The sequence below is a fragment of the Clostridium frigoris genome (genome assembly GCF_018861865.1).
Lineage (GTDB): Bacteria > Bacillota > Clostridia > Clostridiales > Clostridiaceae > Clostridium_AD > Clostridium_AD frigoris.
On sequence record NZ_JAHLDV010000033.1, the window covers coordinates 1 to 41,577 of the forward strand.

The 41,577-nt window shown below is 29.7% G+C and carries 32 protein-coding genes; 12 read left to right on the forward strand and 20 right to left on the reverse strand.

Annotated elements, in window-relative coordinates:
* Positions 1-164 precede the first annotated feature (164 nt).
* The 8 genes from KPL37_RS13075 to KPL37_RS13110 all read right to left on the reverse strand — a co-directional run bounded on the left by KPL37_RS13075 (position 165) and on the right by KPL37_RS13110 (position 8,649).
* Complete coding sequence (locus KPL37_RS13075; protein WP_216150060.1) at positions 165-1,157, reverse strand: ABC transporter permease subunit; 993 nt, start codon at positions 1,155-1,157, stop codon at positions 165-167.
* 1 nt (position 1,158) lies between these two features.
* Positions 1,159-2,082 (reverse strand): ABC transporter ATP-binding protein, encoded by a 924-nt coding sequence (locus KPL37_RS13080; RefSeq protein WP_216150061.1) that lies wholly within the window; start codon positions 2,080-2,082, stop codon positions 1,159-1,161.
* A 226-nt stretch (positions 2,083-2,308) separates the two neighbouring features.
* Positions 2,309-3,619, reverse strand: a complete 1,311-nt coding sequence (locus KPL37_RS13085; protein ID WP_216150062.1) for a sensor histidine kinase — start codon at positions 3,617-3,619, stop codon at positions 2,309-2,311.
* Positions 3,620-3,786: 167 nt separating this feature from the next.
* Positions 3,787-4,512: a LytR/AlgR family response regulator transcription factor gene (locus KPL37_RS13090; RefSeq protein ID WP_216150063.1), complete on the reverse strand. Its 726-nt coding sequence runs from the start codon at positions 4,510-4,512 to the stop codon at positions 3,787-3,789.
* Between the two features lie 403 nt (positions 4,513-4,915).
* The gene (gene gloA2, locus KPL37_RS13095) at positions 4,916-5,302 is read right to left on the reverse strand and encodes an SMU1112c/YaeR family gloxylase I-like metalloprotein (protein WP_216150064.1); all 387 of its coding nucleotides are present in this window, start codon (positions 5,300-5,302) and stop codon (positions 4,916-4,918) included.
* 132 nt (positions 5,303-5,434) lie between these two features.
* Positions 5,435-6,073 carry an ATP-dependent Clp protease proteolytic subunit gene (locus KPL37_RS13100; RefSeq protein ID WP_216150065.1) on the reverse strand — a complete coding sequence of 213 codons (639 nt, stop codon included), beginning with the start codon at positions 6,071-6,073 and terminating at the stop codon, positions 5,435-5,437.
* A 123-nt stretch (positions 6,074-6,196) separates the two neighbouring features.
* The gene (locus KPL37_RS13105) at positions 6,197-7,858 is read right to left on the reverse strand and encodes an ABC transporter permease (RefSeq protein ID WP_216150067.1); all 1,662 of its coding nucleotides are present in this window, start codon (positions 7,856-7,858) and stop codon (positions 6,197-6,199) included.
* A 2-nt stretch (positions 7,859-7,860) separates the two neighbouring features.
* Positions 7,861-8,649: an ABC transporter ATP-binding protein gene (locus KPL37_RS13110; RefSeq protein WP_216150069.1), complete on the reverse strand. Its 789-nt coding sequence runs from the start codon at positions 8,647-8,649 to the stop codon at positions 7,861-7,863.
* A 164-nt stretch (positions 8,650-8,813) separates the two neighbouring features.
* On the opposite strand from KPL37_RS13110, the gene KPL37_RS13115 reads away from it, so the two are divergent.
* On the forward strand, positions 8,814-11,006 hold the full coding sequence (locus tag KPL37_RS13115) for an alpha-galactosidase (RefSeq protein ID WP_216150071.1): 2,193 nt from the start codon (positions 8,814-8,816) through the stop codon (positions 11,004-11,006).
* 102 nt (positions 11,007-11,108) lie between these two features.
* Here KPL37_RS13115 and lacZ read toward each other — a convergent pair whose 3' ends face one another.
* From lacZ to KPL37_RS13140, 5 genes are all read right to left on the reverse strand, one after another.
* Positions 11,109-14,138, reverse strand: coding sequence for a beta-galactosidase, LacZ type (gene lacZ / locus KPL37_RS13120; protein ID WP_216150073.1), 3,030 nt, complete (start codon positions 14,136-14,138; stop codon positions 11,109-11,111).
* Between the two features lie 39 nt (positions 14,139-14,177).
* Positions 14,178-14,996 (reverse strand): carbohydrate ABC transporter permease, encoded by an 819-nt coding sequence (locus KPL37_RS13125; RefSeq protein ID WP_216150075.1) that lies wholly within the window; start codon positions 14,994-14,996, stop codon positions 14,178-14,180.
* Positions 14,993-15,874 carry a carbohydrate ABC transporter permease gene (locus tag KPL37_RS13130; RefSeq protein ID WP_425514040.1) on the reverse strand — a complete coding sequence of 294 codons (882 nt, stop codon included), beginning with the start codon at positions 15,872-15,874 and terminating at the stop codon, positions 14,993-14,995. Before KPL37_RS13130 ends, KPL37_RS13125 begins: the two co-directional genes overlap by 4 nt.
* 69 nt (positions 15,875-15,943) lie before the next feature.
* Complete coding sequence (locus KPL37_RS13135; protein WP_216150077.1) at positions 15,944-17,248, reverse strand: ABC transporter substrate-binding protein; 1,305 nt, start codon at positions 17,246-17,248, stop codon at positions 15,944-15,946.
* Between the two features lie 278 nt (positions 17,249-17,526).
* Entirely contained in the window at positions 17,527-18,831 is a 1,305-nt protein-coding gene (locus KPL37_RS13140) for an ABC transporter substrate-binding protein (protein ID WP_216150079.1), read from the reverse strand.
* A 295-nt stretch (positions 18,832-19,126) separates the two neighbouring features.
* Here KPL37_RS13140 and KPL37_RS13145 point away from each other — a divergent pair, with 295 nt between their 5' ends.
* Both KPL37_RS13145 and KPL37_RS13150 read left to right on the forward strand, forming a co-directional pair.
* Positions 19,127-20,692 carry a response regulator transcription factor gene (locus KPL37_RS13145; RefSeq protein WP_216150081.1) on the forward strand — a complete coding sequence of 522 codons (1,566 nt, stop codon included), beginning with the start codon at positions 19,127-19,129 and terminating at the stop codon, positions 20,690-20,692.
* A 3-nt stretch (positions 20,693-20,695) separates the two neighbouring features.
* Positions 20,696-22,483: a cache domain-containing sensor histidine kinase gene (locus KPL37_RS13150; protein ID WP_216150083.1), complete on the forward strand. Its 1,788-nt coding sequence runs from the start codon at positions 20,696-20,698 to the stop codon at positions 22,481-22,483.
* A gap of 24 nt (positions 22,484-22,507) precedes the next feature.
* Here KPL37_RS13150 and KPL37_RS13155 read toward each other — a convergent pair whose 3' ends face one another.
* The 5 genes from KPL37_RS13155 to KPL37_RS13175 all read right to left on the reverse strand — a co-directional run bounded on the left by KPL37_RS13155 (position 22,508) and on the right by KPL37_RS13175 (position 26,575).
* Positions 22,508-23,014, reverse strand: a complete 507-nt coding sequence (locus tag KPL37_RS13155; protein ID WP_216150085.1) for a nitroreductase family protein — start codon at positions 23,012-23,014, stop codon at positions 22,508-22,510.
* A gap of 196 nt (positions 23,015-23,210) precedes the next feature.
* Positions 23,211-23,870: a PspA/IM30 family protein gene (locus KPL37_RS13160; protein WP_216150087.1), complete on the reverse strand. Its 660-nt coding sequence runs from the start codon at positions 23,868-23,870 to the stop codon at positions 23,211-23,213.
* A 47-nt stretch (positions 23,871-23,917) separates the two neighbouring features.
* Positions 23,918-24,550 carry a DUF1292 domain-containing protein gene (locus KPL37_RS13165; RefSeq protein ID WP_216150089.1) on the reverse strand — a complete coding sequence of 211 codons (633 nt, stop codon included), beginning with the start codon at positions 24,548-24,550 and terminating at the stop codon, positions 23,918-23,920.
* Positions 24,551-24,574: 24 nt separating this feature from the next.
* The gene (locus tag KPL37_RS13170) at positions 24,575-25,009 is read right to left on the reverse strand and encodes a hypothetical protein (protein ID WP_216150091.1); all 435 of its coding nucleotides are present in this window, start codon (positions 25,007-25,009) and stop codon (positions 24,575-24,577) included.
* Between the two features lie 330 nt (positions 25,010-25,339).
* Positions 25,340-26,575: an ATP-grasp domain-containing protein gene (locus KPL37_RS13175; RefSeq protein ID WP_216150093.1), complete on the reverse strand. Its 1,236-nt coding sequence runs from the start codon at positions 26,573-26,575 to the stop codon at positions 25,340-25,342.
* A gap of 365 nt (positions 26,576-26,940) precedes the next feature.
* Between KPL37_RS13175 and KPL37_RS13180 the strand changes: the two genes are divergently transcribed.
* Positions 26,941-27,567, forward strand: coding sequence for an ankyrin repeat domain-containing protein (locus KPL37_RS13180; protein ID WP_216150095.1), 627 nt, complete (start codon positions 26,941-26,943; stop codon positions 27,565-27,567).
* 86 nt (positions 27,568-27,653) lie between these two features.
* Here the strand turns inward: KPL37_RS13180 and KPL37_RS13185 are convergent, their stop codons facing one another.
* Positions 27,654-30,341 (reverse strand): peptidoglycan D,D-transpeptidase FtsI family protein, encoded by a 2,688-nt coding sequence (locus KPL37_RS13185; RefSeq protein ID WP_216150097.1) that lies wholly within the window; start codon positions 30,339-30,341, stop codon positions 27,654-27,656.
* 269 nt (positions 30,342-30,610) lie between these two features.
* Here KPL37_RS13185 and KPL37_RS13190 point away from each other — a divergent pair, with 269 nt between their 5' ends.
* The 8 genes from KPL37_RS13190 (at position 30,611) to dltD (ending at position 40,455) form a co-directional block, all read left to right on the forward strand.
* On the forward strand, positions 30,611-31,285 hold the full coding sequence (locus tag KPL37_RS13190; protein WP_216150098.1) for a cell wall hydrolase: 675 nt from the start codon (positions 30,611-30,613) through the stop codon (positions 31,283-31,285).
* Positions 31,286-31,527: 242 nt separating this feature from the next.
* Positions 31,528-33,012 carry a sodium/proline symporter PutP gene (gene putP, locus KPL37_RS13195; protein ID WP_216150099.1) on the forward strand — a complete coding sequence of 495 codons (1,485 nt, stop codon included), beginning with the start codon at positions 31,528-31,530 and terminating at the stop codon, positions 33,010-33,012.
* 310 nt (positions 33,013-33,322) lie between these two features.
* Positions 33,323-35,209 carry a methyl-accepting chemotaxis protein gene (locus KPL37_RS13200; protein WP_216150100.1) on the forward strand — a complete coding sequence of 629 codons (1,887 nt, stop codon included), beginning with the start codon at positions 33,323-33,325 and terminating at the stop codon, positions 35,207-35,209.
* Between the two features lie 178 nt (positions 35,210-35,387).
* On the forward strand, positions 35,388-36,149 hold the full coding sequence (locus tag KPL37_RS13205) for a C40 family peptidase (protein WP_216150101.1): 762 nt from the start codon (positions 35,388-35,390) through the stop codon (positions 36,147-36,149).
* Positions 36,150-36,362: 213 nt separating this feature from the next.
* Complete coding sequence (dltA, locus tag KPL37_RS13210) at positions 36,363-37,838, forward strand: D-alanine--poly(phosphoribitol) ligase subunit DltA (RefSeq protein ID WP_216150102.1); 1,476 nt, start codon at positions 36,363-36,365, stop codon at positions 37,836-37,838.
* Positions 37,839-38,984, forward strand: coding sequence for a D-alanyl-lipoteichoic acid biosynthesis protein DltB (gene dltB / locus KPL37_RS13215; protein ID WP_216150103.1), 1,146 nt, complete (start codon positions 37,839-37,841; stop codon positions 38,982-38,984).
* Between the two features lie 14 nt (positions 38,985-38,998).
* Positions 38,999-39,259 carry a D-alanine--poly(phosphoribitol) ligase subunit DltC gene (gene dltC, locus KPL37_RS13220; RefSeq protein WP_216150104.1) on the forward strand — a complete coding sequence of 87 codons (261 nt, stop codon included), beginning with the start codon at positions 38,999-39,001 and terminating at the stop codon, positions 39,257-39,259.
* The gene (gene dltD, locus KPL37_RS13225; protein ID WP_216150106.1) at positions 39,256-40,455 is read left to right on the forward strand and encodes a D-alanyl-lipoteichoic acid biosynthesis protein DltD; all 1,200 of its coding nucleotides are present in this window, start codon (positions 39,256-39,258) and stop codon (positions 40,453-40,455) included. The genes dltC and dltD overlap by 4 nt, the downstream gene beginning before the upstream one ends.
* Positions 40,456-40,726: 271 nt before the next feature.
* On the opposite strand, the gene KPL37_RS13230 is transcribed toward dltD, so the two are convergent.
* Positions 40,727-41,577, reverse strand: an 851-nt coding sequence (locus KPL37_RS13230; RefSeq protein ID WP_216150108.1) for a serine hydrolase domain-containing protein, incomplete at its 5' end; no start/stop codon positions are given.

Below are 41,577 nucleotides of genomic sequence, written 5' to 3' on the forward strand. Positions count from 1 at the left end.
AGATTCCACCTCACGGTGGACACCCTTGTCTTAAGCTAACGGTTAGCACTATCGGCCCCCGTATCGGACTTTCACCGACGAGTAAACGCCCATGCCGGGCACACTAAAAAAAAGAGAACATTTCTGTTCTCCTTGTTTAGTATTTTTAATTTTTCATAATACGTTTAAATATCTCGTTTTTCAAAAACATAATAACCCGCAAAAGCGAATATTACGGAATATATAGCGGATAATCCTAAAGCAAAAGCAAGTGTTGTTCCACCAATAGGTGATCCTGAAGTAATAAATCTAGAGAAATTAGACATCCCAAGTGGAAGATATTTACCCCAACTAAAATACATAGCTACCATATTTATTATAGTACTACCAACGAAAAGCAAGAACAAAGAAAATCCTGTAGCCATTGATCGAGAACGAGATATTGCTGAAATTGCAAACGCTATTATTACATATACAAGTACTTGAAGATAATCAAGTAAAAATACAATAATTGTTTTTAATGCGGCTGGAATATACATTATACTACTGCTTGTCCATAACATTTCCTTAGCACCTATTCCATTAAACCCAAATAATACCCCCATCATTATAAAGTTCAACAAAAATGTTGCTACCAAAAGTTCAAGACCATAAATTATTGTAGTTACAAGTTTTGCAGAAAGGATTTCATAACGTTTATAAGGCCTTGATATCATCATTTTCATTGTACCTTCTGAAAATTCGCCTGCAACTAAAGCTGAACATGCTATTATAACAAAAAGCGCAATAAGTCCACTATACCCAGCATTTGTAGAAAACTCTGTGCTTCTTGACCAAACACTCTTTTGTGATTCTGGTTTGATATTATTACTAAGTCTGTACTCACCTTCAGCGATCCCTTTTTTAAGTGATCCCGTAAATGCTTTTGCCGAATTATCCTTACCATCCTCAGCCTGTTTTAGCTGAGTTTTTTGAATTGTTAAATTAGTTTGTAATTCTTGTTTCCACTTCTGCGAAACCTTAACATCATTTGGAATTTTCTGAGATACAGTATAATATTTATAAATACCAGCTGCTGCCAATATAAGTATAATCATTATTAAAAACATTACTTTCGCAGAAACTCTTTTCCATAATTTTGTATTTTCTATTGAAACAAGTGTAAAAAAACTACCCATTTTATTTGCCCTCCCCTGTAAGCTTCATAAATACATCTTCAAGTGATTGTGTCTCTTGTTTATCCATACCCAAAATAGCAATACCCGCAGTTGTTAATGTTGTAACTATTTCAGGTACACGCTCCTTAGTTGTTTCAATATGTACTCCATCACCTAATATACTACTATTTATATTAATGCTTGTTAGAAGTGAAACTGCCTTCTCATTATTATCAGATTCTAATACCATAATTGTTTTGTCGTCAACCTTCGTCATATTAAGGAGTTCTTCAACAGATTTTATCGTTATAATTTTACCTTTGTTGATTATTCCAACTCGGTCGCACATCTGCTGCATTTCGCCTAAAATATGACTAGATACAAGCACTGTAAGGCCAGTCTCTGATGCTAACTTTCTAAGTAGCACTCGCATTGCCTTAATTCCTGCTGGATCAAGCCCATTTGTAGGTTCATCAAGTATAAGAAGTTTAGGACTATGTAGTAGTGCTTGGGCAATTCCTAAACGTTGCTTCATCCCTAACGAGTAAGTTTTTACTTTGTCTTTTATCGCTCTCTCAAGGTCCACTATTTTTACTACTTCATTGATACGTGTCTGATCTACACCTTCATATATTTTAGCAAATATTTTAAGATTATCCATGCCAGACATATATTTATACATATCAGGATTTTCAACGATGCACCCAATATTACGCATTGCCCCTTTAAAATCATCTTTTACCGAGCATCCCCCAACGTAAATGCTTCCCTCAGTGATTTTTGATAACCCAACAATCATTTTAATAGTAGTAGATTTTCCTGCTCCATTAGGTCCTAGAAACCCAAATATTTCTCCTTTTTTAAGTTCAAAGCAAATGTCTGAAACTATTGTACGTTTACCAATTGTTTTTTTAAGATTGTCAATTTTCAATACTTCATTAGTCATAATATGCCTCCTTGTGTAACTTACCTTCACCTTTATATTTTACTATACTTTAAATATAAAACAACATAAAACCCTTATAACGTACATTTTTCTTCATAAACGGAAGTATCAGTGTCACCCACATGGCAACTGGCAAGTTTAAAATTAGTAATATTAAAACGAAAAAGATGGATTATAAAATATCCATCTTAATAACTATATATTGGTTTTACTTATTATACAAAACTCAAAGACTTATTTTACTTCTATTTGAGATTTTATTTCTTTTAGATGTTTGATTAAATGACATTTTAAAAACAGTATAATTATCTTCAAATGATAGTTGAATGTCACTACCATTCTTTTTAGCTATTTCTTTAATATTGAAAAGACCATAACCCCTATTATCACCTTTTTTAGTAGAAAATCCTCTTTCAAATATATTTTCTATATTATCTGGTTTTATTGTTCTTCCACTATTCTTAACCTCTATAATATTAGCATTTCCTTCTTCACCTATATTTAATATAACAATCTTATCCTCTATACCATTTATAACAGCTTGAAAGGCATTATCAAGTAAATTATTTAGTATATCTGAAATTTCATAATCATTTAAACTATTATCTAATGAATTATTTGTCACATTAAACAAGAATTTTACATTTAATCTATCTGCATCACAGAGTTTGTTATATATTATAGCCTTAATTATAATATTATCTATATATATAATGTCTTCGATAATATCATCTGGATATTTAAGTGACATAATATATTTTCTTAATTCATTTTTAACTTCTTTTTCACTACTTACTTCTACTATTGCATTTATAGTATTTAAATAATTTTTAAAATCATGTTGTTTTCGTCTTGTCTCTTCTACTATATCAAGTAATATAGGCTTATACATGTTTTGAACTTCTAAAACCTTTTTATCCTCACTTATTTTATTTATATAATAATATAAAAATATATTTAACGATATCATTGATATTATAATAAAAATGTATACTAAGAGATTATCTAATATTATATTTTTGTTATATTCCCATATAAATTTAGAAAGTATAATATATAACCCTAAATTAATTGCAAAATAATATAATATCTTAGAGTCCAATTTCATGACTTTCTTTGCTATTTTACTAAAGTTACATCTTGTTATAATAAAGGCACAAATTAATTCTATTAAAAGAAGAACAATTCTCATTACATATTTGCTAGAATACGGAAATCCGACTAAATTTGCACAACTAATTAAAAGTATTTGCAATATCATATTTATACACGATAATACAATAAATTCTACTATTGTCCTGATAAATGGTCTCTTATACATAATCTTTATCAAAATTATCATACTCATATACCTAATAAAAAAATCCACATAAACATTTGCTTTGTTTATTATGATTAGTATAATTATTTCTATTAATATTACAAATATATTTTTCAACCAATTATTTTCATCCTTAAGACAAAATTTCGACCATAATAACATAAAGATAAACAATTCAATAAAACTAACTAAAACATATTGAAACACAACTATCATCTCATACTCTCCTGTTCATAACAAATCCAATTTAACAACATTTTGGAAGCTTCAAGTGTGCCATCTTCTATAAGTGGCAGTTGTCTAACCTAGTAAAATTGCTTTGGTGGCAGTCTAAATCTGCTTCCAAAGTTGTTAATATTTCAGCTCCGCAGGAGATGATTTAATTACTGAAACTGTTCCATTATTGCGTTTTTGAATTTATAACCTAAAGGAGCATTTTTATCATAATTTTCAAAATAAATTTCACTCAATTTATTATCTACATTCTCTATTTTCTTTATATAGTTAACGTTAACCGCAAATGATTTATGACACTGAACTATATTTTTAGAATTAATAAGCTTAAGAATTTTACTAAGTGCCAAATTATTAACTTTATAAACACCATTTACTGTATGTATCATACATTTGCGAAGATATACCTCTATAAAAATCGTCTCATCAATATATATTTTTACATTGACACCTCTTTTAATTTCAATTACTATATATTTTTTTACTTTATTCTTTTCATTTATATTTTCAATATGTGATTTAAAATGTTTTGTCATATTAACTACATCTGACATATCATATGGTTTTAATATATAATCATAACAATGAACTTCTTTAAATGCCTTAGTTAAATATTCAACATGAGTTGTTAAAAAAATAATGAAGCTAAACTCGTATTTGGGTATTTTTCTAATCTCCATTGCGAAATCTACTCCAGATGAACTATTTAAACATATATCCACATAAAAAACATCTATACTGTAGATGTTTGTAATTTCTAACGCCTCATCTTTATCACAAGATTCATATATATTTATACCTTTATCTATTTGATGTATCATCTTTTTTAGACTTTTTCTCTGCAGCATATCATCCTCTACTATTAACACATTCATTGGTATCTCCTTTAATCCTGGTGCCACACACGTGGCAAGTGGCAAATGGAAATTTAATACCCACCACAGTCATTATTTTGTTGTAATTTTTATGTTTTATTATTTAAAACTATAATAATACTATTATATCATAAACTTTTACTAAATTAGAGATATTTTGTAATATTATAAGTTCTAAACATTATTTTTGTTAGAGATACATTGCCTTTACTAATATATAGTTTATGCTTTATTAAATAACTCATCTTCACAATTAAAATGGCTAAAATCTAAGAGTAGAAAAACTCCTCGATTTTAGCCATTCATTTATCATCCCAAAAACATTTTAGAAAAAGTTAATATATCCATTTTCTTGATAATAACACATTCTTATAGATTCTAAACAATTATTCAATAATTTTCACTATTTTTCATATAATTCTATGGGCAAATTATCTGGATCACTAAAAAAAGTAAACTTTTTTTCTGTAATCTCATCAATTCTAATATCCTCAGTTATAATATTTTTACCATTCAGTTCTTTTATTGCAACCTCAATATTATCCACCTCAAAAGCAAGATGCCTTAACCCTCTTGCTTCAGGATAACTAGGTCTAATGGTTGCTTTAGGAAACGAAAATAATTCTATCTGATAATTCCCCCCGACAGATAAATCCAGTTTATACGACTCTCTCTCTTTTCTATATACCTCTTTAATTATATGTAATCCTAAAATATTAACATAGAATTTTTTAGATACCTCATAATTAGAACAAATAATAGCTATATGATGAATTTTATTTAACTTCATTATTTAAAACTCCTTATTTTTTATTATATCTTAGCTTTTACCTTTATTAATAAATTAACCTAATACATATAACTATAGGACACTCCATTAATGAAGTACCCATAGCTATAAATAATTGCATATACTATAAAGCTAAAATATCTCTTCTAAATCAGTTACAATTTTATCGGCTAGTCCTAGTGAAATGATTTCATCGGACATTAGCCACCAATCTTTTCTGTAATTTTTTGTATAAAGTTTATCTGTAATATTTGTATTTGCAACAATGAAATCTTTAACTCTTTTTTCTTGCCGTTGAGTAAATTCAAAGTTATCTAAAACTTTATCTGTATTACCCATAGCCCCTGTACTACCGGAATGGATTAGGGCTGTTGTATCTTGAAACACGTACCTGTGACCTTTTGAACCAGCAAGTAACATTAAACCACCTGAACTATAAGTTTTACCAAGACCTATAGTATACACTGGTGTTTTAGAAAGTTGAAGCACGTTTATGAAATTAAGTACCGCAGGTAACTCCCCTCCATTAGAATTTATAAATATTTTAATAGGAGTTCTTTCCTCAGGAGATTTACCTTTATCTTGTTTATTCCATTTTATAACCATTAGTGAAAAATCAACCAGACTATCATCAATATCAAAATTCCAAAATATTTCTCTATTTCTAGTTCTCTCATAATAATCTAAGGTTTCTGGGTCTGGTAGATTCATTTTTGTTAATTCCTTAACCTCATCATCAAAAAATATATCCCAGTTCTTATTTACGCTCATAACTAACCCTTCTTCCTTTATATTATTATTAAATCGTATATTATATTATATGTATGCGGTTAACCTTTCCCACATTCAAACACAAATAAATATATTTTATTTTTATTACTCTTATGTCTATCTTCACAGTTCTATATCCTTCCAACTTGCCTTGAAACTAGTTTTCCAAAGAATTATATTAACTATAATAAGCACTAAAACATAAACACAAACAAGCATTATATTGCTCCTAATTAATATATGAATTAAAGCAAAAAATCCAAGAAGCAAACTAGTTACTAGCGATGGTCCTATAAGTTTTCCGCTATCTGATGTGGCAAACTTTACACTAAACGGCATTGCCTTATTTGATAATTTAAAATACACTAAAGATAATATTAAAAGAACTAAAAACATAACTATTAAATCTATAATTATTGATGGACCCTTAAATACTAAGAACACAATGGCATCTAACAAATAAAGAGGAATTATAAGTTTAAATAGAGTTCCTTTTACTGCTCCTTTTAATATTACTCCTGGATTTTCTATTGGTAATACCTTGTATATAAATGCTCCCTTAAAACTATCACTATTATTTATAAAAGCTGTACAAAAACATAGTAAGAATATACTTATATACATAAACAAATGAATCTTCCCACCAAACCCTGTTTGTATATTATCTGTAAATGATTTACCATTTCTGTCCATAAATATAAATAGAACCGGCATAAACACAGCCATTGCAAGTGTTGGATACACCTTAAGCTTTAGGTTTCGTTCTGTAGCTATCATATTTTGTGTGAACTTAAACATACTCTTTTCTATGTTATTCTTGCAAACAAGTGACGCTATAAATTCTTTTCTATTTTCACTTTTTCTGCTTACAGTTCCTCCCTTAGAATTTAATTTTTGAAGGTTCTTTTCAAAATATGGTACTACCTTTTTAAAATAAAGCATAATTAAAACAATTGGCCCCACTACTGCAAGTACTAATAAATACATTAACATAGGTTGTTTATTACCATCTATCAATATTCCAAAGGGCGCTGCAAACCACATGGATGGTAGTAATACATGCCAAAGCTTAGGTATATACTCACTATTCATATTTGAAACATCAAAAACCCTAACAACTAGTTGATATCCAAATGCAAATACAAAAGCTAATAATATTTGAAAATAATTTATTATATCTTTAAGTTTCTCTCCATCAAAAAACTTTAAAACTATGGTATATAAAATGGATGTTAAAGTTATAACTATTAAAACCGAAAAGATAGTTTCAATAGAAAATATTATAAAAAATAAAACTCCATATTTTATTGTCCCAATAAGGAGTGGAATTAAATTTAATGACAGGGTCAGTCCCGCTAAATATATACATATATGAGTAGTTTTTGCTGCATTAAAAGTTTTATTATCTATGGGCTTTGGCAATAATATACTTTTCTCGGTTACATCTAATAATACTGCTGAAAAGTCAGATATCATAAGTGAAATCATCATAAATAGATTTATACCTATTACAATATTTGTAGCTTTCATAGCTGGCATATTAACATTCATTATTAGACCAATAAAAACACTCATAAAAGCATTAAACATAAGCAAACTTAGGTAATTATTCTTACCGCGGCCCTCATCAATCTTTTTATTCTTTCCCATGACATTGCTTATCCTTCTGCCATCCATAGTTAATTTTATCTGTAGAATCATTCTCATAATTTTATAGTTAACTCCCAATTTTACATATACTGTTTGGAATTTATCTAATATCCTAAGCACAAAGAAATTTTTCATAACTACACCTCCTCAACCAAGGATACAAATTTTTCAGCAATCTGCGTATGCTCATTAAACCCTGTTAACTGATTAAATATTTCCTCAAGTGAACCCTCCTTTTGATTATTCTTAAGCTGCTCAAAACTTCCATCAGCAACTATTTGGCCATCCTTTAGGAGTATTATTCTATCACTTACCTTCTCTACAACATCCATTATATGCGACGAATAAAATATCGTTTTTCCTCCCTTTGCAAGAGTTTTCATTACCTCTTTAAACACCATTACACTATTAGCATCGAGTCCACTTAAAGGCTCATCAAAAAATAATATATCCGGATTATGAATTAAACTACATATTATAAGTAACTTTTGTTTCATTCCTTTTGAATATGAAGATATTCTAGAATTTATAACGTCTTTCATTCCAAATAACTCCATTAGTTTTTCTGCTCTCTCTATAAGTTTTTTCTCTTCAAGGCCATATATTCCACCTAAAAAGCTTATATACTCATATGCAGTTAAATTTTCATATATGTCTGCAAGCTCGGGTACGTAACCTATTTTCTTCTTATACTCTATACTTCCATTGCTTATATCTTGTCCCAGGATTTCCACAGTTCCAGTGTATCCTTCTAATATACCTAACATTATTTTAATAGTAGTACTTTTACCAGCTCCATTAGTCCCTATATATCCTATAATCTGACCACGAGGAATCTCCAAGTTTATACCATTAAGCACCAGCTTATTACCATAACTCATTTGTAAATTCTTTATTGATATTATGCTTTCTGAATTTTCTATCATTCTCACCCCTAAAATGTTTTATATGTTTATGTGCTTTATTATACTACATAATTTGGCAACTTAAATATAAGAACTTTGTATAATATATGGATTATGTTACAATTATAGTTGAATTATTATTTTGAAAACGTTTTATAATAAATTAATAGAAAGGATGGGTCTCTATGAATATAATTTTTGAACAAGATACAAAATCTTTTCACTTGCAAACTGGAAACACAAGCTATATTATGCAAATATGTAATGACGGTTATCTAGCACATCTTTATTGGGGAAAGCGTTTAAGAAAGGCAGTTTACAATGAACTTTTATCGCCCAAAGCAAGAGATTCTTTTTCTCCTAACCCAATCAATGGAAATACTCTTTTGTCACTGGACACACTACCACAAGAATATCCCGCCTATGGGAATACAGATTTTCGCGTGCCAGCTTATGAAGTGCAACTTGAAAATGGGACTACGATAACAGACCTTAGGTTTGTTTCTTATAATATTTCCAAAGGAAAAACTAAATTAAAGGGGCTGCCATCAACTTATGTAGAAAATGAAGGTGAAGCTTTGACCTTAGAAATAGTAATGTTTGATTCCCTAATTGGTCTTAAGGTTGTCTTATCTTATAGTATTTTTGATGAACATGACGCTATAACTCGTAGTGTTCGATTTGTAAATGAAGGAAATACCAATTTAAAACTTCTACGCGCTTTAAGTATGAGTGTAGATTTTAATAAAGATGAATTTGACTTCATGCACCTTTCAGGTTCATGGTCACGGGAACGACATATTAAAAGAGTTCCCCTTACTAGTGGAAACAAGTCTATAGAGAGTAGGCGAGGTGCAAGCGGTCATCAGCAAAATCCTTTTATTGCGCTACTTAGCCAAGATAGCACTGAAGATTATGGTGATGTATATGGTTTTAGCTTAGTTTATAGCGGTAATTTTTTAGCTCAGGCTGAGATTGATCAATATAATACTACTAGGGTTTCTATGGGCATCAATCCCTTTGGATTTTCATGGCTACTTAAGCCTTGTGAGACTTTTCAAACACCGGAAGTTGTTATGGTTTATTCCTCTGAGGGTATTGGTAAAATGTCTAGAACTTACCATAGGCTCTATAGATCACGTTTATGTAGAGGGAAATTTAGAGATGCCGTAAGACCAGTTCTTGTTAATAACTGGGAGGCTACATATTTTGATTTTAATGCAGAAAAAATAGAAGATATTGCAAAGGTAGGAAAAGAACTAGGAATTGAACTTTTCGTATTAGATGATGGATGGTTTGGGAAAAGAGATGACGACAAAAGTTCCTTAGGTGATTGGGTAGTTGATAAAAATAAGTTACCTAAAGGACTCGCTGACCTTGCAAATCGCGTAAATAAGCTTGGTTTACAATTTGGATTATGGTTTGAACCTGAAATGATATCACCTAATAGTAATTTGTATAAATTGCATCCTGATTGGTGTTTACATGTTCCTAATAGAACTAGGTCACAAGCTAGAACACAATTAGTTCTTGATTTATCAAGAAAAGATGTTTGCGATTATATTATAAAATCAGTAAAAAGTGTTTTAAAAAGTGCTCCAATTACTTATGTTAAATGGGATATGAATAGAAATATGACTGAAATAGGATCAGATTTATTACCTCCTGACAGGCAGAGCGAGACTGCCCACCGATATATGTTAGGACTTTATAGTGTAATGGAATCATTAACAACAAGCTTCCCTAATATATTGTTTGAAAGTTGCTCCGGTGGTGGTGGACGTTTTGACCCAGGAATTTTATTTTATATGCCACAAACCTGGACAAGTGATGATACTGATGCAGTGGAAAGGCTTAAAATACAATATGGAACAAGCACAGTTTATCCTGCAAGCACTATGGGCTGCCATGTTTCTGCCGTTCCTAATCACCAGGTATCCAGAAATACTTCCCTTAAAATGAGAGGAGATGTAGCCATGTCTGGAAATTTCGGATATGAGTTAGACCTTACAAAATTCTCAGATGTTGAAAAGGAAGAAGTAAAATTACAGATTTTAAAGTACAAAGAATTAAGGGAACTAATTCAACATGGAGATATGTATCGACTACTAAATCCATTTAAGGGAAATGAAACTGCATGGATGTACGTATCTAGCGATAAATCAGAGGCATATATTAGCTATTTTAGAGTTCTTGCAGTTCCTAATGAAGCAACTAGAAAATTGACTTTAAAAGGCCTCAATCCTGATATGGATTATATCATTACAGGAAAAGAGGATCTTTATGGGGGTGACGAGCTAATGTACTGCGGGCTTAATATACCCGACCTAAATGGTGATTATTGCAGTAAAACTTGGAGAATTAAGGGTATAATGTAACACTAAATAAAGACTCAAAGAAAAACTCCTATACCCTGTTAAGTGTCAAAGCCTAACAGCATAGGAGTTTTTTATGAATTAATCAAATTTTATTATTCAAATTCACTCTTCTAAACATTTTCTCATTGTAAATTCAAAGTGAATATCCTTTGAGGAATCTATAAGATATTCTTTGTGAACTGTCGCTCCCCAGCTATCATCCCCACCTACTCCCATTTGCTTTGCTGCAATGGTTACCACTGTATAATTAACTTTTGGTAGTTCATTGTGATGCAATGCATTTTGAAGCTCAAAGGCTGTATATGGAGATACTCCTAATTCAAATGGTAATTTATTAGATTCAAACTCAATACCAAATCCATTTTTATCTTTTATCTTAGCCCATCTAACTCCAGTGTGGTTTCCACTTTCCTGAGGTACAATGTACCCAGAAACATTTTGCGCTACAGATTTTTCGTAAATTCCAAGTGTTGCTCCATGAAGCCTATCCACATAATTTTCTTCTGGTCCACGGCCATACCACTTGAAATTATCATAATCCGAAGATAATTTAAATGTCATTCCAAATATAGGGAGCTCAGGCATTCCTTTAATGCCTTTATAACCACAACTTACTTTAATTTCACCATTAGAATATACAGTATAGGCTACCTTAACTTCAGCCTTGCTTGTTGTTAGCAGTGCGTATGTATATTCTACGGTAATGCTATAATCATCTTCAGTTACCTTTACATCGATGCAGCTTTGGAACATACTTGCTTGAAGCCATTGTCCACACCTAAAACCATGATTAGTTCCCTTGTCATTATCCGTCATAGCTCTCCAATAAATAGGCATTGGAGCCCTAGTTATCATTTCTTTACCTTCATATCTAAGAGATACAATTCCGCCTTCTTGTTTTGAAAATAAAACACTAAAATCATCATTTTTAACTCCAATATTTACATCTCCATGGACAACTTGAATCTTAGTTAACTTTTTAGCATCAATAATTCCCTCTACATTAAATACATACTGATCAGTGGCTACTTCATGCCCTGCATCTGCCCAAATATTATTATTCTTAAGTTTAAATGAAACAGTCAAAGCATATTCCCCAAAAGTTTTCATCTGTGGAAGTTTAAGACTTATATATTTTTCTTCACAAGGATTAACAATAACTGTTATAAAGTCTTTATAAATTTCTTTTCCATTAAGATCTAGGCAGTACTCCAAAATATAATCAGAAGTATCTATAAACAGATTTTTATTTTTCACTAAAACTCCATCTCTACCAGTAATTAATTTTACATTTTGATAAAGTTTTTTTACTTCGCTAACCTTTGGAGAGGGTTTTCTATCTGCATAAACTATTCCATCGCCACAGAAATTATAATCCGTTGGTCTATCATCAAAATCTCCTCCATAAGCCATAACTTCCTGATTAAACTTATCCTTTTTAATTATAAACTGATCTATATAGTCCCAAATAAAACCACCTTGGTAAAGCTGATATTTGCTTTCAAGCTCCACATATTTATGCAGTGCTCCACAGGAATTTCCCATAGCGTGCATGTATTCACAACTTATATATGGTTTTTCTGGAGCATTATTTAAATACTCTTCAATTTCAAAAACCTTAGCATACATTCTGCTTTCCATATCACTAGTTTCTTTAAAGGTTCTATCCCAAAATATACCTTCATAATGAACTAATCTTGAAGGATCTTTTTCTCTAAAATACTTTGACATTTTATATATATTTTCTCCACCAAAGGATTCATTCCCACAAGACCATATTAAAATGGACGGATGATTCTTATCCCTTTCAAGCATAGACGTTGCCCTATCAAGTATAATGTCTAACCACTGTTTTTTACTGCCCGGAATAACCCAATCAGGTTTAATTTGACCCATTTTTTGCCAAGATCCATGAGTTTCTAGGTTAGTTTCATCTATTAAATATATGCCATATTCATCACAAAGCTCATACCAATGTGTTTGATTAGGATAATGAGATGTTCTCACCGCATTTATATTGTTTTGCTTTAAGAATTTTATATCCCATAACATATCTTCTTTAGTAATAGCTCTACCTTTTCTACAGTTAAATTCATGACGATTTATGCCCTTAAACACTATACGTTTTCCATTTATAGTCATAATCTTGTTTATCATTTCAAAACTTCTAAATCCAACCTTTTGCGAAACAACCTCTACTACTTTTCCATCAAAACCTCGAATAACAGCAAGCATTTGATAAAGATATGGATTTTCAGCGCTCCAAAGCTCTACGTTATTAACATTTATAGTCAAAGACATGTTATGTTCTAAAGATGTTCCAATTTTTTTTGCCACAACTATCCCATTTTTATCCATGAATTCTAAATCTATTGTAGAATTAATTTCTCCCTTTATTTTTAAATCTAGATTTAAAACTGCATTTTTATAAGACTTATCTAGGTCTGTTTTAACAAATAAATCTTGAATATGAGTTTCTGGAACAGAATATAAATATACATCCCTAAATATTCCTGAAAAACGCCAGAAATCTTGGTCTTCTAGCCAGCTTCCTGTGGATCTTTTATATACCTCCACAGCAAGCTTGTTTTCTCCTTCTTTAATATACTTAGTTAAATCAAACTCTGCTGGGGTAAAGCTATCCTCACTATACCCTACAAATTCACCATTTAACCAAAGGTAAAAAGCATTTTCCACTCCTTGAAAAGAAATATATACAGGTCCTGCTTTAATATTTTCATCAATATCAAAATACTTTACATAACTTCCCACAGGATTATATTCTTTAGATACCTCGGGTGGTAATAACTCACTATGACCATCCCAAGGATACATGGTATTTATATATTGTAATTTATCATAACCTTGAAGTTGTATATGTGCAGGAACTTTTATATCCTTAAAGCAATGACAATCAAATTCAGGTTTATAAAAATCTTTAATTCTAGAGCTTGGATTTACCGCAAAACTAAATTTCCAATTTCCATTTAAACTTTGACGAAGGTCCATTTCTCCAATTGATTCTTCTTCTTTTGTCAAATAATATTTATGATCTGAGTGAGCATCAATTCTGTTAACAGCAAAAACTGATGTATCAGAAAGCCAATCTAAACTTGGTATTTTAAAATTCATAATTTCATCCCCTATAGTTTCTATTTATTATAATACATATTATCCTTTAACAGAACCTAGCATTCCTGCAACGAAATGTTTCTGCATTAGAAAGAAAACTATTGCCGTTGGAAGTGTCGCTATTACAATTCCAGCCATAATCATTCCATAATCTGGAGAATAAGATGAGCCCATGGTAGAAATAATAAGTGGAACTGTTCTATTTTCTGGACTTTGTAGTGCAATAAGAGGCCACATGTAATTGTTCCAACTGCTCATAAACGTAATAATTGCAGCTGCTGCATAAGTAGATTTCATTGTAGGTACGTAAATTCTCGTAAATATTTGAAATTCATTTAATCCATCAATACGCCCTGCTTCTAAAATATCCTTTGGAAAAGATTTTGTATTTTGCCTAAAAAAGAATATTAAAAATGCAGTAGATATACTAGGAATTATTACTGCAGCTGCAGTGTTTAGACCAAAAACTTTAAAGGTACTAAACATTTTAAATAATGGTATCATTAGCGCTGCAAACGGAATCATCATAGATAATAACAAAATGTTAAAAACTCTGTCACGAGCCTTATTCCTATATATTTCAAACCCATATCCTGCAAAAGAGGCTACAATTAATGCTAAAATCGTTGTTATAATAGAAATCTTAGCTGAATTCCATAAAGAGGTGGCAAAGTTCAAATCAGAATTAAAAAGGTTTTGCATATTTTGCAGCAATTGCGTACCTGGTATTAATGATCCTTTAGACACATCTACTGATTCATTCGTCATACCTATAAGCATCCATATAAATGGTAAAATGGAAATTATGGATATTATACTTAAAAATATATATTTAAATGAGCTTTTTACATTTTTCATTTTTCATCACCTGCCACTTTAAATTGTATTAAGGATAATACAGCTATCATAATTACAATGGTAAAAGATACTGCTGCTGCATAACCGAAATTAGGACTATATTTAAAACTTAAATTGTATATGTACTGTGATATTGTAGTTGATGCATTTCCTGGACCACCTTTAGTTATATTCATTACTTCATCAAATAATTGCAAAGTACCTGTAGTTGACATTACCGTAGTAAATAGAATAATTGGTTTTAATAAGGGTACAGTAATATGAAAAAATTGTTTTACTCCAGTCGCTCCATCTATCCTTGCTGCTTCATAAATGCTTGGATCAATGTTCTGTAAACCAGCTAAATAAAATATCATATTATAACCAGTCCAACGCCAAGTTATAGCTATAATTATAGTTATTTTAGCCCAAAACGGACTTGTAATCCATTCTATTGGAGTAGTTATTAAATGTATGTTTATTAGCAAATTATTCATTAACCCATCATTTGAAAATAAACTTTTAAATATTACAGAATATGCTACCAAGGATGTTACACAAGGCAGAAATATTGCAGTTCTAAAAAAGCCTTTTAATTTTAAATTTTTATCATTTAACATTACAGATATAAACAATGCTAGCAAAATCATTATTGGAACCTGAACTACTAAATAAATAAGAGTGTTTGTAACTGCTTTTTTAAATATATCATCAGTAAATAGCCTAGTATAATTAGCAATTCCTACGAATTTTAGATTATTTCCCATACCTGATTCAAGTGATGTAATCAACGCTTTTATCATAGGATAGAAAACAAAAGAAATTATTATAAGTATACTCGGTATAGTAAATAACCAACCTGTCCTATCATAATTTTTGTTTAATCTACTTTTTTTCACAACGGCTGCGCCTCCCTTTTATAAGTTAATCCTTTGTTAATCATTAATTAACAAAGGATTATAATTAATCTATTTAACTACAGCAGATTCTGCTTGCTTTTGAGCATCTTTAAGTGCTGTATCAATATTAGCACCACTCTTAACTATAGATTGTACTGTTCCAGTTAACATATCTTCTATACTATATGTGTATAAACCATAGTTTACTGATGGTACTTTTGATGTCCATTTAGATAAATCAAGTGCTGTTTTTTGTCCACCATAAAATTCAACTGGTTTTTGATAATTAGCTGTAGTTGAAGATGCTTTTAATGTACTTATAAGATTAATTTTTTGTGCTAAGGTATTCATAAGTTCTTTATTACTACCAAAAGTTTTAGCAAGGAAATCTGAAGCTAATTCTGAATCTCCAACCTTATCTAAAACATACCAACTTGATCCTCCAATACTTGAAGAATTTACTGATGTTTTCACTGCCCCGAGTTTTGGTATTGCTGCCACTGCCCATTTTTTATTTTGATCAGTTGCTTTAGTTATTGAGCTTGAAATCCAGCATCCTGTTGGTACTGACGCAACATCACCTTTTTGGAAGGCTGCTACATATTGATCCCAATCAGAAATTTGTTTTACTATTCCTGATTCCATAAGCTGTTTATATACTTTAATACTTTCCTTTAAAGCTACATTATTTTCTAAATTTACAGTCTTTCCATCCTCTTTTACATACCATTGACCAGCAGACTGCATCATAACTCTTATTATTCCTAAATCGTTAGGATCTAAGGTGAGCATTGCTTTACCAGTTTTTGCTTTTACTGCTTTGCCAATTTGTATGAATTTTTCCCAAGTTATATTTTCCATGTCTGATTTTTTATATCCGGCCTTTTCTATTAAATCCGTTCTATAAAATAGAGCTGCAACACCACTATCAAAAGGAACTCCGTAAAGCTTTCCATTTAAACTATCTGATCTAAGCTTATAGTCCATAAAATCAGTAGTCTTAACCTTGCTAGACATATCTTTAAAAGCATCAGGATAAGAAGTCAAAAAGTTTTGTGATCTATAATCTTCAATAAGAACTATATTAGGTAACCCTTCCGTCGTATTAGAACTTAGATTTGTATTTAACTTTTGTACTATATCAGCTTGAGCCATCTCTACTATCTGTACATCTACCCCTTTGTGATCTTTTAAATAAATTGCTTTTGCTTCTTTAGCAGCAACCACATTAAAAGTTCCATCCCATGCCCATATTACAAGTTTTTTGTTTGTGGAAGTCGTTGTAGCACTTTTTTTGCTGTTTGTTCCACACCCAGCCATACTAAGTGTCATAATAGCAGTTAAAGCAATGGCTATTAGTTTTTTTGTTTTCATAGTTAAAATCCCCCCTGAGTTTCTTTTTCTTTATTTAAACGATTTCAATGATTTCTATTCTTAGTTTATATCAAATTTCAAAAATCAAATAGTAATATATTTATATAAACTTGTGTTATTTTAACAAATATATTTAAATACAAATAATGTATTTGTACTTTTTTAAGATTATATAATTTTTTATATGTATTTATAGATTTATTTAGCTAACTTATAGTTATAATTAATATAATCCTTTATCAATTATTGATTAACAAAGGATTATATTTTAAGTTAAGCTATTTAACTACAGCAGATTCTGCTTGCTTTTGAGCGTCCTTAAGTGCTGTATCAATATTAGCACCACTCTTCACTATAGATTGTACTGTTCCAGTTAATATATCTTCTATACTATAAGTGTATAAACCAAAGTTTACTGTAGGTATTTGTGTTGACCATTTAGATAAATCAAGTGCTGTTTTTTGTCCACCATAAAATTCAACTGGTTTCTGATAATTAGCTGTAGTTGATGAAGATTTTAAAGTACTTATAAGATTAATTTTTTGTGCTAAAGTATTCATAAGTTCTTTATTACTACCAAAAGTTTTAGCAAGGAAATCTGAAGCTAATTCTGAATCTCCAACCTTATCTAAAACATACCAACTTGATCCACCAATGTTAGAAGCATTTACTGATGTTTTCACTGCCTCGAGTCTTGGTATTGATGCCACTGCCCATTTCCCATTTTGATCTGTTGCTTTTGTTATTGAACTTGAAACCCAACATCCAGAAGGAACTGATGCAACATCACCCTTTTGGAAGGCGCTTACAAATTGATCCCAATCAGAAACTTGTTTTGCTATCCCTGCGTCCATAATTTTTTTATATGTTTTTATAGCCTCTTTTAATGCTACATTATTTTCTAAATTTATAGTCTTCCCATCATCTTTTACATACCACTGACCACAAGATTGAATCATTGCTCTTAACAATGCTAAATCGTTAGGATCTAATGTGAGCATTGCTTTTCCTGTTTTTACTTTTACTGCTTTACCAATTTCTATGAATTTATCCCAAGTCATATTTTCCATATCTGATTTTTTATATCCAGCCTTTTCTATTAAGTCTGTTCTGTAAAATAGTGCAGTCACACCACTATCAAAAGGAATTCCGTAAAGCTTTCCATTTAAACTATCTGATTTAAGCTTATAGTCCATAAAATTAGTAGTCTTAACCTTGCTAGACATATCTTTAAAAGCATCAGGATAAGAAGTCAAAAAGTTTTGTGATCTATAATCTTCAATAAGAACTATATTAGGTAACCCTGCCGTTGTATTAGAACTTAGATTTGTATTTAACTTTTGTACTATATCAGCTTGAGCCATCTCTACTATCTGTACATCTACCCCTTTGTGATCCTTTAAATAAATTGCTTTTGCTTCTTTAGCAGCAACCACATTAAAAGTTCCATCCCATGCCCATATTACAATTTTTTTGTTTGTGGAAGTCGTTGTAGCACTTTTTTTGCTGGCCGTTCCACACCCTGCCATACTAAGTGTCATAATAGCAGTTAGAGCAATAGCTATTAATTTCTTTGTTTTCATACTTAAAATCCCCCTTTAAATTTTATTTAAACGTTTACAAATGTTCACAACCTTATTTTATATCAGATTTCAAAATTTAAATAGTACTATGTTTATATAAACTTGTATTATTTTAACAAATAACAATTTATTGTTAACAATCGATTTGTATTTTTTTAACATTTTGTGATTTTCTTTGTATACATTTATATTAGTTGCTTGTAGTTATAATTGAAATAACTCTTGCATTACTATATACTGTAAATAAGAATAAAACAACAATTATTAAGAAATAATTTTAAAGGATCTGATTGCCTTGAGCGACCTATGCAAAATTTTAATAGTAGATGATGAGTATTTGTTAAGACAAGGTATAAAATATCTTGTAGATTGGAATAAAGAAGGCTTCGAAATTATAGGCGAAGCTTCTAATGGAAAGGAAGCTTTAGATTTTATAGAAAAACTTAAACCCCACATAATAATTTCTGATATAGTTATGCCTATAATGGATGGTGTAGATTTAGCAAAAATAGTAAAAACAAAATACCCTGAGATACAAATAGTTATTTTAAGTGGCTATAGTGATTTTAACTATGTAAAAGACACCTTCAAATTAGGTATAAATGATTATATTTTGAAACCAAAATTGGATCCTCAGGAGTTGGTTTTGCTTTTAAAAAACACTGCTATTAATATTCCCGGTTTTATTATGCCTACTCTTGAAAATAGTAATACTTTAAATATTAACAACTTATTAATAAAATTAATTTCTGGCTTTTATTCTAATTTAAATAAAAAAATACTAGATGATACTTTTTCTCTTGACTCTTTTTTGCTTATAGGCGATAATATAAAAAAAATAAATAACATAAATTCTATGAGTCTTTTATCTTTAAAATCTATTTTGTCTAAAGCTGCAAAAAAATATTTAAAAGACTTAATATACTTTGAAATAGAAGCCGAAAATAATTTTTTCTTAATTGTAATAAATTTAAAATCCGAAAATTATTTGAAAGTTATAGCTCAAATAACTCTTATGCTTTTTGAAGTTTCAAAAGACATTCCAGAAATATTCTTTGTGATAAGTAAGCTTTTTAATTCCTTGTATGAGTTAGAAGATATTTATATAAATAATTTCAAGCCACTACTTGGGTATAAATTTTATTTTAAGGGAAAAAGCCTTATTACTTATTCGCTATTACCTAATAATAACTTAAAAGAAAAATTTGATTTTAAATATTATTCTAGCCAAATATATTTACTTAATTTAGATAACGCATTAAATTATTTAAAACAGTACCTCTGCCTTTCTATAAATAATATTAGCATTAATGAATTCGAATTAAAAACACTTTTTGAAAATGCTCTTTATAATATTATAAATATTTTGGATGAGCTTAATTTTAATATGGATGAAATGGATAACTCAAAACTAGAATATTTTCAAAGGATAGATGAAACTAAATCTCCTGATGAATTATTAGATTTACTAGATATTATAACCAATGATACAAAATCAATATTAAATAATGATGAAAGTAAATTAAATGATCATATGATAAATAAAATTATTGATTACATCTCAAATCATTATTATGAGCAATTGTCTCTTAAACAAGTGGCTGATAAATTTCATTTTAACTATTACTATTTATCTTCATATTTTAGTTCTCATAATGCGGAGGGCTTTAGCGAATATCTTAATAAAATACGTCTTGAAAAAGCTGTTGAGCTTTTAGGCAATGAACAAATTCCAGTTTCAGAAGTAAGTTTTATGGTTGGATATTCAGATCATAGTTATTTTTGCAAGGTGTTTAAAAAATTCAAAAAACTTACACCAAGTAAATTCAGAAGAAACATTCTAGATGGCAAAAGAGGTTGACCAATGGATAAATTTATAAATAAATTAAGGAACAATAGCTTATTTTTTAAATTAACATTAATTATACTAGTTAGTAGTATATGTATTTCAGCTATAACTGCATTTACAATAATGAATATTTCAAAAAAAGTATTTATTAATAACTTTAGTGTTACAAACACTAAAAGCTTAAATGAAATTAAAGATAATTCTGCTGATTTAAATGATAAACTTATAAGTCTTATGAATACTGTAAACGATAGTTGGGCCTTTAGGCGTTACCTTAGTGAATATGACACAAGTATGATAGATTTATCCAATATTATATATAACATGAAACAGCATTTAAAAAATGATACTGCTAATTTAAACGCAAGAGACGTTGATTTTTTATTAATTGGAGTCAACAATTCTACATATATAGGAAGCTCTGCTTTATTAACAACTCCAATAAATGAAATTAAAAAAGATAAAATAACAAAAAACTCTCTTTTAAACCCAGATAAATTGCTTTACCAATATAATAACTCTGGATTTAATAGTTTAACTACGCATAGAAATGTTATTGTTGCTACAAAGGTATTGCACGATCAAAGGACAAAGCAGCAATTTGGCATGTTATATATAAGTATAAATGAAAATACCTTTAAAAAACTCTATTCTAACTTTACGACTAAGAGCAATGATGTTGCAGTAATATCAACAGATGGTACTATCGTATCCTCTAATAAGGAGAATGTTATCGGAACTATTGATAAACCCTTGCTTAATATAGCAAAAACAATAGCTACTGATAATCTTAAATTTAAAAATGTAAAATTAAACGATAAAAATTACACTATTTTAGCAGAATATATGCCGATTTACAATTTCTATTTAGTAAATCTTATAGATACAAACCTTGCTTTAGAAGATATGTATAATATAAAGGAAATAGTTCTTAATTGTGGATTAATAATAGCTATTTCAGTTTCAATTCTATTTGTAATTACAAGAAAAACTATAAACCCTTTAAGAGTTTTAGTAAAAGAAATGTCTAGAATAACTGAAGGTGACTTTAATAATCATATAAATTTAGCAGGAAGTTCTGAAATAAGAAAATTAAGTAGTTCCTTTAACTTTATGTTAGATGATCTAAATAATTACGTAGAAAAGTTACTTATTGCTCAAAAAGAGCAAAGAAAATTAGAATTGTCCGCTCTTCAAATGCAAATTAATCCTCATTTTATCTATAACACATTAGCCTCTATTAAATTATTGGTTTTAAAAGAAGATAAAGAAAAAGCAAGCGAAACTATAAATTCTTTCATCTCACTATTACAAAATACTATTAGCGAGACCAGTGAAACCATAACAGTAGAACAAGAAATAGAAAATTTAAAAAACTATGTTTTTATAAATGAAACTAGATGTGGCGATAATATAAAGGTTAATTTTCATGTGTTTGAACAGTGTATTAATTATAGACTTCCAAAGCTTGTACTTCAACCCTTTATTGAAAATGCTCTCTTCCATGCATTTTCTGGAAATGAGGAAGGACGTATACACGTATTTATATCTATAAAAAACAATAACCTACTCTGTGAAATAATAGATAACGGAATAGGCATAGAAGAAACACAACTACAAAGTCTATATTCATCCCCTACCTCTAAGCATATACATTTTACAGGTATAGGAATTAAAAATGTAGATAATAGAATTAAACTCCTTTATGGAAATGACTATGGAGTAACTATAACTAGTAAAATTAATGTAGGTACTACAATTAATGTTTCTTTGCCTTTAATAAATAAACCTTCGACTAATTAATTAATCGAAGGTTTATTAATTTACTTATTTATAACTTTCATAATGAACTCTTTCCTTATCAAATCTATCTACAAACTTATTTTCTTGACTATCTGGGTATCCTATTGGAATTATTGCGAAGGCTTCAATGTTATCAGGTAACTTAAACAAATTTTTTACGTAACTCATTCTTTCATCAATAGATGCTACCCCAAGCCAAACTGCTCCAAGGCCTAATTCTACTGCTTGTAAAAGAAGATTCTCTGATGCTGCTCCCATATCTTGTGGTACACACCCTGGTGCTAATAATCCATCTTTTCTAGATAAAAGAACAAATGTTACAGCTGAAGTCGCAACCATCTTTGAATAAGGGCTTGTTTGAGCTAGTTTTTTTAACATCTCTTTATCTTCAATAACTAAAAATTCCCAAGGTTGTTGATTTGCTGCTGATGGTGCCTGCATTGCAGCCCTTAAAAGTTTTTCTATTTTTTCCTTTTCTATTGGTCTATCCTCATATTTTCTTATGCTTCTTCTATTAAATATTGCTTCCATTTTGTTACCTCCATATTAATTAAGATTCTTCTTCTACTATGTTACTATTTTAACTCATTGTATCTTAATTACAAGTACGCACTTTATTATTACATAGTAACCAAAATGATACCTTATACTTCAAAAAACAAAAATAAAAAAATATGCCGACATCTCTATTAGAAATATTGACATATCTTTACTTATTTACTATTAATTATTGTTTTGCATATTTAGCTTTATAAGCGGCTAAATCATCACTTACAGATGTTTTTTCGAGTGCCTCAAATTCATCCTCTAAAGATTCAACTTTTAGCTCTCCTAACCCTTCTGCCATACATTCTTTTTCCTCTATCTTACGTTCTAATCTATCTAAATCAATATTATTATCTTTTGTTTTAATATTAGCTGTAATTGCATTAACTTGCTCTGCAGCCTCTGCTGTTTTTAGTCTAGCTATTAATCCATCTCTCTTACCTCTTAAATCTTTTAAATCTTCTTCTAGATCTACCAAGCTTTTCTTCAAACTATCTGCAGTAATTTTAGATGCATTATAAGATTTTGATAATGAAACGCTAGTAGCTTCACACTCTTTTTGTTTAGCAATTGCTTTGCTAGCTAAATCATCATTACCTTTTTCTATAGCTAGTTTTATTTTAGATTCCCAATTAGTAATATCTTCTTTTGCTGAATTCATTTCTCTTTCAAGCCTTTTTACATTACCAAAAACTACAGCTGATTTAGTCTTTGCTTCATTTAAAGATGCATCTTTATCTCTTATGGCTTGGTCTATAAGCGCTGCTGTATCCTCATTTGCATCCATTATTTTGTTAACTCCTGCTTTTAGGCTATTCCCTAATCTATCAAATATTCCCATTGTTTATATTCCTCCTTATTATCTTTAATGATTGCCTATATTGTATACTAGCTCTCCATGAATAGTCCAGCTATATTTTCCAGTTCTTCCTCATTATCTATATTTATATACTCAGTATCTGAGAGTCCATCAGTCATAATATACATCTGTTTATTATCCTCATTCTCTTTTTCTTGTAGTAGTATATACTTTTTATCATATGATTTGCTTTCTACTATTGCTAATATCTCAAATTCAACATTTCTTTCTTTATTATCATCGTATAATTCAAGTGTCTTAGTACTGTCTATTATACAATTTTCTTTTTTATCACAAGTCTTCACTCTGCATCCCGATAAACAATTACCACAAGAACTAAAAGGACACTCGTATGCACAATCTATACATTCACACTTAGAACAATTTTGAACTTGATCTAATTGACCTCTATACTTATTATAATATTGACTAACCTCTTTAGTATCATCTACAGCAAAATGCATTAACTTATTAGACTCTTTAGTAGATTTGTCTATTATATCAATAAACTCCTGTGATATTTTTTCAAACTTTAATGCTTTAACTTTATTCTTTAATGTATCATCTCGAAACTCATTAGAATATATCTTTAAAAATAAATCACCATGAGCTTTTACATAAGTATCATTCATTTTCCTTAAATATTCTTTTTCATTACCCATTAATTTTTAACTCCCCCTTACCTTTTATTTACGTCTTCTTTTAATATATTTGTACACATAGAACATTATTAATATGATTACAACTAAACTTGCATATCTTAAAATAGAACTACCAAAAGAATTTCCAAAAAACATCATTGGTATAAAACTTCTATGAGTATTGTAATTATTACTACCTACAATTGGTGTTTTATTGCCGCTATTGTTACTACTTGTACTTGTCGATTTATTAGTCGATGTTGATGGTTTACTAGTTGTTGATGTTGAAGGTTTTGTATAACTATTACTTGATTTAAATCCTCCACTACTGCTACTACTTGAACTTTTACTACTAGAACTACTATGACTACCACTTGATTTAAATCCACCAGACCTTGATTTAGCATATACATCAAAATTAATTGTTACAAGCATTACTACCATTAATAGTATTGATAATATCTTTGATAACTTCTTCAAGCTTATCTCATCCCCCATTTAGTTAAAATTCTTCATCACTAATATATTTATATTTATTACATAAAACTTACTAATATTCCTTAGATTTCTTTACTAATTTTCGACTTTTTAATTTTATAAATAAAATTAATCTAAACCATAATTGTCCACATTTACAATTATATAATAACATGAATAGAGTATTATTAATAGCAACCTCAATTTGTCGATTTTTACTTTTACAACCAGAAAGTAAAAACCGACAAAGGAATTTGAACCTAAAAAAGCATAAAACATTGAAGTACTATGCATTCAATGTTTTACGCCTTAAATATTAACATATTTTTGATTTTACTTATAAACAATCTCGAGTGAGTTAATTAAGTCTAATGCAGTTTTCTTTGCTTCTTTAGGAATATCTCCTTTTACTATTATATACCCCAATCTTTCATCTGAGTTCTGTGCCATTCTAACAGTATCTCCAGATTTTAAATCCATATTATACCTTATAACATTTTTATTGTTTTTTAAATCAACTAATCCATTAACTTTTGATAAAATCCCCTCTTTTTTAGCAATTAAATATGCAACCGCTGCAGCCTTATGTTTCGAAGGTATAAGACTTATAACATCTCCTAAATAGTAATTAATCGTTGCCTTAAATAGATCTATACCTAAAGCATTAATTAATAAATCTGAAGATATGTTGTCCCCTCCTGGCCTTCCATTTACCTCTATAAGCCTTGGACCTGTTTTAGAAAGTTTAATCTCAACATGACATGGACCATTCTTAATTCCTAAAGCTTTTACAGCACTAATTGCCACATCAATTATATCTTTTTGTTTATCTAAATAAACCGAAGTAGGTACTACATGCTCTATTTCAACAAAATATGGGAGCTTAGAAACTATTTTCTCTGTTACTGAAGAAAAAGCTTTCTTCCCATTATGTAAAAATACTTCTATACTGAATTCCTGTCCTTCAAGATATTCTTCAATCAAAAACTCTTCGCGAACTTTAAATCCCATATAAGATTCTTTAAAATTCTCCATACATTTTACTGCCTTTTTCAATTCAAAATTATTCTTAATAAAAAAAACATTTTGACTACTTTCACAGTTTGTAGGTTTTAGAATTACAGGATATCCGATCTCTTCTACAGCTTTTATTGCCTCTACATAATTTTTTACTTTTTTAAACTTAGCACTAGGTACACCATTTTCTTTATATGCTTTTCTGGCTAAATCTTTATTTCTAGATTTAACTTCCGCCTCGTATGGAATACCTGTAAGTCCCAATCTCTCATCAACTTTAGCTGTAATCGCAGACACATAATCCGCTGCAGGTATTAATGCATCTAACTTTCCATAATACTTTGAATTTTTTATAGCATTAAATATTGATTCTTCATCTCGAACATCTGCAATTATAATATCGTCATAAAGCCCCTCATACCCATACTCTTTTGGATTATTTTCACTTGATACTATTGAAATTATTTTATGCCCCAAATCAAATGCAGCCCTAACAAAACCCACCCCATAAAAACTTGGTTCAACAAAAGCTACAATTTTATTCTTATTCATTTTTTCCCTCCATATATTTTTTTAAAAATGTATAATTATTTTTTTAATTATAACTTACAACTTATATGGTATCATAGGCCTATGTGTTTACATAACTCCATAAACAAAGGATATATGTTATAATTCTGTGTATATTTGGTCATAGTCGAAATATGGATTAAAACGAAACATATACTAGCTATTAGTGCTATTTTCGTGTATATAGTATTTTATAATTACTATATCTAATTTTAAATGAAGTATTCCCTCATATGTTTGCTTTATAATCGAACAATATTGTATAATTGTAAAAATAAGAAATTCAAAAACTATGTTTTTTAATATTTAATAATGATAAAACATTTAATTAACAGGAGGTAACCAAAATGAAAATATTTGCTGACTTATTCGCGGAAAAGCCTAAATCAGTTTATAGATTTATAGATGAGGGCAACATAGATGGAATAAGCGATTATTTAAGTAAAGCTAAAAATTTAAATTCTGATTTTAAAATTAAAAATTTACTTTATTATGCCATTGACAATTGCCAAAATAATTATTTTGAAACAATCAAGCTTATAATTAATAATGGTGCAGACATTAATTCACATAATAGTGAACTCTTAGAAACCCCTCTTCATAAACTTTGTGCAAGGATGAAACCTCATATAGATGTAATAACTATGATACTTAAAAAAGGAGCTAAAGTTAATGCAATCAACGTATCCGGTAAAACTCCTATATTTAACTGCAGTTTTAATTACTCTGTAGAACTTTTAAATTTACTTGTAGAATATGGAGCAGATATAAATACACGTGATAAATATAAAAACACCCTTCTTCATGATGATTATATCAACTGTTTTGATGAACATTTTGAAGAATTTTTAAAAGCTCTAATAAATTTAGGCTTTGACATAAATTCAAAAAATTCTACAGGCTACACTCCTTTTGATCTTTGTGAAAATAAAAAAATTACTGATATTTTAATAAAATATAATGGAAACAAGTAAAAAAAATCATCCGATAAATAATTATAAATTCTAATTATTTATCGGATGATATCCCCACATTTCTTACTTTCTTAAATTATACATCTTTAATTCATGCGTTTTAATTTTATATCATAATCTCCCTTATACTTTGCCATCCGTGGATCATTTTTAAAATAACTCTCATACATACCTTTAGCTACATTTGCAACATCACTACCATATCCTCCATCAAATATAACTACAGATATTGCGACTTTAGGATTGTTAGCAGGTGCATAGCCTACGTACCACCCATAATCTCCTCTACCAACTTTGTTTTGTATGTCCGCTGTATTAAATTGTGCTGTACCTGTTTTACCACCTGTAGGTATGGGAAATTTCCCAAGAGCTTTAGCTGCAGTACCGTCAGTATTACCCCCTGCACCTGTAACGTTGTTCATGCCCTGCATAACTATCTTTCTAGTTTTTTCACTCATATTTGCCTTACCTAAAACCTTAGGTTTTGTTTTAGATAATAACTTTCCATTAGTGTCTTTTATACTACCCACCAAATGAAGTTTATATCTTATTCCGCCATTTGCAAGAGTGGATATATAATTTGCCATCTGAAGAGGTGTAAAATTATCCATGCCTTGACCAATAGATGCAATATACATATTATATGGAAGCCCTAAAGAAGTATGCCCTTTCTTTACCGCTTGAAAGTTTATATCATTTACTGCCACTGTTAAATCAGTAGCCGTAATTTTTTGTTTTTTATACTTAGGATCGGCCGCAATTAATTTTTTTAATGATTCTTCATATTCGCTCTTTACAAAAGTTCCATTTTTTACAGAATCCTTTATATCATCTTTTATTTCAGTTTTTATTTCTAAAAGATTTTTCCCATGATAATTAATACGATCATCGCCCTCTCTATCGTATAAATCTATCTTGTGAAATTTCGTCCCTATTCCAGAAACTCCCTTATTAAAATCTTGCTCAATACTTAAAAGATATTCCGTTGCTGCCATGTTTTTCTGTGATACTGTATTATATACTTGTCCGAAATTCTCATTTATTTCTATTCCTGTACCAGGCTTTGTTGAATCAGGATCAGACCCCAATCCAAATTCCCATGCATATTTAGCTAAAATGTCATCTCCATATTTTGATCTTAATAAACCACCGACATTCATAAAAAATGGGTTACTGGATTTTTGTATTGCGCTAACAACATTTACAAGACCAAGCGCTCCATCTGTTATAAAATGGTCTATTATCCCTCCCCCTATATCAAACTTTCCTTGATCACGATATGTAGACTTATCATTTATTACACCAGTTTGAAGACCCGCAATTGCTGTCATCGGTTTAAAAGTAGAACCTGATGGAATAAGTGACATCGTTGCATAATTATACAAATATTTGGGGTAGTAATCAAACTTATCCTTTCTTATTGTTGTGTTTCCTTTTATGCTTGTGTCAATTGGAAACATATAATTAATTAAACTTTGCGATTTTCCCTGAGCTTTTGCCATCTTTTCATAGTCTGGATTAAAATATTTACTCGATTGAGCCTCAGTTAATCCTTGAGACGCAGAAAAATCATTGGGATTGTAACCGGGTGTGCTAGCAAGTGCGAGTATTCCACCAGTATGAATATCTATAGCAACAGCTGCCCCTCTTGTAGCGTTTGATACATTTAAACCATTTACAGTCCCTTTACTTTGTAAAGTCTTCATTTCACTATTCAAAGCATTTTCTGTGGCATATTGTAAATTTGCATCTATAGTAAGCTGTACATTTTTCCCAGCAGTCGCCTTTTTTTTAGGAGGACCATTTTTAACCCCGACTTCACCGTTATCTCCTTTGAGACTACTTTCCATAGCGGCTTCAATCCCAGAAACCCCTACATAATCAGTGCTCGTATCATAACCCTTTGCTGAATATTTCGCCTGATCATTAGAATTTATTTTACTTATATATCCTAGTACTGATGAACCAAGTTGTCCATATGGATATTGCCTCATAGGCTGATTTTCCACTTTAATTCCAGGCATATCCGAAAGAGTTTGCTCGAATACAAGTGATGTATTTTTCTTAATATTAGTTGCTATGTTAATTGATTTATATTCTGAAAAAGAATTCATCTTTATACCATCTTTTACAATTAAATATCTTCTAATTAAATCTGGGGTTTCCTGTATATGCAAACTTGAAACTCCTTTTATTACACCATATTCTTTAAGAAGCTGATTATACACTTGCTCTGGAGTTAATTTCAAAAGTTCATTGTTAAGTTCACTAGTTTCATATGAGGTTAACTCTTCTTCTTTTTTACTATTAAATTTTGCTTTCAGTATATTATCTTGGATTCCTCTATCCTTTAAAAATCTTAATTGCATTGTTTGTATTCCCTTAGTATCACCAGAATTAAATTCAAATCTGTACGGCCTACTTTTCAAAGGAAAACTGTCTACCTTAGCTTCTCCATTTGTATCCAATATTTTAAATACCTTTTGTAGTGTTTTAAACACAGCTGTGTCATCCTTCGTTGTATTAGATGTATCTGTATATGTAATGTTATAACCTGGCAATTCCTTTGCAAGTTTTATTCCGTTTTTGTCTGTTATAAGTCCTCTTGGTGCTCCTATAGCTATTCCTTTATGAGCATTAGCATTTGCCTTATCCTTGTAATATTCTCCATTATATACTTGTAAATAATATAGCCTTACTCCTATTGCTGAAAATATAGCCACCATAATTATGAGCAAGGCATTATGCCTACCAAATTTTTTTCTTTTTTCCATTTCATCACCACTTTAAACTTTTTTATTATATAATACATATAATAGCACATTTCAAGAAAAATCGTACAGTTTCCAATCATAATTCGACATATTACTTTATAAAACTTGTATTTTATTTTTATTATGGTATTATTATGGTATTATTATGTTTTAATAGCCTAATATTCCAAAGGAATTGCCGTGGATTAAATTTCGGGATTAAGCTTTATAAAAGCAGGGCACCTCTACCCTAATCCTTTAATAACCTGGTAGGCACAAGGAGGAAAATAATGATTAACTTTAAAAGTTTTAAATCTGTTTTTTTAACATCAGCATTAACAATTGGTATCTCAGTAATAACATCTCAAAATATATTTGCTGCGACGCTTACAACTTATACAGTCAAAAGTGGTGATTGCTTATCGGTAATAGCAAAAACACACGGAGAATCATTAACTAATTTAATGAAAGCTAATAGCAATTGCGATGGTTTTATTTTTCCAGGACAAGTTCTCAAAATCCCAGTAACAACTAACTCTACTAAAGTGTTAGCTAAACCTATTGCAAGCAAAAGTGCAGCAATTAAATATACATCAAGTGATTTTAGCTTACTTGCAAGACTAATAACCGCCGAAGCACAAGGTGAATCTTATAAAGCTCAGGTTGCTGTAGGATCAGTAGTTGTAAACAGAGTTAAGAGTAGCAGTTTCCCAAATTCATTGAGTTCTGTTATTAATCAAAAATATAACGGTTCTTATCAGTTTACTCCAATACAAAATGGCAACATTAATACATCTGCAGATGCAACTGCTGTGAAGGCTGCAAAGGCAGCCCTCAGCGGGACTGACTCAACAAATAATGCCTTATTTTTTTATAGTGGTAATGCCCCCAAGACATTAACATTGAAACAACCAGGTTCCATAAAAATAGACAACTTAACATTTGTAGGCATTATAAAAAACTAAATTAAATCGTCGCTAAATCAAAGGTAAAGATAAGAGTGGCAGATAATAATCTTTTAGAAAACTATACATAATTACATAATAAGTAATATAATCAGGAAACCGTCTGTAATTTTTTACAGACGGTTTATTAATTGTAATTTACTATTATCATTCCAATTTTTCCATAAACATGATAAAATATCTATATATTTCTGTATTTTTATGCACATTATAAAACCTAATTAGAATAAAGGAGATTCCGAATGAAATTTTACTCGCTTTTAGCAATAGTTTTATACTTATTCATTTTACTTGTAATAGGATACTATTCCTACAGAAAAACCAAAAATATTTCTGATTATATGATTGGAGGAAGAAGTTTAGGGCCAATGGTTACAGCCTTATCTGCAGGTGCCAGTGATATGAGTGGATGGATGCTTATGGGACTTCCTGGGGCTGTGTACGCTACAGGGATCTCTAGTATTTGGCTTAGTATCGGATTAACTATAGGAGCTTATTTTAATTATCGCCTGCTCGCTCCGAGATTTAGAATCTATACTGAGGTCGCTAATGATTCTTTAACTGTTCCAGATTATCTTGAAAATCGATTTAAAGATAACTCTAAAATGCTTAGGATTGTATCTGGCATAATAATACTTGTTTTCTTTACATTATATGTTTCCTCCGGTATTGTAGCTGGCGGAAAATTATTTAGGGATTTATTTGGATTTACATATACTTCTGGTGTAGTAGTTACATTATCTATAGTTGTATTATATACATATTTTGGAGGATTTTTAGCAGTAACTCTCACAGATTTTTTTCAAGGCAGTCTTATGTTTATTGTACTAGTTGTCGTGCCTATTGTATCATATATGAATCTAGGAATAGATCCTGGTACTTTTGTTACCAAAGTAAAACATATTGATCCTGCATTATTTGATGTACTTCGTGGAACAAGTTTATCCACAATTGTAGGATTTTTAGCATGGGGCCTTGGTTACTTTGGTCAACCTCATATTATAGTTCGTTTTATGGCTATTAAATCTGCAAAAGAGCTTAAATCTGCAAGAAGGATAGGAATAAGTTGGATGGCAATTGGACTTATCGGATCTATGGCAAGTGGGCTTGTAGGACTTGTATATTTTACATCTATAAGCCAACCCTTAAAAGATCCGGAAATGGTTTTTCTTCGCCTTGGAGATGTACTATTCCATCCTTTTATTACAGGGATAATACTCTCAGCAGTACTTGCCGCCATTATGAGTACTATTTCTTCTCAACTTTTAGTTTGTTCAAGCTCTATAACAAAGGATTTTTATCTTACCTTTCTTAATAAAGAAGCATCAGAAAAAACTCAAATGTTTGTTGGAAGAATATCTGTGCTTATAATTGCAGCTTTTGCTGTAGTATTGGCATATGTTCCAAACAAAACCATTCTTAATATAGTGGGACAAGCATGGGCTGGATTTGGTTCTGCATTTGGACCAATGCTTCTCCTTAGTCTTTACTGGAAGAGAATGACTAAGTGGGGTGCATTGTCAGGTATGGTTGTAGGTGGTTTAACCGTAATTATATGGATTATTACGGGGCTATCGACTCATTTGTATGAAATGATTCCAGGCTTTAGTCTATCACTTATAGCTGTTATCGTTGGAAGCCTTTTAACAAACAGGCCCGATGAATCAGTAATTAGTGAATTCAAAACTATGGAAAAAAACTTAATAGATATAAAAAAAACACCTTAGGGTGTTTTTTTTATATTACATATCTCCTTTAAAATGATTTTATGGAATATATGCTTATTAATAGAAAAAATAATTAAATGAACATAATAGATACTACTTATTTCTTGGGTATAGAAAGTTAAAAGGATTTTATAATATTATGTCGAACATATTCTTATACGCAATTTTATAAGGTAAATATATATTGTGATTATACTATTTTAATGGGGGGATTAATATCAAAACTATAAGAGGCTTTAAATTTAAAATTTCAATTATTATTGTAATTATTATTATAATACCACTTATTATATCTACTGCAATTATTGGAGTGAAAAATTCAAGTATTATGAAGGATAGTGCTTATACTCAACAGATGAATAAGGCAATTGCTGTTGAAAAAGAAATAAATTTAACTTTGACTGATATTAAAAGTTTGATGACCGGTCTAGCCGCTACTGATGGAATTCAATCTATGAATTTCAGCAAGCTTGACGGTATATGTAAAACATTTAAAACGCAATTCCCAATGATTTCAGCTTTTACAGCATTGAACCCAAAAGGAATGATGTTTTATAGCTCTATGGGAAAGAATAGTCTAGCAGATAGGTCTGATAGAGATTATTATAAAATGGGAATGAAAGGCGAATCTGGTTTTTCTAATGTATTGATATCTGGTACTACAAAAAAACCAATAATAATATGTTTTACTCCTATTCTAAAGAATAAAAAAGTTGTAGGTGTATTAGCTGCTAACCTTTCATTAGGTATTTTTAGTGATTTAGTAACAAAAGAGAGTTATGGAGAATCAGGACAAGTTTATTTAGTAGATGGAACCGGAAAAGCAATTGGCCATAGTAATAAGAAATTGGCTGAAAAACTTACGGATTTAACAAAGCTTAGCCCAGTGGCTAAGGTTATAAAAAAACAAACTGGACAAATCGAATACGAAGGTAACAATGTCTCTAAATTATCTACCTATAAATTTATTGATAAAATTAATTGGGGCGTTATCGTTGAAGTAAATTCCAGTGAGGCTTTTAAGGAATTGAATTTGATTATATTGATTATGCTGGTTATTATTGCAGGTGCATTATTGTTATCTTTAATTATAGCGAATTTTCTTTCCATTTATATTACAACTCCGCTTAAAAATATAACAGAGAAAATTTCCCTTGCGTCGGAAGGTAATCTAGATAAATCTACATTACAAGGAAATATTTTAACAAGGAATGACGAGTTTGGCCAAATTTCTAAGAAGTTTAATTATATGATAGGCAGTATTAGTGATTTAATTAGAGAAATAAAAAATTCTTCATGCACTCTATTAGATTCATCTAACTCCCTTACCAACATAACTAAGCAGACTGCACTTGCTTCGCAGGAAGTTGCCAAAGCAATTGAAGATATATCTATAACTGCTACAGAGCAAGCTAAAGATACTGAAAGCAGTGTAAATGAAATATCTAGTATAACTCAAGATATTGAACATGTTTCTGTGGCTGCTAATGAAATGAAGGATATTTCTAACCATACTGTTGAAATTACTGCAAAAGGTAGATCTGTGGTTAAATTACTTTCAGATAAAAATAATGAGAATAATAAAGCTAACAAAAATGTAAGTGAAGTAATTCAAAGAGTTGATGAAAGCTCCCAGAAGATAGGTGTAATAATAGAAACAATAGATAATATAGCTAAACAGACTAACTTGCTAGCACTAAATGCTGCTATAGAGGCTGCAAGAGCGGGTGAAAGTGGTAGAGGCTTTGCAGTTGTAGCAGATGAGGTTCGTAAATTAGCGGAACAATCTTCTAACGCTACTAATCAAATTGGAACCTTGATAACAGAAGTTCAAACCAACGCAAAATTTGCTGTAAAAGTTATGGAAAGTACTCAAACCATAGTTCAAGAGCAAAATGAAGCCGTATATCAAACTGGAGAACAGTTTAATGATATATCTGAATCTTTTAAGGGGTTAATAGTTAAGATGAATGAGATAAGTAAATTTAGTGAGAATATGACAAGTAAAAAGGAGGATATAGTGGCGAATATAACTAATATATCTGCAGCTGCTGAAGAAACTTGCGCGGCTACACAAGAAGTTTCAGCTGTTACGGCGGAACAACTATCAGCGATAAATACGGCAGAATCTCACGCAGAAGATTTGAAGCAATTAGTGAATAAACTAGAAAACGCAGTAGACAAATTTAAAATCTAATATAACGAAATACTAAAAAAGCCATGTCACAGTTTATATATGAAAGTTAAAAACCATTGAGTAATGATATATCTTACTTAATGGTTTTTAACTTTTTTAATTTAATATGGAATATTTTATTTTACATAACATATTAATACTATTAATACATTTTTTAAAACGAAGGAGAAATAAGAAAATGACGATTAAATCGATAAAAAAAATAGTAACTTATACATCTATAATAACCTTATTTATAATTGCTTTTATTATGTTTTCCCCTAAAATTACTTCGAATACTAGAAATATCAATCAAAATAGTAAAATTCAGCCCTTTTCTTTAAGTAATAATGCTATAACATATAACACCAAAGTACCTAATCCATGTATGCCTGATGTTTTAAAACAAAAAATTCTTAACAGAGCAAAAGCAATGACAGAGGTAAAATGGATTCCCATGCATAATTTAGTTGAAAAAAAGTGTTCTTATATTTTTATTAAAGGAAAAACATATAGAGGCGTACCTTATAGTATGGACCTATATCAGGTATCATCTCCCAGTAACTTTCTATCGAAAATTAGCAAGAGTAAAATCCTATATGGTAATGATTGCTCATCTTTAGTAAGTACTGCCTGGGGCATAAATCGTCAAACTACTCTTTCTCTTTATAATCATGTAAGAAGCGGTAGTAAAATAGGCAAAAATTTAGTATGTCAAGTATCCTGGAACGATCTTAAGCCCACAGATGCCTTGCTTCTAGATAATGGGAAAGGAAAAGGACATATTATGTTATATATAAATTCTGATAAGGAAAATAGTGATAATTTAAACGTTTATGAGCAAAACATATCAACAGTTGTACCCTTCGAACCCATTCCAGTAGCAAGAAAAGATGTAAGGTCTAAAAGTAAATTAATAAAAAAAGGATATATACCCATCAGACTAATTGCGATTACATAATAATCTCTCTAAAATTTCATTTCAATCATATTTTTAGAGTGTATATGCATTATAATGCCATGTGGACAGCTTAAATTTACTGTTTTTTACTATAAATAGTAAAACCATATGTATATTAAGGATAGTTTTTAATTTTATATTACGTATAATTATCTATTTACTATTACATAACAAACTGATAAAATGTATTTTAGTGTATGAGGAGGAAAACTTATGAATTTTATTAATATAATTGAAAACTATTGTACTACTAATAAAATAGCTCATATGTATAAAAATAGTACTTTAACTTATAGAGAGCTTAAAACAAAGTCAGATTCACTTGCTATAAATATCATAGATTTATTTGGTAAAGACAAAACGCCTATAATAGTTTTTGGACATAAGGATCATTTAATGCTTATAAGTTTTTTAGCCTGCGTAAAAAGTGGACATCCTTATATTCCAGTAGATATCTCGACCCCAATTACAAGACTTAAAGATATTTTGATTATCTCTGGTGCTAAATTGATTATAAATACGTCGAATGAGTTATTTGATATTCCTGCAGATATAATATTAAATAAGAGTGATTTAAAAACGAGACTATTACAAGCTAAGGATAAAAAACCCAATATAAGTTATAGACTTAAGGGTGAAGATGTTTATTACATAATATATACTTCAGGAAGTACTGGTAAACCAAAGGGAGTGCAGATAACAAAAAATTGCATTCAAAGCTTCATTGATTGGAGTATAACTTTAATTAATAAAACAGATAAAATATTTATGAATCAAGCACCTTTTTCTTTTGATTTATCTGTAATGGATACTTATTTATCATTGGTTTCTGGTTCAATACTTTATAGTATTGATAAAGATATGATAGCTAATTTACCTGAGCTTTTTATGAATTTTAAATCTTCTGGGATTACGACCTGGGTCTCTACTCCATCTTTCGCAGAAATGTCTTTACAAAGCGAACAGTTTAACGAAAAGTTATTACCTGAATTGAACGAAATGTTATTTTGTGGAGAAACTCTTTCCAAAGAATGTGTAAAAAAGTTGTTTGAAAGATTCCCCAAAATCAAACTAATAAATTTCTATGGTCCAACAGAAACTACAGTTGCAGTAACTGCAGTTGAAATAAAAAAGGAAATGCTTTTAAGTAAAGAAACTCTTCCAGTTGGGTACGTCAAAAAAGACTGTGAAATAATCATAGAAGAAAATACAAATGAAATATTAATAGTTGGCGACAGTGTAAGTATAGGTTACTTTGCTGATCCTGTTTTAACAGAAAAGTTCTTTTTTAACACAGAAATCTTTGGTGTAAAAAGAAGAGGATATAGGACAGGAGACACGGGGTATATAATTAACGGTCTATTATATTATGAGGGACGAATAGATAATCAAATTAAACTTCATGGTTATAGAGTCGAAATTGAAGATATTGAAAATAATATACGAAAACTTTCTTTCATAAAAAATGCTGTTGTAGTACCTATTATAGAAAGAGGCACAATTAAATATTTAGCAACAGCAATAGTACTAAATGATAAATTTGAAGGAAACATAATTCTCGCTGTTAAAAATTTCTTAAGGAACCTATTACCTTCATATATGATACCTCGTAAAATAAAGGTAATATCAGTTTTACCAATGAATGCTAATGGCAAAATAGATAGAAAAAAGATACTGGAGGAATTTTAGATGCTTCCTTACGGAAATTTTTTATATTTCTATTTAATGATTTTAGCTTTAATCCCAGCGATTATTGTTGGTCTACTTGGTAAAAGGATAAAGTGGTACGGGCTACCAGCAAGCTTATTTATGATTTATCTAATTTTTGGTAAATCAAAACAACAAGCTGAGTACTTAATTTTATTTTTTATAATGGAATTTTTATTAATTATTTTTTACAGCTTTATTATAAAAAAGTTTAAACAAAGATGGTTACTTTGGATAATGATAGTAATAGGTCTATCACCATTACTATGCTCAAAACTCGGCAATATATTTGTACACAAAGAACTTGGTTTTTTAGGAATTTCTTATTTAACTTTCAAAGTTATTCAGATATTAATTCAAATTTATGACGGATATATTACTAAAATAAATATGTTTGATCTTGCATATTTTATATTGTTTTTTCCAACCTTAAGTTCTGGACCTATTGACCGTTCAATTAGATTTAAAGAGGAAAGCAACAAGGTTATAAAGCCTAGAGAATATGTTGAATATTTAGGTGATGGAATATTTAAAATTTTACAAGGAGTAGGATATAAATTTCTAATAGGATTTTATATACAACAGCACTTTATTAATATACTCTTATTAAGACCACACACATTATCAAATACGATTACATATATGTACTCTTATAGCTTTTATTTGTTTTTTGATTTTGCCGGATACAGTTTAATAGCAATAGGTGTAAGTTACATAATGGGAATAAAAACACCTGAAAACTTTAATCTTCCATTTATAAGCAAGGATATAAAAGAATTTTGGAACAGATGGCACATGAGCTTATCGTTTTGGTTTAGAGATTTTATTTATAATAGATTTGTAATGACTGCAATTAGAAAAAAGTGGTTTAAGAGTAGATATACGGCCTCCTACATTGGTTTCATGATAAATATGATAACCATGGGGCTATGGCATGGAATTCAACTTAATTATATTGTTTACGGTGCCTTTCATGGAATTTTGCTCATTGTTACAGATTATTTTCAGAGAAAAAAGTTTTACAAAAAGTTTAAAAAAAAGGTCTATTTCCAAATTGCTTCAACTGTTTTAACCTTTAACTTGATATGTTTTAGCTTTTTGATATTTTCAGGATATTTATTTAAATAAAAGGAGGAATTTATATGCAAGATTCAATTTACAATATATTAGAAGAAATTACTGGTGAGGATTTACGTGAGGAAAGTAATGAGAATTTATTTGATACTGGAAGATTAGATTCATTAGGAATAATTGAACTTATTGTAGCAATAGAGGATACCTTTAATATTAAACTCGACCCTGCTATTGTTGGAAGAAAAGATATAGAGACACCGAACAAACTAATTGAATATCTTCAAAACATGCAAGACCATAAAAATCTCTATAATAGTAAAATAGAATGAAAAAGGTCATAGCTTTTGTTTGTTCTATTATTATCTGTTTAGGTTTTTTATTTTTTTATCAAAGCCATTATGAAAATCTTATTTCAAAAAAATATTATGACAAATTTGGAGAAAATTTAACTGAACATAAATTTAAAAGTCCAATACTTCAAAGCATGGGAACAAAGCAGGGCGATAATCTTTTAATGTTCGGTTCTTCCGAACTTGAACAAACTGCTGGATACTCTACTCAGCCAATTAAATTTTTTAATGGTAAAAAAGATGGTTTTCAAATCAATCTTATAGGAAAAGCAGGTTATAAATCCTTAGTACATGCTGCTGATTTTGGATCACTAGGTACGAACCTTAAAGGTCAAAAGGTAGTTTTCGTACTTTCTTCACAATGGTTTATAAAACAAGGTATTAATGAAAATACTTTTGAAGCCAGTTCATCTGAACTACAGGTATATGGATTTTTGTTTAATAGAGATTTAAGTTTAACTACAAAACAAGAGTTTGCTAAAAGAATAACATCAATTTCCGGCAAAAAAATAAATAAGCACTTTGCTATGATGTGGGAATACTGCTCTCTTTATAGTAATAAGAGCTTAGTAAGTACATCTAAGAGGTATTTATTGACCCCTTATTACTGGCTAAGGTATAATCTATTAGTTTTAAAGGACGATATAAATAGCTACAAATATCTTAAGGATAATCCTAAACTTGCAGATTATTTAAAGCCAAAGCATAAAGATACTAACTGGAATGCAGAATTAAGGAAAGCTTCCCAAATTGCTAAATCAAAATCTAATAATAATAAATTTGGTATAGACAATAAAGTATATAATCATGCATTTAAAAGAAATCTTCAAACAATAAAGGCTTCTCCTAAGAAAGATTTATATATAGGATCTCCAGAATATGAAGATTTTAAATTATTATTAGACGTTTGCAAGGATGAAGGAATTAAACCATTATTTTTAAATATCCCTGTTAACGGTAAATGGTATGACTATGTTGGATATAATAAAAATGATAGATTATCTTATTATAAAAAAGTAAATACAATGGTTACTTCTTATGGATTTGAAGTCACTGATTTTTCAAAACATGAAAATGAAAATTACTTTCTAATGGATAGTGCTCACATAGGCTGGAAAGGTTGGGTATACATTAATGAAGCTATTGATAAATATTATAACGAAAATAAAAACTAATATACTTTTTATGACGATTATTTATACCATTGTCATTTTAGGTTGTAGCTATTTGTTTTTGTTTCAGTCCGATGTGAGAGTTACTTATATATATAATCAGTTTTAAATCAGAATAATTTAAAAATCAAAATCATTCTAAAACATTAAATTATACGACCATTACATAATAATTCCCCCAACCGTAGTTTTATTATCATACGATTGGGGGCATTATTATGTCTCTTAACACTATTATTAAAAATAATGTATATTATATAGTACATAATATACATTATTTCTCCAACTTCAAGATATTAGATAATTCTGAAACCATATCTTCAATATTATATGAGTCCTTATTACTTAGTATAATAAACAGATATTTTTTATTAACATTTTTTCCTATATATGATGAAAAACCAGGTAAACTTCCATTATGCCAAATCACTTTATCTCCTTCATCATTTTTGCCAATAATCAATCCATACCCATATCCGTAATTCTGTAAGTATGGAGTAAGCATTTCATTTAATGATTTTTTATTAATTAATTTTTGTGTAAATAGAGCTTTTTCCCATTTATACAAATCATCAACTGTCGAATAAATTCCTCCAGATGAATATTGCGTTGAACTCTCTGTATCCAATACCACACTATATTCTCCTGTTTTTTTAGAAGGATAATATCCACTTGCTTTATTCTTTATACTAGCTTCATTTATTAAAAATCCAGTATCATTTAATTTTAAAGGTTCAAATATGTTTTTTTCTAAATAGTGCTCATATTTCATACCTGATACCTTTTCTATTATATATCCGAGCAGTATATAATCTGAATTACAGTACTCGTACTTTGTTCCTGTTTTAAAATTGAGTGGCTTATTTTTAAAAAGCTCAATAATTTCCTCTGGAGTATAAGCACGATCATTTTTTCCTGTCGATACATAATCAGCGATTCCTGATGTATGAGTGAGCAGATTATGTATTTTTATTTTATCGCCCTCTGGATAATCATGAATATATTTATCAATTGCGGAGTTTGTCAACATAGTTGTCGCAATTTCTATTTCTAACATTTTTATGACGATGACTCTTCTATAATAAGAAGTTCTTCTTCTTTTATTGGATTCAAAGATACATATTT

Coding starts and splice junctions, on each gene's coding strand:
- KPL37_RS13075 (WP_216150060.1), bottom strand. CDS start 1,157: ATGGGTAGTTTTTTTACACTTGTTTCAATAGAAAATACAAAATTATGG.
- KPL37_RS13080 (WP_216150061.1), bottom strand. CDS start 2,082: ATGACTAATGAAGTATTGAAAATTGACAATCTTAAAAAAACAATTGGT.
- KPL37_RS13085 (WP_216150062.1), bottom strand. CDS start 3,619: ATGATAGTTGTGTTTCAATATGTTTTAGTTAGTTTTATTGAATTGTTT.
- KPL37_RS13090 (WP_216150063.1), bottom strand. CDS start 4,512: ATGAATGTGTTAATAGTAGAGGATGATATGCTGCAGAGAAAAAGTCTA.
- gloA2 (WP_216150064.1), bottom strand. CDS start 5,302: ATGAAGTTAAATAAAATTCATCATATAGCTATTATTTGTTCTAATTAT.
- KPL37_RS13100 (WP_216150065.1), bottom strand. CDS start 6,073: ATGAGCGTAAATAAGAACTGGGATATATTTTTTGATGATGAGGTTAAG.
- KPL37_RS13105 (WP_216150067.1), bottom strand. CDS start 7,858: ATGAAAAATTTCTTTGTGCTTAGGATATTAGATAAATTCCAAACAGTA.
- KPL37_RS13110 (WP_216150069.1), bottom strand. CDS start 8,649: ATGATAGAAAATTCAGAAAGCATAATATCAATAAAGAATTTACAAATG.
- KPL37_RS13115 (WP_216150071.1), top strand. CDS start 8,814: ATGAATATAATTTTTGAACAAGATACAAAATCTTTTCACTTGCAAACT.
- lacZ (WP_216150073.1), bottom strand. CDS start 14,138: ATGAATTTTAAAATACCAAGTTTAGATTGGCTTTCTGATACATCAGTT.
- KPL37_RS13125 (WP_216150075.1), bottom strand. CDS start 14,996: ATGAAAAATGTAAAAAGCTCATTTAAATATATATTTTTAAGTATAATA.
- KPL37_RS13135 (WP_216150077.1), bottom strand. CDS start 17,248: ATGAAAACAAAAAAACTAATAGCCATTGCTTTAACTGCTATTATGACA.
- KPL37_RS13140 (WP_216150079.1), bottom strand. CDS start 18,831: ATGAAAACAAAGAAATTAATAGCTATTGCTCTAACTGCTATTATGACA.
- KPL37_RS13150 (WP_216150083.1), top strand. CDS start 20,696: ATGGATAAATTTATAAATAAATTAAGGAACAATAGCTTATTTTTTAAA.
- KPL37_RS13155 (WP_216150085.1), bottom strand. CDS start 23,014: ATGGAAGCAATATTTAATAGAAGAAGCATAAGAAAATATGAGGATAGA.
- KPL37_RS13160 (WP_216150087.1), bottom strand. CDS start 23,870: ATGGGAATATTTGATAGATTAGGGAATAGCCTAAAAGCAGGAGTTAAC.
- KPL37_RS13165 (WP_216150089.1), bottom strand. CDS start 24,550: ATGGGTAATGAAAAAGAATATTTAAGGAAAATGAATGATACTTATGTA.
- KPL37_RS13175 (WP_216150093.1), bottom strand. CDS start 26,575: ATGAATAAGAATAAAATTGTAGCTTTTGTTGAACCAAGTTTTTATGGG.
- KPL37_RS13180 (WP_216150095.1), top strand. CDS start 26,941: ATGAAAATATTTGCTGACTTATTCGCGGAAAAGCCTAAATCAGTTTAT.
- KPL37_RS13185 (WP_216150097.1), bottom strand. CDS start 30,341: ATGGAAAAAAGAAAAAAATTTGGTAGGCATAATGCCTTGCTCATAATT.
- KPL37_RS13190 (WP_216150098.1), top strand. CDS start 30,611: ATGATTAACTTTAAAAGTTTTAAATCTGTTTTTTTAACATCAGCATTA.
- putP (WP_216150099.1), top strand. CDS start 31,528: ATGAAATTTTACTCGCTTTTAGCAATAGTTTTATACTTATTCATTTTA.
- KPL37_RS13205 (WP_216150101.1), top strand. CDS start 35,388: ATGACGATTAAATCGATAAAAAAAATAGTAACTTATACATCTATAATA.
- dltA (WP_216150102.1), top strand. CDS start 36,363: ATGAATTTTATTAATATAATTGAAAACTATTGTACTACTAATAAAATA.
- dltB (WP_216150103.1), top strand. CDS start 37,839: ATGCTTCCTTACGGAAATTTTTTATATTTCTATTTAATGATTTTAGCT.
- dltC (WP_216150104.1), top strand. CDS start 38,999: ATGCAAGATTCAATTTACAATATATTAGAAGAAATTACTGGTGAGGAT.
- dltD (WP_216150106.1), top strand. CDS start 39,256: ATGAAAAAGGTCATAGCTTTTGTTTGTTCTATTATTATCTGTTTAGGT.